Raw genomic sequence first — 46,453 nt, 5'->3', positions numbered from 1 at the left:
TCACGACGGTCGTCGCGGCGGAAGCCACCACGGTCGCCCCGGTCGTCACGACGGTCGTCACGGCGGAACCCGCCACGGTCGTCACGACGCTCGAAGGAACGGCCGCCACGGTCGTCACGACGGTCGTCGCGGCGGAAGCCACCACGGTCGCCCCGGTCGTCACGACGGTCGTCACGGCGGAACCCGCCACGGTCGTCACGACGCTCGAACGAACGCCCACCGCGGTCGTCACGACGCTCGAAGGAACGGTCCCGGCCGTTCCCGCTCCGCTCGGTCCGCTCGGTGTTCTCCACCTCACGCGGGCCCGACGACTGTGCCGGCAGCGAGATCTCGGCCTCGGCGGCGGCGGTGGCCACCTCGGCCAGCACCGTCTCCGGGTCCTCGCCCCGCTCCCGCGCGACCCTGGCGACCAGCCGGTCCGCCTCCTCGCGCAGCTCCGTGGCACGGCGCTGGGCGCGCTCCAGCTCCTTGGTGAGCTGGGCGACCTCACGCTCGGCCTGCTGCGCGGCGTTGCCCGCGGACTCGGCCTGGACCTCGGTCATCGACCGGGCACCGGTGATCTCGGCGACCTCCGGCTCGAAGGCCGCGCCGCCCTGGATGATGTGGCGCGTGGCGTCGACGCCCGCGTCCTCCATCAGCCGGAAGATCTGGCGGCGCTGGTGCGGCAGGGACAGCGAGACGACCGTGCCGGTGCGGCCGGCGCGGGCCGTACGGCCGGCGCGGTGCAGGTAGTCCTTGTGGTCGCCGGCCGGGTCCACGTTCAGCACCAGGTCGATGCCGTCGACGTGGATGCCGCGCGCGGCGACGTCGGTGGCGACCAGGACGTTGACGTAACCGTCCTTGAAGTCGGCCAGCGTGCGGGTGCGCGCGCCCTGGGTCATGCCGCCGTGCAGGGCGTCCGCCTTCACGCCCGCGTCGCGCAGCTGCTCGGCGACGCGGTCGGCGCCCAGCTGGGTGCGGACGAAGATGATGGTGCGGCCCTTGCGGGAGGCGATGGCCGCGGTGACCGGCGCCTTGTCCTTGGGCTTCACGACCAGGATGTGGTGCGACATGGTCGTCACGGCGCCCTGGGCGGCGTCGACCTCGTGGCTGACCGGGTCCTTGAGGTACCGGTCGACGAGGGTCTTGATCTCGTTCTCCATGGTCGCGGAGAACAGCATCCGCTGGCCGCCCGCCGGCACCTGGTCGAGCAGCTCGGTGACCTCGGGCATGAAGCCCAGGTCGGACATCTGGTCGGCCTCGTCGAGGACGGCGATCTGCACGTTCTCCAGGGAGCAGGCGCCGCGGTTGATGATGTCCCGCAGGCGGCCCGGCGTGGCGACGAGGATGTCGACGCCGCGCTCCAGGGCGTAGATCTGGTTGCCCATGGAGGTGCCGCCGCACACGACCTTCATCTTCAGCCCGAGGACGTCCCCGTAGGGCTGCAGCGCGTCGGCGACCTGCATGGCCAGCTCGCGGGTCGGCGTCAGGATGACGGCGCGCGGCTTGTGCTTCTCGGTGCGGCCGCCGGCCAGCGTGGCCAGGGCGGGCAGACCGAAGGAGAGGGTCTTGCCGGAACCGGTGCGGCCCCGGCCGAGGATGTCCTTGCCCTCCAGCGCGTCCGGGATGGTCGCGGCCTGGATCGGGAAGGGGGTGGTCACGCCGTTCTGTGCGAGCTTGCGCACGATGCCCTCGGGCAGGCCGAGTTCGGCGAAGGTGATCTCGGGGGTGTCGGCGGACCCGGAGGTCTCGACGACCTCGGGAGCCTCCTGGCCCTCGGAAACGCCCTCGGCGTTCTCGGGCACGACGACGTGATCAGTACTGATGATGGACATGCGAATGCGAAACCTTCCGGAGTCTCTCAGTCGGCACGCGCCCGTCAACTCCGTGAATCGCGATTCGCAATACGACCGCCTCGATGCGGTCCATCACGGCAAGGGAGAGTACGCGCCACACGGCGCGCTCTGCGGTGGCGCCGGGCAAATGGGATCAAACGATCTGCCACCATACGCACCCACCACCCCTGAAGGCAAACCGGGTAGCACATGCCCAGGTCAGCCGGTGCTTCGCCCCGTGTCCGGCGCCCGTCCACACCCCGTCTCCCGGCGTGCGCCCTCCGCCGTCCGGCCTACACCGGCACCCCGGCCTCCGGTGCCGGCTCCCGCTGCGCCAGCTGCGTCCCCGGCGGCTCGTGCGCCGACGAGGACGGCTCGGGCGTCGGCTCCGGCGTCGGGGAGGCGGGCGGCTCGGGAGGCGGGGTCGGCTCCGGGTCCACCGTCCGCGGGGGCTCGGGGTCGGCCGTCCGCGGGGGCGTCGGCTCGTCCGGCCCGCCCTGCGCCGGGGCGGAGCCCGCCGGGTGCGCGGAAGGCGAGCCGGAGGGAGCTGTGCCCTTGTCCTCGCCGTCCTTGCCGCGGCCCTTGCCCTTCCCCTTGCCGCGGTCGTCATCGCCCTTCTTCCCCTTGCCGTGGCCGCGCCCCTCGTCGGCCGCCGCCGGACCGTACCCGGCCGCGCCGCCCGACACCGCGGGCCCGCCGCCCGGGGCCTCGCCACCTCGCTCCCCGGCCGAGTGCGACGGCCTGGCATCCCCGCCGGACTCGTCACCGACGCTCATGCAGCCGGCGGCAGCGGCGACGGCCACCACCGTGGCGGCCAGACGGACGGGTACGGACAAGGGGCGCACGGGCGGCCACCTCCGGGGATCAGGAGTCGCCGTGCCCAACTCCCGTCACCCGCAGGAGGACACGCGCCCCGCGCCGCGGACCGTCACCCGGATCCAGGACCGTGAGCCGTCGGGCCGAGGTTCCCTCACCCGTACCCGAGGGCGTGCAGGCGCGCGTCGTCGATCCCGAAGTGATGCGCGATCTCGTGCACCACCGTCACCTCGGTCTCCGCGACCACGTCCTCACGGGTGTCGCAGAACCGCAGCGTCGGCCCCCGGTAGATGGTGATCCGGTCCGGCAGCACACCGGCGTACCACTCCCCGCGCTCGGTCAGCGGAGTCCCCTCGTACAGCCCGAGCAGCTCGGGATCGTCCGCCGGCGGTTCGTCCTCGACGAACACCGCGACGTTGTCCATCAGCCGCGTCAGCTCCGGCGGGATCCGGTCCAGCGCCTCGGCGACCAGTTCCTCGAACTCCTCGCGCGTCATCTCCAGCACAGGCCCATTGTCGGGTACGACACATCAGGTACGACACCGCCGCCACCGACCTCTCACCCCTCGCATATCCGCCCGGGGACACGGGCATACGGGAGCAATGGCCCGCGTCCCCGCCGCAGTCCTGCACGTTCTGGCCGAGGAGATGAACCGCATCCGCAGCGCTCCGCGCGCCCTCACCCGCCGCCACCGCGCCCGCCCGGCGCCCCCGACGGCGGAGCTCACCCCCCGTTCCCGCCCCTGGACCCGCGCCCTCGGCCTCGTCGCCGTCGTCCTGCTCGGGGCCTGGCTCGGCCTGCTGATCGTCGGCAACGTACGCGCCCCGGTCGGCCCCATGAACACGACGATGACCCTGCGCCCCTCCCTGACCGGCGGCACGAAGATCAACGTCTCCCCGCTGGGCGCGCTCCAGCTCGACAGCCACATCGCCCCCGTACGCCTCGACGTCAACGTCGACCAGCTCGACCCGGACCGCGCCCAGGCCCTCGTCGACCACCCCGAACGCCTCTCCGGCCTCCAGGACGAGGTCGCGAAGGACGTCGAGCACGGCACGCTCGACCTGGCCGCCCGCTCCTGCGTCGCCGTCGTCACCGGCGCCACCGCCCTCGGCCTCGCCGTCTACCGCCGCCCGCGCCGCGCCCTGGCGGCCGGCGGACTCGCCCTCACCCTCCTGGTCGCCTCCGGCGGCACCGCGTACGCGACCTGGAACCCCGACTCGGTCCTGGAGCCGAAGTTCTCCGGCCTGCTCTCCTCCGCGCCGTCCCTGGTCGGCAACGCGCGCAGCATCGTCACCGAGTTCGACGTCTACCAGAAGGAACTGGCCCGCCTGGTGACGAACGTGACCAAGCTCTACGACGTCACGTCCACGCTCCCCGCCTACCAGCCCGACCCGACGACGATCCGCGTCCTGCACGTGTCGGACATCCATCTGAACCCGGCGAGCTGGAAGATCATCGCCTCGCTGGTGGAGCAGTACCGGGTGAACGTGATCGTCGACTCGGGCGACACCATGGATCACGGCACGGCGGCGGAGAACGGCTTCCTGGACCCCATCGAGGACCTCGGCGCCCCCTACGTCTGGGTCCGCGGCAACCACGACTCCCGCGCCACCCAGGACTACTTGAAGGGCCTCAAGAACGTGCACGTCCTGGACGACGGCCGGGCCCGCACGATCGCCGGCCTGCGCTTCGCCGGCATCGGCGACCCGCAGTACACCCCGGACCGCTCGACGAAACCCGGCGCCGACGCCTCCCAGGAACTCGCCGGCGCCCGCCTGGCCTCCGCCCTGCGCGACCAGGCCCGGGCCGGCACCCCCGCGGACGTCGCCATCGCCCACGAGCCGTCGGCGGCCCGCGAGGTCGACGGGACGGTCCCGCTGGTGCTGGCGGGCCACGTCCACCACGAGGACATGAAGGTCATGAAGTACGGCACCCGGCTGCGCATCGAGGGCTCCACCGGCGGCAGCGGCCTGCGCGCCGTCGAGGGCAAGCACCCCGACCCGGTCCAGGCGTCGATCCTCTACTTCGACCGGGACAGCCGGCGCCTCCAGGCCTGGGACGAGATCGAACTCGGCGGCCTGGGCCTGACGACGGCCGAGGTCAGCCGCCATCTGCCGAAGGAGAACCAGCCGGGCGCGACACCGTCCCCGACCGGCACGGGCCCGTCCCCGACGGACGCCACCGGCACGCCGAGCAGCCCGGCTCCCGGCGCTCCGTAAACCGTTTTGGCGATACCTCCCGCCATCCCATATGCTTCTCACGTCCCCGACGCGCTGAGAAGCGCCCAGGCGGGCCGATAGCCCTCATCGTCTAGCGGCCTAGGACGCCGCCCTTTCAAGGCGGTAGCACGGGTTCGAATCCCGTTGGGGGCACGCAGTACCGTGTGCGACACTTGGTTCGCTGGTTCGCACACAGCCACTTGGTCCTGTGGAGCAGTTTGGAGTGCTCGCCACCCTGTCAAGGTGGAGGCCGCGGGTTCAAATCCCGTCAGGACCGCTGAGGTTTCACGTGAAACCTCGCGGCTGGGTAGCTCAGTTGGTACGAGCGATCGCCTGAAAAGCGATAGGTCGCCGGTTCGACCCCGGCCCCAGCCACAGTAAGGCCCCGATCTTCGGATCGGGGCCTTGTTGTTTGCGGTGCCTGTTTCCGGTGCCGCCGGTCCCGCCGGCTCCGCACCTCGCCGGGCCCCGGGCAAAAGCGTTCGCCAGGAATTTCTCGGGGATGCGATCCTGGAACCCGTATGTCTACGCACCCCGCCCCCGCCCTCGGCGCCCTCGCTCCCCGCCTGACCGAGCTGTCCCTGCGCGACGCGCACCGGCTCGGCCGGAGGCTCGAGGGTGCGCGGAAGATCCGTAAACCGGAAGCCCGTGCCGCCGTTCTCGCCGAGATCGAGGCGGAGGTGGCCAAGGCCGAGCAGCGCATCGGTGAGCGCCGGGCCCGCGTGCCCGTCGTCAGCTACCCCGAGCAGCTTCCGGTCAGCCAGAAGAAGGACGTGATCGCGGAGGCCATCCGTGATCACCAGGTCGTCATCGTCGCCGGTGAGACCGGATCCGGAAAGACCACGCAGATCCCGAAGATCTGTGTCGAGCTCGGCCGCGGCGTCCGCGGCATGATCGGGCACACCCAGCCCCGCCGGATCGCCGCGCGCACCGTCGCCGAGCGGGTGGCGGACGAGCTGGACACGCCCCTCGGTGAGGCCGTCGGCTGGAAGGTCAGGTTCACCGACCAGGTGAATCCGGACGCCACGTTCATCAAGCTGATGACGGACGGCATCCTGCTCGCCGAGATCCAGACCGACCGCGAGCTGCGCGCCTACGACACGATCATCATCGACGAGGCCCACGAGCGGTCACTCAACATCGACTTCCTGCTCGGTTATCTGGCCCAGCTGCTGCCGAAGCGGCCGGATCTGAAGGTCGTCATCACCTCGGCGACGATCGACCCCGAGCGTTTCTCCCGGCACTTCGGCGACGCGCCGATCATCGAGGTCAGCGGCCGGACGTACCCGGTGGAGGTGCGGTACCGCCCGCTCCTCGAGGAGGACGGCGACGACGCCGACCGCGACCAGATCACCGCGATCACCGACGCCGTCGAGGAGCTGATGGGCGAGGGGAAGGGCGACATCCTCGTCTTCCTCTCCGGTGAGCGGGAGATCCGGGACACCGCCGACGCGCTGGAGAAGAAGAAGTACAGATTCACCGAGATCCTGCCGCTGTACGCCCGCCTGTCCCACGCCGAGCAGCACCGGGTGTTCCAGCAGCACACCGGGCGCAGGATCGTGCTGGCCACGAACGTCGCCGAGACGTCCCTGACGGTGCCGGGCATCAAGTACGTCATCGACCCCGGTTTCGCCCGCATCTCCCGGTACAGCCACCGCACCAAGGTGCAGCGGCTGCCGATCGAGCCGATCTCGCAGGCCAGCGCCAACCAGCGCAAGGGCCGCTGCGGACGGACCAGCGACGGTATCTGCATCCGGCTGTACTCCGAGGACGACTTCAACGCGCGCCCGGAGTTCACGGACGCGGAGATCCTGCGGACGAACCTCGCCTCCGTCATCCTCCAGATGACCGCGGCCGGCCTCGGCGACATCGAGAAGTTCCCGTTCATCGACCCGCCGGACCACCGCAACATCCGCGACGGCGTGCAGCTCCTCCAGGAGCTGGGCGCGCTCGACCCGGAGCAGAAGGACGTACGCAAGCGGCTGACCGACACCGGCCGCAAGCTGGCGCAGCTGCCCGTCGACCCGCGCCTGGCCCGGATGGTGCTGGAGGCCGACAAGAACGGCTGTGTCCGCGAGGTCATGGTCATAGCGGCGGCCCTGTCCATCCAGGACCCGCGGGAGCGCCCCTCGGAGAAGCAGGCGCAGGCCGATCAGCAGCACGCCCGCTTCAAGGACGAGACCAGCGACTTCCTCGCGTTCCTCAACCTCTGGCGGTACGTGCGCGAGCAGCAGAAGGAGCGCGGCTCGTCGTCCTTCCGCCGGATGTGCAAGCAGGAGTACCTCAACTTCCTGCGGATCCGCGAGTGGCAGGACATCTACACGCAGCTGCGCACGGTCGCCAAGCAGATGGGCATCCAGCTCAACGACGCCGACCACGCCGCGCCCGACGACCGCGTGCACGTGTCGCTGCTGGCCGGGCTCCTCTCCCACGTCGGCATGAAGGACGTGAAGGAGGGCGCCAAGAACGAGTACCTGGGCGCGCGCAACGCCAAGTTCGCGATCTTCCCTGGCTCGGCGCTCTTCAAGAAGCCGCCGCGGTTCGTGATGTCCGCGGAGCTGGTGGAGACCTCCCGGCTCTGGGCCCGCGTCAACGCGAAGATCGAGCCCGAGTGGGTGGAGCCGCTCGCCGGGCACCTCCTCAAGCGCACCTACAGCGAGCCGCACTGGGAGAAGGACCAGGCGGCCGTGATGGCGTACGAGAAGGTGACGCTGTACGGCGTGCCGATCGTGGCGCAGCGCAAGGTGAACTACGGACGGATCGACCCGGAGGTCAGCCGCGAGCTGTTCATCCGCAACGCCCTGGTGGAGGGCGACTGGCGTACGCACCACAAATTCTTCGCGGACAACCGCCGGCTGCTGACCGAGGTCGAGGAACTGGAACACCGTGCGCGGCGCCGGGACATCCTGGTCGACGACGAGACGCTGTTCGACTTCTACGACCAGCGGGTGCCCGAACACGTCGTCTCCGGTGCGCACTTCGACTCGTGGTGGAAGCACAAGCGGCACGAGCAGCCCGACTTCCTCGACTTCGAGCGCGAGATGCTCATCAACGAGAAGGCGGGGGCGGTCACCAAGGACGACTATCCGGACTCCTGGCGTCAGGGGCCGCTGAAGTTCCGTGTGACCTACCAGTTCGAGCCGGGGGCGGACGCGGACGGTGTGACCGTCCACATTCCGCTCCAGGTGCTCAACCAGGTCACGGACGAGGGCTTCGAGTGGCAGATCCCGGGCCTGAGGGAGCAGGTCGTCACGGAGCTGATCCGGTCCCTGCCCAAGCCGATCCGCCGCAACTACGTGCCGGCGCCGAACTACGCGCAGGCGTTCCTGGAGCGGGCCGTGCCCCTCCAGGAGCCGCTGACGGTGACCATGGCGCGGGAGCTCAAACGCATGGTGGGGGTGCCGTTCGACGCGGAGGACTTCGACTGGGCCAAGGTTCCCGGCCATTTGAAGATCACGTTCCGGATCGTCGACGAGCGGCGCCGCAAGCTGGCCGAGGACAAGGACCTGGAGGCCCTGAAGCTCCGGCTGAAGCCGAAGGCGCGCAAGGCGCTGTCGCAGGCCGCGGCGGCCACCGCCGAGCGCAGCGGCGGCGAGTCCCTGGAGCGCGCCGGCCTGACGGACTGGACGATCGGCACGCTGTCCCGAGTCTTCGAGACGCGCCGGGCCGGTCAGCCGGTGAAGGCGTACCCGGCGCTGGTCGACGACGGGGACACGGTGTCCGTGCGCCTCTTCGACACCGAGGCCGAGCAGGCACAGGCGATGTGGAAGGGCACGCGCCGGCTGATCCTGCGCAACATCCCGGTCAATCCGGCGAAGTTCGCGTCCGAGAAGCTGACCAACCAGCAGAAGCTGGCTCTGTCCGCGAATCCGCACGGGTCCATCCAGGCCCTGTTCGACGACTGCGCGACGGCGGCGGCGGACCGGCTGATCGCGGACTTCGGCGGGCCGGCGTGGGACGAGGAGTCGTACCGGAAGCTCTACGACAAGGTCCGCGCGGAGATCGTCGACACGACCGTCCGTACGGTGGGGCAGGTGCAGCAGGTGCTGGCCGCCTGGCAGGCCTGTGAGCGCCGCCTGAAGGCCGTGCGGAGCCCCGCGCTGCTGCCGAACCTCCAGGACGTGCGGACGCAGCTGGACGGCCTGGTGAAGCCCGGCTTCGTCACGGAGGCCGGCATCGGGCGGCTGCCCGACCTGATGCGCTATCTGGTCGCCGCCGACCGGCGCCTGCAGCAGATGCCGGCCAACGTCCAGCGGGACACGACCCGGATGGAGAAGGTCCACGAGATGCGGGACGAGTACGCGTGGCTGCTGGAGCAGATGCCCCAGGGGCGGCCGGTCCCGCGGCAGGTCCTGGACGTCCGCTGGATGATCGAGGAACTGCGGGTCAGCTACTTCGCCCACGCGCTGGGGACGGCGTACCCGATCTCCGACAAGCGGATCGTGAAGGCGATCGACGCGCTGGCGCCGTAGCGGCGAGGCCGTGACGAGGAGCGCACGGAGGGTGAGTTCGACCCTGGGCCCACCCTCCTGTAGAGTCTCTTCTCGCAGCGCAACGCACGAAAAGCGCCGCAAAACCTGGTCCTGTGGAGCAGTTTGGAGTGCTCGCCACCCTGTCAAGGTGGAGGCCGCGGGTTCAAATCCCGTCAGGACCGCAGTAAGAAGGCCCGCACCGATCGGTGCGGGCCTTCTGCGTGCCGTCCGCAGGCCGGGGTGCATCGAACACCCCGGGAGCCCTCAGCGCCTCTCTCGCGGCCTTGACGGCGTCACATTCGCTCGGTACTCCAAAGGCAGGGCACGTTCTCCGTACGGCCCTGGAGGTGGCGTATGGCGGCATCGGTCAGGCACGAGACGGGGGCACTGCTCCGCGCGCATCTGTCGGCCGCGTCGTCGTACCGCCATCTGACGCGCCACTGTCCGATCTGCCACCGGCTGCTGCGACTGGCGTGGGACTCCACCGCTCCGCCGGCCCAGCCCCCGCCCCCGCCCTCGCCTCCGTCACCGACGGGCCGTCACGAGGCCGTCGAGGGCGAGAGCGCCGCCGCCACGTGAAGCACCCTCGGCCCCAACGCCCGTGCCCCGACGGGCTGGTGGAACCGAAGGCTCCTCTAGCGCACATATGCCAGAGCCAACAAGCGCCAGCACGTGTGACGGGTGTCACCGCATGAGTTTTTGAAACGGTGGCACTTACGCCTCTCCTACAACTGGTCGATTTAATATGTGCAATTGCACTCTCCCGGAGGCACTTCCGCACGTTCCCCCACGGCCCGCCCACAGCGGATCCGACAGCCTCCCCCAGACTCCGACAAGGCCGCTCTCAGCGGGCCGTCACGCGGCACAAAAAAATCGCGCTGGACCCGGCGGAGTCCAGCGCGATCAACGACGTACCCGACCGGTCGTCCGACATGTTCGAACGGCTTGGGCGTGGGGCCTGTTGGGGCAGGACCCGCGTCGGTTGGAGCTGTGGTCACAGGCGGCTCGACAGGTTGGGGGACCTGCCGTTCTGCCCGGTTATGCGGTTGTTCAGGCCTCGCTGCGCTGCTGCGGAATGCCCGCGAGCAGAGCGCGGACCTCGGCCTCGCGGTAGCGGCGATGCCCGCCGAGCGTGCGGATCGACGTGAGCTTGCCGGCCTTCGCCCAGCGCGTGACCGTCTTCGGGTCGACGCGGAACATGGTGGCGACCTCAGCCGGGGTCAGCAGCGGCTCGGCATCAGGGGTGCGAGCGGTCATGAGCGGCCTCCTCGGGAGAACCGAACCTTCTCGGTTCTTTCCTCTAAATTCTGCACCTTGACCCGCGTTGCCCGAAATGGCGGACGCGAGTCGAGTCGGTTATAGGACGAACGGCTTGTCCTCGGCACTACAACTACACCATCTGTCCAGCCGCGTCGGCCAAACCGATGGAATTGCCCTCCCAGGTGTTCATCAGCGACGGATGCCGATGGACCATGCCATAGCGGACAGTCACGCCACTGTGACGATCAGTCACAGGACGATCAGGAGTCACCAGACCCCCCAAAGCGTGCAATGCTGAGATTCCGCCCACAGTGCACCACAGCAGGACGGATGGAGCCCTCCCCGGACTCCTTGTCCTATTTTGGCATGAGGAGGGGGAAGGGGCGCAAGAGTGGCGTACGTGCGGTCCGTCACGCTTGACACATACGCCCGGATCGGGACTTCCGTCCCCTGGTGACGAAGTATCAGGTCACACCGAACAGGTGTCTGAGCGAGAGACGAAACCCCAAATCGGGCGGTACGTCAAACGTCAGTTCGCCGACCGCCGGTCCCGAACCGACCGCCACCGCTCCACCAGCCGCCCGTACGCGGCACCCGCCGTCGTCCCGTCCCCCCGGCGCAGCGCCTCGATGCCCTCGGCCACGTCCGCCGCCGAGTGGTCGGCCTCCAGCTCTCCGGCCGGCAGGGCGTGCACCAGTCCGCCGTAGTCCAGCTCCACCAGTGACCGCGGGTGGAACTCCTCGAGCCAGCGCCCCACGTCCACCAGGCCGTCGATCAGCGGCCCCTCGTCCATGGCCTCCTTCAGCGCCCGCAGCCCCCGGGCCACCCGCCGCCGCGCCTGGACCATCGGCGTCCGGTAGCGCAGCACCGGCGGCGCCGACCCGGCATCGTCGCCGCCCTTGTCGTACTCCCGCTCCTCGTCGGAGACCAGCACGAACCAGTTGATCGGCACCTGCCAGGTGGCCGTGCGGATCCAGGGGCGGGCGTCGGGGTTGCACTCCAGCCAGCGTTCGTAGTCCTGGCTGGTCTGGCGGCGTACGACCGGAGGGAGCAGGGCGTCCAGGACGGGCTCGGGGAAGTCCTCGGCCAGCTCCCCGAGCGCCTGCCAGCCGCGCAGCCGGGTCCGCCAGGGGCACACGCAGACCACCCCGTCGACCTCGGTCACGAAGGCGTCGCCGCTCTCGTGCACCGGTACCGGCACGGGCGGCGTGGGCAGCAGGTCGGCCAGGGAGCGGCGCAGTTCGTCCTGGTAGGAGGGCAGGTCGGTGCGGCGGGCGTAGCGGGTCCAGTGGCCGCGCTCCGGCTCGGGGAAGGCGGCCAGCGGCTCGTACACGCGCAGGTAGGCCGCGTAGGGGACGATCACCGAGGACACCTTGGGCACGCCTGCTCCCTCCCCCGCGCACCGCCTCGAAAACCTGCGGGAGCCGATCACAAACGCGCGGGAATCTCTGCAAATCGTCCCACGCCTGTACTCCGTGCGGAGGTGATCCTCGGCACTGTGCGGCGGGTGGGCCCCGCCAGGCTCTAATCTCATGCCACAGTCCCCGCCACCCGCACGGGGACCCGTCTCCACCCGCCGCACCTACACAGGAGTCACCACCGTGACCGACGTAACCGGCGCACCTGCTGATGTACTGCACACCCTGTTCCACTCGGAGCAGGGGGGTCATGAGCAAGTCGTGCTCTGCCAGGACCGTGCCAGCGGCCTCAAGGCCGTCATCGCCCTCCATTCCACCGCCCTGGGCCCCGCGCTCGGCGGTACGCGCTTCTACCCGTACGCGAGTGAGGCGGAGGCCGTCGCCGACGCGCTGAACCTCGCGCGCGGGATGTCGTACAAGAACGCCATGGCCGGTCTCGACCACGGCGGCGGCAAGGCCGTGATCATCGGCGACCCGGAGCAGATCAAGAGCGAGGAGCTGCTGCTCGCCTACGGCCGGTTCGTCGCCTCGCTCCACGGCCGCTACGTCACCGCCTGCGACGTCGGCACCTACGTGGCCGACATGGACGTCGTGGCGCGCGAGTGCCAGTGGACGACCGGACGCTCCCCCGAGAACGGCGGCGCGGGCGACTCGTCCGTTCTCACCTCCTTCGGCGTCTACCAGGGCATGCGGGCCGCCGCCCAGCACCTGTGGGGCGACCCGACACTGCGCGACCGCACGGTCGGCATCGCCGGCGTCGGCAAGGTCGGCCACCACCTGGTCGAGCACCTGCTCGCCGAGGGCGCGCACGTGGTCGTCACGGACGTGCGCAAGGACGTCGTACGGGCCCTCACCGAGCGGCACCCGTCGGTGATCGCCGTCGCCGACACGGACGCGCTGATCCGGGTCGAGAACCTGGACATCTACGCCCCCTGCGCCCTGGGCGGCGCGCTGAACGACGACACCGTGCCGGTACTGACGGCGAAGGTGGTGTGCGGCGCGGCCAACAACCAGCTTGCCCACCCGGGCGTCGAGAAGGACCTCGCCGACCGCGGGATCCTCTACGCGCCCGACTACGTGGTGAACGCCGGCGGTGTCATCCAGGTCGCCGACGAGCTGCACGGATTCGACTTCGAGCGGTGCAAGGGCAAGGCCGCGAAGATCTACGACACAACGCTGGCCATCTTCGCACGTGCGAAGGAGGACGGTATTCCGCCGGCCGCCGCGGCCGACCGGATCGCCGAGCAGCGGATGTCGGAGGCACGCGCGCGGCGCTGACCGGAGACGGCGCTCCGCACTCTCCGGAGGGTGATCCGGAGGCGGTATTCGAAGGTTTGAGCGGTACCCGCCGGCGGGCAGTTGGAGAGAACTCTCACTTCTCCCGGCGGGTCGACCGTCGAAACGTGGTTAAAATCGCCTTTGACCAGCGAGGACAGGGCGCCTCGAAGGTCCTGGGCGTAGCCACGTCCTGCGGGCGACGTACCGTATGGGCGTGGGCTCAGGTACCGTGGAAGCCCTACGGACCGGTCTCTCCACGGAGAGCCCGTTCCGGACCATGAACGCGTGTCAAGACTCTGGGGCCGTCGAGCCCCGTCGTTGAGGGGGTCGAGCCATGGGGCGCGGCCGGGCCAAGGCCAAGCAGACGAAGGTCGCCCGCCAGCTGAAGTACAACAGCGGTGGGACTGATCTCTCCCGCCTGGCCGAGGAGCTGGGCGCATCGACGTCGAGTCCGCAACCGCCTAACGGCGAGCGGTTCGAGGACGATGAGCAGGACGACGAGCTGTACGCAAAGTACGCCGACCTCTACGAGGACGACGAGGACGAGGACGGCCAGTCCCCGCAGCATCGTCGCGGCGCTTGACCCTGCACTGAACACTCACCCGGTCGGTGACTCCCGTCACCGACCGGGTTCTGTGCTACCCGCATCGCCGTGCCGGGCTCGGCTCAGCGGGCGTAGTCGCCGGTCATCGTGGCGCCCGTTCCGTGGTCGCCGCGGGCCGTGATCTCGCCCGCCACCCAGGCGTCGACGCCGCGGTCGGCGAGGGTCGTCAGCGCCACGTCGGCGGACTCCTGGGGCACGACGGCGATCATGCCGACGCCCATGTTCAGGGTCTTCTCCAGCTCCAGGCGCTCGACCTTGCCCGTCCGTCCGACGAGGTCGAAGACCGGGGCCGGCGTCCAGGTGGAGCGGTCGACGGTCGCGTGCAGGCCGTCGGGGATCACGCGGGCCAGGTTGGCCGCGAGGCCGCCGCCGGTGACGTGGCTGAAGGCGTGCACCTCGGTGGTGCGCATCAGGGCCAGGCAGTCCAGCGAGTAGATCTTGGTCGGCTCCAGGAGCTCCTCGCCCAGGGTGCGGCCGAGGTCGTCCACGTGCGCGTCCAGTGCCAGACCGGCCTCGTTCAGCAGGACGTGGCGGACGAGTGAGTACCCGTTCGAGTGAAGGCCGGAGGCGGCCATCGCGACGACCGCGTCCCCCTCGCGGATACGGTCCGGACCGAGCAGCCGGTCGGCCTCCACGACGCCCGTACCGGCGCCGGCGACGTCGAAGTCGTCCGCACCGAGCAGGCCGGGGTGCTCGGCCGTCTCGCCGCCCACCAGGGCGCAGCCGGCCAGCACACAGCCCTCGGCGATGCCCTTGACGATGGCGGCGACACGCTCGGGGTGGACCTTGCCGACGCAGATGTAGTCGGTCATGAACAGCGGCTCGGCGCCGCACACCACGATGTCGTCCATGACCATCGCGACCAGGTCGTGGCCGATGGTGTCGTAGACGCCCAGCTGCCGGGCGATGTCGACCTTGGTGCCGACACCGTCCGTGGCCGAGGCCAGCAGGGGGCGGTCGTAGTTCTTGAGTGCGGAGGCGTCGAAGAGGCCGGCGAAGCCGCCGAGGCCGCCGAGGACCTCGGGGCGCTGCGTCTTCTTGACCCATTCCTTCATGAGCTCGACGGCGCGGTCGCCCGCCTCGATGTCGACGCCCGCGGCTGCGTAGCTGGCACCAGTTGTGTCAGGCATGACGATGAGAACCTTTGTGTCGTACGGCAGGTATTGCGGACGGACGGCTACGGGCGACGGATGGCGTCGGCGGCGGCCGTACCGGCGGGCCCGGCGGCCAGCTCGGTCTCCAGGAGCTGCTTGCCGAGCAGCTCGGGGTCGGGGAGCTCCATCGGGTACTCGCCGTCGAAGCAGGCGCGGCAGAGGTTCGGCTTGGCGATGGTGGTCGCCTCGATCATGCCGTCGATGGAGATGTACGCCAGGGAGTCGGCGCCGAGCGAGGTGCCGATCTCGTCGATGCTCATGCCGTTCGCGATGAGCTCGGCGCGGGTGGCGAAGTCGATGCCGAAGAAGCAGGGCCACTTCACGGGCGGGGAGGAGATCCGGATGTGGACCTCGGCGGCGCCGGCCTCGCGGAGCATGCGGACCAGGGCCCGCTGCGTATTGCCGCGGACGATGGAGTCGTCCACGACGACCAGCCGCTTGCCCTTGATGACTTCCTTCAAGGGGTTCAGCTTCAGGCGGATGCCGAGCTGGCGGATGGTCTGCGAGGGCTGGATGAAGGTACGGCCCACATAGGCGTTCTTCACCAGACCGTTGCCGAAGGGGATGCCGGAGGCCTCGGCGTACCCGATCGCGGCGGGGGTGCCGGACTCCGGGGTCGCTATGACGAGGTCGGCCTCGGCGGGGGCCTCCTTGGCCAGCTTGCGCCCCATCTCGACGCGCGAGAGGTAGACGTTGCGGCCGGCGATGTCGGTGTCCGGGCGGGCCAGGTACACGTACTCGAAGACACAGCCCTTGGGCTTCGCTTCTGCGAATCGCGACGTGCGCAGGCCGTTCTCGTCGATGGCGACGAACTCGCCCGGCTCGATCTCGCGGACGTAGGAGGCGCCGCAGATGTCGAGGGCGGCGGACTCGGAGGCGACGACCCAGCCGCGCTCGAGGCGGCCGAGGACCAGCGGGCGGATGCCCTGCGGGTCGCGGGCGGCGTAGAGGGTGTGCTCGTCCATGAAGACGAGGCTGAAGGCGCCCATGACCTGCGGGAGGACGCTGTGCGCGGCCTCTTCGATGGTCAGCGGCTTGCCGTCCTCGTCGACCTGGGCCGCGAGGAGCGCGGTCAGCAGGTCGGTGTCGTTGGTCGCCGCGACGCGAGTGGAGCGGCCTTCCTGCTTGGGCAGGTCGGCGACCATCTCGGCGAGCTGGGCGGTGTTGACGAGGTTGCCGTTGTGGCCGAGCGCGATGGAGCCCTGCGCGGTGGCCCGGAAGGTTGGCTGGGCGTTCTCCCACACGGACGCACCGGTGGTCGAGTAGCGGGCGTGACCGACCGCGATGTGACCCTGGAGCGAACCGAGCGAGGTCTCGTCGAAGACCTGGGACACGAGGCCCATGTCCTTGAAGACGAGGATCTGGGAGCCGTTGCTGACCGCGATTCCCGCGGATTCCTGGCCCCGATGCTGGAGGGCGTAGAGCCCGAAGTACGTGAGCTTTGCGACCTCTTCGCCCGGGGCCCAGACACCGAAGACGCCACAAGCGTCCTGGGGGCCCTTCTCGCCGGGAAGTAGATCGTGATTGAGTCGACCGTCACCACGTGGCACGCTCCCGAGTGTAGGCGAGATCGACCACTGGTCCGAATTGGGGATCCCGGCTCATGTGCGGATCACTTGTCGGCCACGGCTCGGACGACGGTGCCGTCTTCGCTGGTCAGCGTCAGGGTTTCGTGATCGATCCGGTAGCCGACCCGCCCCTCGAAGAAGCGGAGCATCCGCTTCTCGGCGTTCATGAGTGAGCCTTCGCACATCATTCGGGTGGTGGCCGGAGCGCCCAGGGTGATATGTCCGTCGCGGACGGTGGCCCGGGCGGTGACGTGGTTGCAGGCGAGGCGGCCGGAGACGGTGCCCGCCTCCTTGTCGAAGGTGAGCCGGGCGCTGCTCTGCCCGCCGGGGGCCGTGACGGTCCACTTCGTGCCGTACAGGGACGCGTCCTCGGGCCTGCTCAGCCGTACGGTGTCGCCGGCGGAGGTGGTGAGGGTCAGGCGGCCGCTCGCCGTGTCGGCGGTGAGGGGGCCGTCGGTGAGGACGCGGCCGAGGGACTTCTCGAAGTCCTGGGGCGTCTTCTCGCAGGCCCTCTCGGTGAACGCGGCGTCGCTCAGCCGGACGCGCTCGCCGTCGACGTCGGCGCGGGCGCTGAAGGTGTTGCAGCCGGTGCTGCCCGCCGCCTCACCGCTGTCGTCGATCCGGACCCGTGCCGTGTCCGGCGCCCGGTGGGTGGTGCCGTCGACGGTGACGCTGTCGATGCTCCACCGCACGCCGGTGAAGGGCCGGTCCGCGCCCACGGAGCCGCTGCCGCCGTCGGCCTTCTCGCTGCCGCAGGCCGCCGCGAGCGGGACGAGCACGGCGACGACTGCCATGGTCAGGGTCATGCTGCGCTGCTGCTTCTGCCTGTACATGCCGATTCGACGGAGGCGCGGAGGGTCTGGTTCCCCTCAGCTCAGCAGCGGCAGCAGCCCTCCGAGGTCGGCCCGCTCGCCGCTCGCGCTCACCTTGGCCTCCGCCACGGCGTCCTGCCAGGCCAGCCGCCCGGCCGCGAGCCGGACCCAGGTCAGCGGGTCGGTCTCGACGACGTTGGGCGGGGTGCCGCGGGTGTGCCGGGGGCCCTCGACGCACTGCACGACGGCGTACGGCGGCACCCGCACCTCCGTCGACCCGCCGGGCGCCTTCACGGCGAGAGCGTCGGCGAGCAGCCGGGTCGCGGCGGCCAGGGCCTGCCGGTCGTACGGGATGCCGAGGCCGGGCACGGCGGCGTTGAGGTCGTCGGTGTGGACGACGAGTTCGACGGTGCGGGTGACGAGGTAGTCGTCCAGCGGCAGCGCGCCCGCGTTGGTCTCCAGGAGCCGGCTGCCGGGATGCTCGGCGAGCAGCGCGCGCAGCCTCTCCTCGATGTCGGCGAGGTGGGCGTCGAGGTCGGGATGGTCCGCGGCGAGCCTCCGGGTGAAGTCGGCGATCGCGGCGGAGTTGCCGGCGGTGGCGAAGGGCCACTCGACGACCTGGGCGTCCTGCCGGGGCGGGGCGGGCCGGTCCACGGCGCGGTGCAGGGCGGTCAGGGCCATCGCGATGTGCGCCACCAGTTCCCGTACGGTCCAGTCCCCCAGCCGCGTCGGCAGCGCGAGCTGCTCGGGCGTGAGGGTGCGCACGGCCGCCCGTACGTGCCCCAACTGGGCGAACACGGCGGCACGGGTGCGGGCGGGGTCGTAGGTGCGGGCGCGTTTCCTGGCGGGCGGCATGGCGGTGAGCCTAGTGGGTGCGGAAGGCCGCGCTCTCGGGAAATACCAGGTCCGTGACCGGCCCTGGGAGCGGGAAACGGCCGCGAGGCCCCGCCCGGACGGATCCGGGCGGGGCCTCGCCGTTGCCGTGTGCCCGCGGTTACGCCAGCAGCGCCGGGATGGTGCCCTCGTGGGCCTCGCGGAGCTCGGACAGGGGCAGGGCGAACTCGCCCTGGACCTCCACCGTGTCCCCGTCCACGACACCGATGCGGGTGGCGGGCAGGCCGCGCGCGCCGCACATGTCGTTGAAGCGGAGCTCCTCCGAGCGCGGGACGGCGACGACCGCGCGGCCCGCCGACTCCGAGAACAGGAAGGTGAAGGCGTCCAGGCCGTCGGGGACGACCAGACGCGCGCCCTTGCCGCCGAGCAGCGCGGACTCGACGACCGCCTGGATCAGACCGCCGTCGGACAGGTCGTGCGCGGAGTCGATCATGCCGTCGCGGGAGGCGGAGATCAGGATCTCGCCGAGCAGCCGCTCGCGCTCCAGGTCGACCTTCGGGGGCAGGCCGCCGAGGTGGTCGTGGATCACCTGGGACCAGGCCGAGCCGCCGAACTCCTCACGCGTGTCGCCGAGGAGGTAGAGCAGCTGGCCGTCCTCCTGGAAGGCGACCGGCGTGCGGCGGGCCACGTCGTCGATGACGCCGAGGACCGCGACGACCGGCGTCGGGTGGATGGCCGCCTCGCCCGTCTGGTTGTAGAGCGAGACGTTGCCGCCGGTCACCGGGGTGCCGAGCTGGAGGCAGCCGTCGGCCAGACCGCGCACGGCCTCGGCGAACTGCCACATGACCGCCGGGTCCTCCGGCGAGCCGAAGTTCAGGCAGTCGGAGACCGCGAGGGGCTTCGCACCGGTGGTGGCGACGTTGCGGTACGCCTCCGCCAGGGCCAGCTGCGCGCCCGTGTACGGGTCGAGCTTGGCGTACCGGCCGTTGCCGTCCGTGGCGATCGCGACGCCGAGGCCGCTCTCCTCGTCCACGCGGATCATGCCGGAGTCCTCGGGCTGGGCGAGGACGGTGTTGCCCTGCACGAAGTGGTCGTACTGCTGGGTGATCCACTGCTTGGACGCCTGGTTCGGGGAGGACACCAGCTTCAGGACCTGGTCCTTGAGCTCCTCACCGGACTGCGGGCGGGGCAGCTTGCCCGCGTCGTCGGCCTGGAGCGCGTCCTGCCACTCCGGGCGGGCGTAGGGACGCTCGTAGACCGGGCCGTCGTGGGCGACGGTGCGCGGGTCGACGTCGACGATCTTGCCGCCGTGCCAGAAGATCTCCAGGCGGTCGCCGTCGGTGACCTCACCGATGACGGTGGCGATGACGTCCCACTTGTCGCAGATCTCGAGGAAGCGGTCGACCTTCTCCGGCTCGACGACCGCGCACATGCGCTCCTGCGACTCGCTCATGAGGATTTCCTCGGGCGAGAGCGTGGAGTCGCGCAGCGGGACGTCGTCGAGGGTGACGCGCATGCCTCCGGAGCCGTTCGACGCCAGCTCGCTGGTCGCGCAGGACAGGCCCGCGGCGCCGAGGTCCTGGATGCCGACGACGAGCTTCTCCTGGAACGCCTCCAGGGTGCACTCGATGAGGAGCTTCTCCTGGAAGGGGTCGCCGACCTGCACCGCCGGGCGCTTCGACGGCTTGGCGTCGTCGAAGGTCTCCGAGGCCAGGATCGAGGCGCCGCCGATGCCGTCGCCGCCGGTCCGGGCGCCGTAGAGGATGACCTTGTTGCCCGCGCCGGACGCCTTGGCGAGGTGGATGTCCTCGTGCCGCATGACGCCGATGGCGCCGGCGTTGACCAGCGGGTTGCCCTGGTAGCAGGCGTCGAAGACGACCTCGCCGCCGATGTTGGGCAGGCCCAGGCAGTTGCCGTAGCCGCCGATGCCGGCGACGACGCCGGGCAGCACGCGCTTGGTGTCCGGGTGGTCCGCGGCACCGAAGCGCAGGGGGTCCACCACGGCGACCGGGCGGGCGCCCATGGCGATGATGTCGCGGACGATGCCGCCCACGCCGGTCGCGGCGCCCTGGTAGGGCTCCACGTACGACGGGTGGTTGTGCGACTCGACCTTGAAGGTCACCGCGTAGCCCTGGCCGACGTCGACCACACCGGCGTTCTCGCCGATGCCGACGAGCATCGCGTCGTTCTGCGGGGCCTTCTCGCCGAACTGGCGGAGGTGGACCTTGGAGGACTTGTACGAGCAGTGCTCGGACCACATCACCGAGTACATGGCGAGTTCGGCACCGGTGGGCCGACGGCCGAGGATCTCCACGACCCTCTCGTACTCGTCCTTCTTCAGGCCCAGTTCGGCCCAGGGCAGCTCGACGTCGGGGGTCGCGGCCGCGTGCTCGACCGTGTCCAGAGGCGTCCGGCTCATGCGTTGACCAGCTTCTTGAGGATCGAGGTGAAGAACGGGAGGCCGTCGGTGCGGCCGGTGCCGATCAGCGGCTCGACGGCGTGCTCGGGGTGCGGCATCAGGCCGACGACGTTGCCCGCCGCGTTGGTGATGCCGGCGATGTCGTTGAGCGAGCCGTTCGGATTGAAGTCCACGTAGCGGAACGCGACGCGGCCCTCCGCCTCCAGCTCGTCCAGCGTCCGCCGGTCGGCCACGTACCGCCCGTCCATGTTCTTCAGCGGGATGTGGATCTCCTGGCCGGCGCTGTAGTCGCTGGTCCAGGAGGTGTCCGCGTTCTCCACCCGCAGCTTCTGGTCGCGGCAGATGAAGTGCAGGTGGTCGTTGCCGAGCATCCCGCCGGGCAGCAGGTGGGCCTCCGTGAGGATCTGGAAGCCGTTGCAGATGCCGAGCACCGGGAGACCGGCCTTCGCCTGGTCGATGACGGTGTCCATCACCGGCGAGAAGCGCGCGATGGCGCCGGCGCGCAGATAGTCGCCGTAGGAGAAACCGCCGCACAGCACCACGGCGTCGACCTGCTTGAGGTCCTTGTCCTTGTGCCAGAGCGCCACGGGTTCGGCACCGGCCACGCGGATCGCGCGCTGCGTGTCCCGGTCGTCGAGGCTGCCGGGGAAAGTGACGACGCCAATACGAGCGGTCACTTCACAGCCTCCGCGACTACATCCTCGGACTCGACCTTGACGGTGAAGTCCTCGATCACGGTGTTGGCGAGGAAGGATTCCGCAAGATCATGGATGCGGGCGAGGGCGGCCTCGTCGACCGGCCCGTCAACTTCCAGTTCGAAACGCTTTCCCTGGCGGACGTCCGAGATCCCTTCGAAACCCAGTCGCGGCAGTGCGCGCTGCACCGCCTGGCCCTGGGGGTCGAGGATCTCCGGCTTGAGCATGACGTCGACTACGACGCGTGCCACTGGCACTCCCGGTGTGTGGTGCTGAGCAGGTCCCTTCAGACTACCCGTACAAAATTTCTACGCGCGTAGCCTTGGAGGAAACTACGTGAGCGCTGTCACGATTCGGCATCGGGGGGAGACCCGCGCGAAAAGCTTCGGGAAAGATCCCGGATCCACCACGGACGCCTATTGCGCCGCAGACACGCGGAGAGATTTAGTCGGGCTTCCCATTGCAATGCCGGGCACTGTACAAATGAAATGTCATTAGCCGATACTTTGCCCAATTACAGGCGAACAGTCGGCATCATCGCGGTGTCCTGGCACGTCATCGCGGAGATGCCGCACGAAGGGACCGATATTCGTGGCGCAGCGTGTCGTGGTCACTCTCTTTGACGACATCGACGGCTCGGAAGCGGCGGAGACGATCGCCTTCGGAGTCGACGGCCGGATGTACGAGATCGACCTGAACGAAGCCAATGCCCGGAAACTGCGCAAGGCGCTCGAGCCCTACGTGTCGGCGGGCCGGAAGCGGTCGCGGTCCGGCAAGGCGTACCGGCAGACGGAGGTCGCCCCCGATCCGGCGGCCGTCCGGGCCTGGGCCCAGGCCAACAAGATGGACGTGCCCGCGCGGGGCCGGATCCCTAAGAGGGTCTACGAGGCGTTCGCCGAGGCGCAGTGAGCGGTCGCGCCCGGCGGCCACCCCGGCGCTCCGGCGACCGGCGCTCCGGCACGGGAACGCCGACGGCCGCTCAGCCGCCCCTCGCGGCAACCGACTTGCGCAGCACCCCGGGTGATCAGCTAAAGTCTGGAGCACGCCGAGGGGCGAGGCCGAAAGGCCCAGCTCACGGAACATGCGGGTGTAGTTCAGTAGTAGAACATCCCCCTTCCAGGGGGAAGGCGCAGTGTGCAATTCCTGTCACCCGCTCTGCATCGCCGTACCGGCCACTCGATTGGATCAGGTAGGCTGGTGCTCGCACCGATCGGTGAACGCCGGTCGGGGGCAATGCGGACGTAGCTCAGTTGGTAGAGCGCAACCTTGCCAAGGTTGAGGTCGCGAGTTCGAGCCTCGTCGTCCGCTCGGGAATCAGACCCCGGTCCTCCAAGGACCGGGGTCTTTTCGTGTTCCCCGGGGTGGCGCGAGGGACCGGGCCGCCGTCTGACATTTGTCATGCCGAGCGATGACGGCCCGCACTGCCGCGCGGCCCGCCGTCCCGGGATGCTTGGAGCATGCAAGCAAACGGACACGAACACGTGATCGAGGTCACCGACCTGCGACGTGTGTACGGGGGCGGGTTCGAGGCGGTGCGCGGGATCGACTTCTCCGTGCGCCGCGGCGAGATCTTCGCGCTGCTGGGCACCAACGGAGCCGGCAAGACCTCGACGGTCGAACTCCTCGAGGGCCTCGCCGCGCCGGCCGGCGGCCGGGTGCGCGTCCTCGGGCACGACCCGTACACCGAGCGGACCGCCGTACGTCCCCGCACCGGGGTCATGCTGCAGGAGGGCGGCTTCCCGTCCGAGCTGACCGTCGCCGAGACCACGCGGATGTGGGCGGGCTGTGTGAGCGGGGCCCGGCCCGAGGCGGAGGTCCTGGCGCTGGTCGGACTGTCGGGCAAGAGGGGCACCCGTGTGAAGCAGCTCTCCGGCGGCGAGCGGCGCCGACTGGACCTGGCGCTCGCGCTGCTCGGCGAGCCCGAGGTGCTCTTCCTCGACGAGCCCACCACCGGACTGGACGCCGAAGGCCGCCGCGACACCTGGGAGTTGGTGCGCTCGCTGCGCGACGGGGGGACGACGGTGCTGCTGACCACGCACTACCTGGAGGAGGCCGAGGACCTCGCCGACCGGCTCGCGATCCTGCACGAGGGCCGCATCGCCGCCACCGGGACCCCGGCCGAGGTGACCGCCACCCAGCCTTCCCGGATCTCCTTCGAGCTGCCCGACGGCTATTTCGTGGGCGACCTGCCGCCGCTCGGCGAGCTGGGCGTGAGCGACCACCAGGTCGACGGCCGGGTCGTCCGGCTGCGCACCCGGGAGCTGCAGCGGGCGGCCACCGCACTGCTGGTGTGGGCGGAACGGGCCGGCGTGGAACTGCGCGGGCTGGACGTGCGGTCCGCGTCCCTGGAGGAGGCGTTCCTGCGGATAGCGAAGGACGCGTCCGCGGGAAGCACGGCGACGAAGGAGTACGCGGCATGAGCGGCACCGGAACCGAGAAACGCACCGCGCGGACCGGCACGGCCGCCGGCACCACGCCGCTGGGCCGGATGACCGCGCTCGCCCGCGCCGAACTGACGCTGCTGGGACGCAGCAGGGGCACCCTGGTCGCCGCCCTGTTCGTGCCGCTGGTGCTGCCGCTCAGCGTGCGCTCGGCGGCCAAGGAGATGGACCTCGCCGGGGCCGGACTGACGGTGGGCACCGTCGTCCTGCCCGCCGCCATCGGCTTCTCCCTGCTGTTCGCCGTCTACTCGGCCCTCGTCGGCGTCTTCGTCGTACGGCGCGAGGAACTCGTCCTCAAGCGGCTGCGCACCGGCGAGCTGCGGGACGCCGAGATCCTGGGCGGTGCCGCACTGCCGGCCACCGTCATCGGATTCGTGCAGTGTCTGCTGCTGACGGCGGGCTGCGCGGTCCTGCTGGACCTGCCCGTGCCGCCCGCCCCGCATCTGGCCGTCGCCGGCGTGCTGTTGGGCCTCGTCATGTGCGCCTGCCTCGCGGCGGTCACCGCGGGCTTCACCCGGACCGGCGAGAGCGCGCAGGTCACGCCGATGCCGCTGATGATCGTCTCGATGCTCGCCTCCGGCGTGGTCGTTCCGCTGGAGCTGATGCCCGACCGGCTGGCCTCCGCCTGCGAGCTGCTGCCGCTGACGCCCGTCGTCACGCTGGTGCGCGGCGGCTGGACCGGCGACCTGTCGGCGTTCGAGGCACTGGGCGCGCTCGCCACGGCGGTGGCCTGGACGGTGGTCGCGGTGTTTGCTGTACGGCGGTGGTTCCGCTGGGAACCGCGACGCTGACGGCCGGGCGGGCCGGGACCGGGGAGGGCGGGGTGAGCGGGGACATGCGCAGGCCACAGCGCTGGTGGCGGGGGAAGAGCACGCCGGCGAAGGTGGAGACGTACACACGGTGGTCGTTCCACTTCTTCGGGCTCATCGAGGTCCTCGCGCTGGGGGTGCCGAACTTCCGCGAGGTCGGGCCGCGGCTCGCGACCGTGCTGTGCCTGCTGATCGTCGTGCACGCCGCGCTCTGCATGCTGGTCGCGTCGCGGGCCCTGGACTGGACGCGCGGCCGGCGTGCGCAGCCCGTCCGGCTGCTGTGGGCGCTCGCCGCGCTCACCGCGACGATCGCCGTCGGCGCGATCGCTCTCGCCGAGCGCGGACCGGGCGGCCCGGACGTGGACTCCGCGGCGTGGGGGATCTTCGGGGGTGTGCTGTGCTTCGGCGCCGGCATGATCACGCTCGGCGTGCACAACCGGCGCCGGGTGGTCGCCGTCGTCAGCGGCTTCGCGTTCGGTGCCGGCGTCGTGTCCTTCCCGCTGGGCATGCCGAGCCTCGCCTCCCTCATGGTGGCCTGCATCGTGCTGCTGGGCGGCGGGTTCCTCGCCTTCACCTCGATCTTCTCGGTCTGGCTGCTCAACGCGGTCTACACGCTCGACGAGGCCAAGGAGACGCGGGCCCGGCTCGCCGTCGCCGAGGAACGGCTGCGGTTCGGCCGCGACCTGCACGACGTGATGGGACGGAACCTGGCCGTGATCGCGCTCAAGAGCGAGCTGGCCGTACAGCTCTCCCGGCGCGGACGGCCCGATGCGGTGGAGCAGATGATCGAGGTGCAGCGCATCGCGCAGGAGTCGCAGCGGGAGGTCCGCGACGTCGTCCGCGGCTACCGGGAGGCCGACCTGGAGGCCGAACTCGCCGGTGCCCGGGGCGTGCTGGGCGCGGCCGGGATCGACTGCGAGGTGCGCGGCGACACGGCCGGGCTGCCCGCCGGGGTGCAGTCGGCGCTCGGCTGGGTGGTGCGGGAGGCGACCACGAACGTGCTGCGGCACGGGGACGCGGGGACATGTGCCGTGGTGGTGCGGCTGTCGGAGGGGCGGGTGGTGCTGACGGTGGAGAACGACGGGGTGCCGGAGGCGGCCGGGGCGGGTTCCCCCCGTGCCCCGGGCGGCGCTGCCGGCTCCGGGCTCGCCGGGCTGCGGGAGCGGCTGTCCGCCGTGGACGGCACGCTCGAGGCCGGGCCCGCCGGCAACGGCGTGTTCCGGCTCACGGCCGAGGTGCCGCTGCCCCTGGCCGCCGGCACCGTGCTGGAGGTCGCGTCGTGACGGCTCCCGTGCGCGTTCTGCTCGCCGACGACGAACACCTGATCCGTGGCGCGCTGGCCGCCCTGCTCTCCCTGGAGGACGACCTCATGGTGGTCGCCGAGGCGGCCACCGGCCCGGAGGCCCTGGCGATGGCACGGGCGCACGCACCGGACGTGGCCGTACTGGATCTCCAGATGCCCGGTGCGGACGGTGTGAAGGTCGCCACATCGCTGCGCACCGAGCTGCCCGGCTGCAGGGTGCTGATCGTGACCAGTCACGGGCGGCCCGGGCATCTGAAGCGAGCGCTCGCGGCGGGTGTGCGCGGGTTCGTCCCCAAGACGGTCAGCGCCCAGCGGCTCGCCGAGCTGATCCGCACCGTCCATGCCGGACACCGCTACGTCGACCCGGAGTTGGCCGCGGACGCGATCTCCGCCGGTGACTCGCCGCTGACCGCGCGGGAGGCCGAGGTGCTGGAGCACGCGGCCGACGGGGCGCCCGTCGCGGAGATCGCCGAGCGGGCCGCGCTCGCCGAGGGGACCGTGCGGAACTACCTGTCGTCGGCCGCCACGAAGCTCGGTGCGGAGAACCGGCACGCGGCAGTGCGGCTCGCACGGGAGCGGGGTTGGGTATAGTGGCTCACGCACCACGGGGAAGCCCGCGGCGCAGGCGAACGTAGCTCAGTTGGTAGAGCGCAACCTTGCCAAGGTTGAGGTCGCGAGTTCGAACCTCGTCGTTCGCTCCACATGAGGAAGCCCCCGGTCCAGGCCGGGGGCTTCTTCGTGTCTCCGCGTCCTACCAGCGCACGCCCGTCAGGCGCTCGTAGGCCTCGACGTACTTGGCGCGGGTCGCGTCCACGACCTGCTGCGGCAGCGCCGGCGGGGGCTGCTCGCTCTTCCGGTCCCAGCCGGACTCCGCCGAGGTCAGCCAGTCCCGCACGAACTGCTTGTCGTACGACGCCTGCGCGCGGCCCGGCTGCCACTGGTCGGCGGGCCAGAAGCGGGAGGAGTCCGGGGTGAGGACCTCGTCGGCGAGGATGAGCTCGTCGCCCTCGAAGCCGAACTCGAACTTGGTGTCGGCCAGGATGATCCCGCGCTCGCGGGCGATGTCCCGGGCGCGGGAGTAGACGGCCAGGGTGGCCTGGCGCAGGCGGGCCGCGGTGTCCGCGCCGGTCTGGCGGGCGACCTCCTCGTAGGAGACGTTCTCGTCGTGCTCGCCGACCTCGGCCTTGGTGGCCGGGGTGAAGATCGGGGCGGGCAGCTCCGAGCCGTCGACGAGGCCCTCGGGGAGGGCGAGGCCGCAGACGGTACGGGTCTCGTTGTACTCGGCCAGGCCCGAGCCGGTGAGGTAGCCGCGGGCCACGCACTCCACGGGGACCATCCGCAGCGACTTGCAGACCAGGGTGCGGCCCCGCCAGTCGGCGGGGGCGCCCTCGGGCAGCGCGGTGCTCAGGACGTGGCCCGGGACCAGGTCGGCGAGCTGGTCGAACCACCACAGGGAGAGCTGGGTGAGCACCCGGCCCTTGTCGGGGATCTCGGTGGGCAGCACCCAGTCGTAGGCGGACATGCGGTCGCTGGCGACCATCACGAGGTCGCCCGCCTCGTTCTGGTACAGGTCGCGCACCTTGCCGGTGTGCAGATGCACCAGACCCGGAACCTCAATCGGCTCGGGCTTTTCGACGAATCCGGACACGGTTCCTCCCCGTGGTTCTGTCCAAGTACGTCGATTCTCCCGTACGCGGCGATCGATCTCCGTGCGGGGTGGCCGCGGACGGGGTCAGTCGCGTTTGCAGATGCGGTCCAGGAGGTTGGCGGTGGCCCGCTGGACACGCGGGTCGACGTGGCCGGGGCGGTCCAGGGCCGGGGACCAGGCGAACGTCCCGGCCGCGAAGACCCAGGCGCCGGACGGAGCCCGGTACAGGGACGTCTCCTGGTGGCGCCGGGCGCCGTGGACATCGGTGTACGGGGAGTGGGCGAGCAGGATGCGCTCGTCGTGCTCGGGGAGCGGGGCGCGCGGGAAGTAGCGGTCGGCCTCGCCGGCGACCAGGTCCTCGATCTCGTCGCCCTCCTGGGCGCCGGTGGCCTCCCAGAGCCAGTGGCCGGCGTTGCGGACGATCATCGGGTGCGGCTCGGGCACGCGCCCGGCGTACTGGATGCCGAGCAGCTGCTGCTCGGCGCGGTCGATCTCCCGCCACAGCACGGGCCGGCCGGGTCCCTGGCGTTTGCGGCAGGTCAGCAGGCGGTCGGGGACGCCGGAGGGGGAGGGGGCCAGCTCCACCTGCCAGTACATGGTGTTGGCGGAGAGGAAGACGAGGGACGTGCCGTGCTCGCGGGCCACCTCGGTGGTGCGGCGCATGGCCGCGGACCAGTACTCGTCGTGGCCGGGGAAGACCAGGCCCCGGTAGCGGGTCGGGTCGACGCGGCCGGAGTGCAGGTCGCGGGCGTCGGCGTAGGCGATGTCGTAGCCGTAGCGCTCGGCGAAGCGGATGAAGTCGTAGGCGTGGCCGACGTGCAGGGGCAGGCCGGCGCCCGCGTAGGGGCGGTCGAAGGAGACGGTCGTCGCGGCGTCCGCCTCGCCGAGCAGCCGGCCCTCCTCGTCCCAGGCGTGGTAGAGGCTGGCGCCGGTACGGCCGTCCTCCGGGTAGAGGTTGTACGCCTGCCAGGTGATGTCCGGCAGGAGCAGCAGGAGGTCGGCCGGGTGGTCGTCGCGGACCGTGAAGGGGACGTGGGAGCGGTAGCCGTCGGCGGTGGTGAGGACGGCGACGTACGCGCCGATGTTCCAGTACGACGGGATCTGCAGCCGCCAGGACAGCCACCAGTGGTGGCAGGAGACCGTGCGGTCGGCGGTGAGCGGCGGGGGCTGGACGATGCCGGACAGGCGGGGACTGGTGGTGATCTTGGCGGCGCCGTCCCCGCCGTAGTGGCCGATCCGGTAGACGTCGACGCTGAACTCCTGCGGCGGGTCGACGGTGATGTGGAAGTCGATGGCCTCGCCGGGGGCGGCGGCTCCGGTGGCGGTGAAGCCCTTGATCTGGCGGCGGACGTCGTCGGCGGCGCGGGGACCGCCGGTGGTGGAGCGCCGCTCGGGGCCCCGCCGGCCCGCCCCGGTCCGCGATCCGGTCCCGGCCGGGCCCAGGTCGGGGTCCGGGTCCACGTACCAGGGAACGACCTGACCGGTGTCGCCGAAGTAGGTCTCACCGCCGCGCAGCCAGGGGACGGGTCCCTGGCCGAAGGGATCCGTGACGGCGTGCGCGAGTGCTCCCGACTCCCAGCGGCGGATGTGCTCGGACCCCATGGGACTGCCCCCTCCCTCGTGCCCCCGTGGTCGTGCGTATGACGAACGCTCTTGCCATGTGCGCGATCGGTCCCAGCACATCACATTTAGCGCGCGTGCTGTCACTGTTCGTTGCGAAGTGACCGAAAGTGGAGTTCAAGGGTCCGGTTCCAGGGAGTCGCGGCCTCAGACCAGGCGTACCGGCTTCTCCGCGCGTATGCCGAGCTCGGTCAGCCAGGCGCGCAGGGGGGCCGGGTCGCCGGTCTCGACGAGGCTGCGGACGCGGGGGGCCAGGTCGGCGGCGCGGACGCCGTTGACCAGGAGGGACGGGCCGTCGAGCCAGTCCAGACCGGGCGCGGCTCCGGCGGTGTCCATCGCGGCGCAGCACACCATCGCCGTGATGTGGTCGGTGAGGACCTCGCGGCCGGTGCGCGGGGGCTGGAGCGGGAGGAGGGGCAGCGCGCGGTCGTCCCAGAGGGCGCTGTCGGGGCCTGCCTGTCCCGTGGCCGCTCCGGACGCGGGGGACGGGGTCCCGGCCCCCTCGCGGGCCAGCTGCGCGCTGAGCCCGGCGGCCAGCGCGGCGCCCCGGGGAGTGGTGTCGGCGAGGTCGTCATCGTCGTCGCCGGGGGTGGCGGTGCCGGATGCCGGGGTGCCGGGGGCGGGGGCTTGGTGGGGGTCGGCGGGGGGTGCGGAATCCTGGACGTCCGACACGGTGCCGGTGCCGGTGCCTTTGCCGGTCTCCGTCCGGGCTTCCGTCTCCGCCTCGGGTTGGGCTCCTGCGTCCGCCTCGGGCCGGGTGCCGGTCTCGGCCTCGTGTCCGTCACGGTCTGCCGACGGGCCGGGCGTCATCGCGGCGGGGCTGTCCGTGAGGTGCTCCAGGACGCGGGCCAGGGTGGGACCGTCGGCGCCCGGGACGGCGTCCTCGGCGGTGCGGCGGACGCCCAGGGTGTCGAGGACGCGGTGGAGGCGGGCCGCGTCCGCGCGCCAGGTCCGGTCGACGACCTCCTCCGGATACTCGTCCCATCCCACCGGCGCCCAGTCCTGACCGGACTCCGCCGGTCCCCCGTGGAAGAGGCGCGCGGCGAGCAGGGAGACCGACTCATCGATCAGCCCCGGCTCCTCCAGCAGGTCGCAGGCGGGACGCTCGCCCAGGCGTGAGGCGAAGCCCTCGGCCAGGCGGTCGCGGCGGGACAGCTCCGTGAGGGCCGCGACCACGCCCACGTCCAGCCGGGCGGGCCAGCGGCCCATCCGCCAGGCGGGCAGCGCCACCCGGGTCAGCAGCCGGTCCCAGCCCGCGTACGCCAGCCCGACCTGCTCCTGGGCGACGATCCGCAGACCGTAGTCCACGGCCTGGGCGCGCTCGGCGGCCGCCGCCGCGACCCCCCGCTCCATCTCGGCGGCGTGGACGCGGCAGCAGCGCAGCAGCAGCCGGGACACCTGGCCGAGCCCGGCGCACACCCCACGGGACAGCAGGCAGCGGTCCCGTGCCGTGGCCACCGCCACCGCGGCGTCCAGGCCCCGTATGAAGCGCCGGGCGGCGGCTATGTCGGGGTGCGCCGACGGTCCCGTACCGGCGACGACCGGGGCGAGGACCGCGCGCAGCTCGCCCACGCGCATCCACCACAGGAAGGGCGAGCCGATGACGAGGACGGGCGCGGCGGGACCGCGGCGGTGGGCGGGGCCGCCCGAACCGGCCACCTCGTCGTGCCGCTCCTCGGGCGGCGGCCCGTGGGCGGGGTGGGTGCGGTCCTCCAGCCAGCTGTCGCAGTCCGGCGTGAGCGCTATCGCGGACGGGGCGGGCACCTCCAGCCGGTCGGCGAGGTCGCGCACCATCCGGTAGAGGTCCGGCGCCGACTCCTCGGCGACCGGGACCGTCGGGGTCATGGCGGGCCGGGCGCGGGCGACGACCAGGGCGACCCCCGCGGCGGCCGCCAGGACGAGGAGCGCGAGCGCGGACACGGCCCAGCGTGCGGCGTCCCAGCCCGCGCCCACGAGGTGTCCGGTGGAACCGCCCACGAGCAGGATCACGGCGGCGGCAGCGGGCAGCAGAGCGACGGCCAGCGCCCGGCTGCGGATGCGCAGCACGGCCAGCGCCCGGGAGCGCGCGGCCTGCGCGCCCATCTCCACTCCACCGATACCGGTCATGACCGGACCTCACCCCCTCCTTGCTGCCCTGGAACCGCGCTCCCGCTGTTGCTCACTCCCCCACTGTGGCACCCGCCACTGACATCGCAATGCCGGTGGGCCAAGTGCCGGAACGCCTGCGCGGCACCCTAGTTGGGGCCTTCGCGCCCGTCAGCCGTATGGCGCATCGGTCACTCGATGGAATGGCTTTGGGGAAAGCTGGATGACGGACAGCAAGGATCAGGCCCCGGCTCCTGAGACGGAGCCGGGGCCTGTCGGATCGGGTGCGGAGCGGGCGCTCTCCGGGGCGGTCAGACCCCCGTCGTGCCCGCCGTCGCCGCGTCCGCCGCGGCCTTCGCCGCGATGTCCGTACGGTGCTGGGAGCCGTCGAGGCCGATGCGGGCGACGGCCCGGTAGGCACGGTCGCGGGCCTCGGTGAGGTGCGCGCCGGTGGCCGTGACGGACAGGACGCGACCGCCGGCGCTGACGACGGCGTCGCCCTCGCGCCTGGTGCCGGCGTGCAGGACGTAGGCGTGCGGGGCGTCCTCGGCGGCCACCTCGTCGAGGCCGGTGATCGGGTCGCCGGTGCGCGGGGTGCCGGGGTAGTTGTGGGACGCGACGACCACGGTGACGGCCGCGTCCTCGCTCCAGCGCAGGGGCTCGAGGTCGGCGAGGTTGCCGGTGGCGGCGGCCATCAGCAGACCGGCGAGCGGGGTCTGGAGGCGGGCCAGCACGACCTGGGTCTCGGGGTCGCCGAAGCGGGCGTTGAACTCGATCACGCGGACGCCGCGCGAGGTGATCGCGAGACCGGCGTACAGCAGGCCGGAGAACGGGGTGCCGCGGCGGCGCATCTCGTCGACGGTCGGCTGGAGCACGCTCTCCACGACCTCGTCGACGAGCTTGGGGTCGGCCCACGGCAGCGGCGAATACGCGCCCATGCCGCCGGTGTTCGGGCCCTCGTCGCCGTCGAGGGCGCGCTTGAAGTCCTGGGCGGGCTGGAGCGGGCGCACGTTCTCGCCGTCGGTGACGGCGAAGAGGGACACCTCGGGGCCGTCGAGGTACTCCTCGATGACCACGCGCTCGCAGGCGTTCGCGTGCGCCCGGGCCGCCTCGATGTCGTCGGTGACGACGACGCCCTTGCCGGCGGCGAGCCCGTCGTCCTTGACGACGTACGGGGCACCGAACGCGCCGAGGGCCGCGTCGACCTCGGCCGGGGTCGTACAGACGTACGAACGGGCTGTGGGCACCCCGGCGCCGGCCATCACATCCTTAGCGAAGGCCTTGGAGCCCTCGAGCCGGGCGGCCTGCCCGGAGGGGCCGAAGACCGGGATGCCCGCCTCGCGCACGGCGTCGGCGACCCCGGCGACGAGGGGCGCCTCGGGCCCGACCACGACCAGGTCGGCGCCGAGCCCGGTGGCCAGCGCCGTCACGGCCGCGCCGTCGAGGGCGTCGACCTGGTGCAGTTCGGCGACCTCGGCGATACCGGCGTTGCCGGGTGCGCAGTGCAGCGCGGTGACGTCGGGGTCGAGGGACAGGGAACGGCACAGGGCGTGTTCGCGGGCGCCGCCGCCGATGACAAGGACCTTCACGGGGGCCAGCCTAATGGGAACGGGCTCGGCCGGTTTGTGCGGGCTTCCGAGAGGGCGGGACGAGAGCGCTTGTGCGTTCCTCCAGTACCGCCCCGGGCGGGCGGCGCCTACTCGTGCGCGATCTCCTCGACCACCGTCGCCCCCAGCTCCCGTACGAGCAGGTCCTTGCCGGAGAGGGCCGATTCGTCGAGGTCGGGGTCGTCGTCCTCCGGGATGTCGTCCTCCGGGGAGACCGGGGGCGGCGGCTCGGGGGCCGCGGGCCGGGGAGCGGGGTCGGCCGCCGGGGCGGACGCCTGCGCCGACGGGCCGTGCGCGGGGGGCCCCGCGGACGGACCGGCGCCCTGGGACGACGGGCCCGCGGGTGCCGGCGCCGCCGGACGCTGGGCGGGCGCGCCGCCGGCCGGCCCCCCGTAGCCACCGCCACCGGAGCCGCCGAAGCCACCGCCGCCGTAGCCGCCGGGCGGGCCGGCGGAGGGCGGGGGCGCCGAGCCGCCGGAGGGGTCGACGACCGCGTCGACCTTCCACTGCACGTTGAACTGCTCGGCGAGGGCCTGCCGCAGCACGTCCTCGCTGCCGCTGCTCAGGAAGTTGTCGCGGGCTCCGGCGTTGACGAAGCCGATCTGGAGGGTCGTGCCGTCGAAGCCGGTCACCTGGGCGTTCTGGCTGAGCAGGATCCAGGTGAACCGGCGGCGGTTCTTGACCGCCTCCAGGATGTTGGGCCAGAGCGAGCGCGGGTCGGGCCCGCCGCTCGGGGCCGGCGCCGGGGCGGCGGGCGGCACGGCGGCGGCCGGCGCGGGGGCCGGGGCGGACGCGGGCGGAGCCTGGGCCGGGGCGGCCGGTGCCTGGGGCTGTCCGCCGCCCGTCGGTGCCGCCGTGGGCCATCCTCCGGGACGCCGCCCGCCGCCCGCGGGGGCCGCGGTGGGCCAGGCGCCGGGCGCGGGGGCCGGTGCGGGCGCGGTGGGTGCCGGGGGCTGCCCGCCTCCGCCACCGGCGGCCGGGCCGGGCGCGGGAGCGGGAGCGGGCGCAGGCGTCGGAGCGGGCGCGGGCGTGGGCGCGGGGCCGGCACCCGGCACCGAGGGCGCGCCCTCCCCGGCCGGCGCGCCACCACCGGCGCCCGGCCCCCGGACCGCCGCCCGGGCCGCGGCCGGACCGCCGCCCGGCGGAACCGGCGCGGCGGCCGAAGGGCTCACCGCACCGGCATGCGCCTCGGGCCCGGGCACGTACCCCATGGCGGGCGCCCCGGCGCCCCCCGAGAACTGCACCCCGCGCTCGATCCGGTCCAGCCGGGCCATCACCGACCGCTCGTCGCCGTACGCGGCGGGCAGCAGCACGCGCGCGCAGATCAGCTCCAGCTGGAGACGGGGCGAGTGGGCGCCGCGCATCTCGGTGAGGCCCTCGTTGACGAGGTCGGCGGCGCGGCTCAGCTCGGCCGCGCCGAAGGACCGCGCCTGGGCCTGCATCCGCTCGATGACGTCGGCGGGGGCGTCGATGAGCCCCTTCTCGGCGGCGTCGGGCACGGCGGCGAGGATGACGAGGTCGCGGAGCCGCTCCAGCAGGTCGGTGACGAAGCGCCGCGGGTCGTTGCCGCCCTCGATCACCCGGTCCACGACCTCGAAGGCGGCCGAGCCCTCTCCCGAGGCGAACGCCTCGACGACGGAGTCGAGCAGCGAACCGTCCGTGTAGCCGAGGAGGGCCGTCGTCATGTCGTACGTCACACCGGCGGGTCCGGCGCCCGCGAGGAGCTGGTCCATGACCGACATGGAGTCCCGCACGGAACCGGCACCCGCCCGCACCACCAGCGGCAGCACGCCGTCCTCGACGGGGATGTCCTCCTTGCCGCACACCTCGGCGAGATAGTCGCGCAGGGTGCCGGGCGGCACGAGCCGGAACGGGTAGTGATGGGTCCGCGACCGGATGGTCCCGATGACCTTCTCGGGCTCGGTGGTCGCGAAGATGAACTTCAGATGCTCCGGGGGCTCCTCGACGACCTTCAGCAGGGCGTTGAAGCCCTGCGGGGAGACCATGTGGGCCTCGTCGATGATGTAGATCTTGTACCGGCTGTGGGCGGGCCCGAAGAACGCCTTCTCCCGCAGGTCACGGGCGTCGTCCACACCACCGTGCGAGGCGGCGTCGATCTCGATGACGTCGATCGAACCCGGTCCGTTCCTCGCCAGGTCGCGGCAGGACTGGCACTCGCCGCACGGCGTCGGCGTCGGACCCTGCTCGCAGTTCAGGCACCGCGCCAGGATGCGCGCGCTGGTCGTCTTGCCGCACCCGCGCGGACCGCTGAACAGGTAGGCGTGGTTGACCCGGTTGTTCCGCAGCGCCTGCTGCAGCGGGTCGGTGACATGCCCCTGCCCGATGACCTCGGCAAAGGACTCCGGGCGGTAACGGCGGTAGAGCGCGAGAGACGACACGCATACGAGGTTATAGGCGCCCACCGACAACCGGACCGCCCCGCGAACGCAAGCGCCCCCCACGCACCCGCCAGAGCCGACCTACCCTTGCTGCCTTCCGGCCCTGGGGGAGTTCAGTCAGATAGCGCCGCGTGAGGGGCTGTGCCACACGTTACCCGATCCGGGGCCCCGAGAACGAGTTCGCAAGCACTCTCCGACGTCATGTAATGTTTGCCGCGGAGGATTCGCCTAGAGGCCTAGGGCGCACGCTTGGAAAGCGTGTTGGGGGCAACCCCTCACGAGTTCGAATCTCGTATCCTCCGCCAGTGCCTCACCGGGCACTAACGTCGAAGGGCCCCCTGGAAACAGGGGGCCCTTCGACGTTGTCCGACAGCGTCGCTGCGCCGGCCGTCTCCGTACGTGCCGTACGCCACAGAAGAGAGTTCAGGGCAGGATCCGGATCCGCCTCGTCTCGCTCACCTGGTCCACCTCCGTCACCCGCACCGTCGCCTTCATGGTCCAGGTGCCGGGGAGGGGAAGGGTGAGGGAGTTGGCGCTCCAGTAGCCGCCCCGGTCGACGAGTTCGGCGGCGATCGGGCCGATCTCCCGGTCGGGGAGGGAGAAGGAGAGGCGCAGCTCGGGAACGGCGGCCAGGCTCCCGTCGGGGCCGAAGACGACGGCCTGCACCGCGTTGTCGCCGGTCCGGCCGGGGTCCAGGGTGATCTGGACCGTGCCCCGGCCGCCGGAGGCTCCCGCGTCGAAGGGGATCGTGGTGACGGACGCGGGCAGCACCCCGCCCGCCGGTGCGGAGCGTGCCGCCTCGGTCGCCGCCCGGCCCGGCAGGGTGCTGGTGAGGAGGGTCGTCAGGACGAGAACGACGGCCGCGACCACGGCCTCGGCCAGGACGGAGCGGCGCAGGCCCCGGCGGTGGGCGGTGACGTGCTCGTCCCCGAAGGCCGGCCCGCTGGGCACCGCCCCCGGTCCGGCCGGGGAGGCAGCCGACGGTGGCGTGGGCGAGGCGGTCCGCGGCGAGGCACCCACCGGTACGAGAGCCTCCGTCGCCCGCGCCCGTTCCCCCTCCGGTACGGGAGCCCGCCCCACCAGGGCGCCCGTCCACCGCCGCGACACCGCCGCCACCGCCAGCAGCACGCACACCCCGGCCAGCTTGGCGAGCAGCAGCCGCCCGTACGTCGTCCCGGTGAGCGCCGGCCAGGAGCCGAGGCCGCGCCAGGACTGGTAGACGCCGGTGACGCCCAGGACGGTCACGCAGGCGAGGGCGACGCGGGAGAAGCGGGCGACCGTGGAGGCGTCCGGGGATCCGCGCAGGGTGGTGAGCAGGGCCACGAGGCCGCCGAGCCAGACGGCCGTGGCCAGCAGGTGGAGTACCGACGACGTCACCGCCAGGGGCACCTGGGGGCCGGCGACGGCGTGCTCGGCGGCGGCCCAGGTCAGGGCCAGTCCGACGGCCAGGGCGGCGCCCGCCGCGGTGGTGAGGGGGCCGCGCTCGCGGCGGCGGGACGTCCGGGCGAGGAAGAGCGCCGTCGGCACGAGCAGCGCCAGCCGGGTCAGCAGCAGGACGCCGGGACGGCTCGTCAGGGTGTCGCCGAGGGCGGAGGCGTCCAGGGCCGTCGCGGGGCCGGTCCCCGCCTCGTACGGGGCACGCAGCACCAGCAGCGCCACGGTGGCCGCCAGCAGGGTCCACCAGCCGGCCACCAGGGGCCGGCGCAGCGGGGCGGGCTCCGGCGGGCGGCACAGGGCGACGAAGGCGGCCGTGCCGACGAGCAGGGCGGCGGCCAGGTAGGCGAGGTAGCGGGCGATCCTGTGGAGGACGGCGGTGAAGGGGTCCTCGGTGGGGCCGGCGGCGACCGCGGCGGTCGTCGCGGAGGGCTTGCCGACGGAGAAGGTGAAGGCGCCGGAGACGGGGTGGCTGTCGGCCGACACGACCCGCCAGGCCACGGTGTAGGTGCCCTCACCCAGCGTGCCCGGCAGGGTGACGCGGGCCGTGTCGGAGCGGCCGTCCGCGTGCCCGGCGTCCTCGGTGTGCAGCCGGTGGCCGCCGGGATCGAGGACGCGGAAGGAGTCGTCGCGCAGGCCGACGGACTCGGTGAAGGTCAGAGTGACGGCGCGGGGGGCCCGCTGGAGGACGGTGCCGTCGCCGGGGTCGGTGGAGCGGAGGGCGGCGTGCGCGGACGCCGGTCCCGCGCCGCCGAGGACGAGCAGGACCAGTACGGCCCCCAGCAGCACCAGCCCCCGCAGGGGCCGCCGCCCCCGGGGCATCCGGGAATCCGGGCCCGTACCGCCCGCACCGCCTCGCCTCACGTCACATCTCCGTCGCCGGGTCTCGCCGCTTCGGGGATACGTACGGACGCGGGCGCCGTCGCGCTCACCGCAGGGCCGGGCCCGCCCTCACCACGTCGGGCGTGCCGTGCCCCCGCCGTCCACGACCAGGTCGTGGCCCGCGGTCCAGGACGCCGGCCGCGAGGCGAGGACCACGCACGCGTCGCCCGCCCGGCCACCTCCCGTGCCGCCCGCACGCCCGTACGGCAGTGCACCGCGACCGCCGCGCCCCCCTCGGCGAACCGCGGCGGATGCCCCGGCCGATGCCGCCGCCCGTACCCGTGACCAGGGCGGCCGTACCGTCGAGGAGGTCATGGCCGGGACAGTTCCACGATCCGCGCGGCCTCGGCCGGATAGCGCGCCGTGAGGGCGGACGCGTCGCCGTGCTCGTAGTCCCCGTAGGTGAATCCGGGCGCCATCGTGCAGCCGAACAGCGTCCACGCGCCGCCCGCCGCCACCCGGCCGCCCATCCAGGTCCCGGCGGGGACGGTGAACTGCACGTGCTGCCCGCCCAGGACGTCCGGGCCGAGCACCGCCGTACGCGCGCCGCCGTCCGGGCCGAGGAGCAGCAGTTCCAGCGGATCACCGAGGTAGAAGTGCCAGACCTCGTCGGCGGGCAGGCGGTGCAGGGCGGAGAAGTCGCCCGGGCGGGAGGTCAGCAGGACGACGACGGCGGAGCCCGCGGGGCGTCCGTCCGGGCGCTGCGGACCGGCCCAGGTACGCCGGAACAGGCCGCCCTCGCGCGGGATCGGCTCCAGCCCGTAGTGCGCGACGAGATCCTCAGGGGTCACCGGGGTCACCCCGGGAAGGCTACCTCCCGGCGGAGGAAGGCGAGTTGTGCCGTCTTCTCGGGCAGGTACACGTCCGGCAGGTCGATCTCCGGCAGCACGACCCGAGGTCCGGCGGTGAAGCCCTGCTTGAGGAAGCGGGCGACGGCCTTGTCGTTGCGCACGTCCGGGTCGACCACGATCCGCTTCCGGTCCAGACCCAGCAGGGCGTACGCGACGAGGGCCCCCGACAGCGCGGCGGTCCAGCCGGGCCGCGCGCCGTCCTTCCCGGCGGGGGCGAGCAGCAGGTGGACGCCGATGTCGCCGGGTTCGACGTCGTAGCACTCGCTCACCCGGTCGGCCTCGGGTTCGTAGGTCTGGAACAGGGCGACGGGCTCGCCGTCCTCGACCACCAGGAAGGCGTGGTGGGTGTCGAGGCCGGCCATGTGGGCGTAGATCCCGGCGACCTGATCCCTCGTGAGGCCGTTCATGCCCCAGAACGCGGCCCGCTCCTCGCTCACCCAGCGGTGGATCACCTCGGTGTCCGCGGCGGGGTCGAGGGGCAGGATCCGGACGGTGCCGAAACCGTCGAGCGCCTGCTCGTGGACGGGGGTCCGGAAGAGGTACGGGTCAGACATCGGTCTCCTTCACGAGCCGGTCGAAGTCGGTGACCACCGGGGCGAGTTCCCCGGCGAGCCACAGGGGCTGCTGGTCGCGGTGGTGGGGCGAGCCGGGGACGCCCGAGGCGCCGTGGGGGACCACCCAGCGGCTGTCCTGCCGGTCGGCCAGGTCCCAGACGTACCGGGCGGCGGGGCCGCGTGCGGCGCGGTCGGTGAGGCCGGGGACGGCGGAGGTGCACAGCACGCAGTCGTGGTCGCCGGACAGGCCGGGCTCCTCCCGGGATGTGTCCGGCAGCGCCCGCCAGGGGGCGAGGCGGTGGGTGTCGCCCCAGGTGCCCGAGGGCTCTCGCGCGGCCACCTCCTCCAGGGCCGCGCGGACGGCCCCGGCGCGGTCGATGCCGTACAGGACCTCGGCCCGCAGCAGGTGTTCGAGGGCGTAGGCGACGCGCGGCACGAGCGCCAGCCACGGCAGGAACACCTCGGGGTACGCGGGCGGGACGGCGGCCGCGGCGAGGGCCGGGTGTGCCGCCAGGCGCCGTACGACCGCGCCGCGCACGGCCGCGTAGGCCGCCGCGTCGGTGCTGCCGGCGTCCATGCGGCGGTCCCAGGCGAGCAGGCGGTCGCGCAGGGCGCCGGCCTCGGGGGTGATGTTCTCCAGGGCCGCCAGGTGCTCGAGGAGCGGTGCTGCGGAGGCGAGGTGGGTGTCGGTGTGGATCGCGGGCATGTCGGCGGCCGACCAGCGGTCCTTGGCGGCGAGCAGGGCGGCGATGCGCTCGGCGCGGTGCGGCGGGGCGAACTCGACGCCGAGGGGGCCGGCCGGGCCGCGCTGGTTGGCCATCACGGCGACGCCGTCGGTGAGCCCGGCGCGGGGCGTCTCGTGCCAGCCCCGCCATTCGTGGCCGGGTTCCCACGCGGGCACGGGGCCCAGGCGGTTGGCGGCGGCCCGCACCGGCACCCGGCCCGCGACCCGGTGCAGCAGCCCGCCCCCGGTGTCGGCGGCCTGCACGACGTTGACCGGCTCGGCCCACGCGTCCAGGGCCCGGTCCACGTCGGCGGCCCGGCGGGCCCGCAGCAGCGGCAGCAGGGCGGAGAAGCCCAGGTCGGCGGTGACGCGGGGCGGGTGGCGCAGGCTCAGGGCGAGGGGGGTGCCGTCGTCCAGGCCCTCGGGTCCGCCGGCGATCACCGGGCCCCGGGCGGTCTCGATGACCTCGACCTCGACGCTCTCCTCCCCCGCGACCCGGATCAGCTCGGTGTGCCGGGCCGCCCGGTGCCAGGCGCCGTCCGGGCCGAGCGCCTCGACGCCGGCGCCGGTGCGGCGCAGCCGTTCGCGGTAGAGGTCCTGGTAGTCGGCCATGGCGTTGGTGATGGCCCAGGCGACCGTGCCGGTGTGGCCGAAGTGGGCGATGCCGGGGACGCCGGGCACGGCGAGGCCGACGACGTCGAACTCCGGGCAGGACAGGTGGATCTGCTGGTAGACGCCGGGGTCCTCGATGTAGCGGTGCGGGTCGCCCGCGATGACCGCCTGCCCGGTCACGGTCCGCTCGCCGCTCACCAGCCAGCCGTTGCTGCCCGCGGTGCCGGGCCCGTCGGCGGCGAACAGGGCGACGGCGTCCGGGCCGAGGTGCCCGGTGATGTGCTCACGCCAGAGCTTGGCGGGGAAACCGGCGAAGAGGATGTGCGTGGCCAGCCAGACGGCGAGCGGGGTCCAGGGCTCCCAGCGGCCGGGCGCGAGGCCGGTGCGCGCGAACTCGGGGGCGGACTCGTCCCCTTCGAGCGACTCGTTCACGCCGTCGACGTACGCCCGCACCCACGCGGCCGTCTCCGGGTCCCGTTCCTCCAGGGCCGCGAAGCAGCGGCGGGCGGTGTCGGCGAGCAGGGCCCGGCGGGCGAACCGGTCCCAGGGCAGGGCCTCCGCTCCGAGGAAGGACGCCGAGGTGCCCTGGGCGCGGTGCCGCTCGACCTCGAGCTGCCAGGCCCGGTCCCGGGCGGTCACGCGGCCCTGGGCGCGGGCGAGTGCGTCCGCGCTGTCCGCGCGCAGGTGCGGAATCCCCCAGGCGTCGCGGTATATCTCGGCGCTCACCCCTGTGCCCCTACTTTCCTTTAGGTTAGGCTCACCTAAGTCTTACGTCGTCGCGGAATCGTACGTGAAAGGTGAACAACCGATGGGGCAGGGGCGGGGCTGGGAGGGCGCGGTCCTCAAGCTGATGCGTGCGAAGGACTTCGAGTTCACCGTGACGGACGCCGAGGACGTCACCCCGGACTTCCGGCGGCTGCGCCTGTCCGACGGCGGTCTGCTGGCGGCGACGGGCGTCCACCCCACGATGTGGGTGCGGCTCTGGTTCGACGACGCGGGCAAGCCGCACCAGCGGGCGTACACGCTGGTCGACCCGGACCCGGCGACCGGCACCTTCGGCATGGAGTTCGCCCTGCACGAAGGGTGCGCCAGCGACTGGGCGCGGGCCGCGAAGCCCGGTGACACCATCGAGGCGACGGTCCAGGGCACCGGCTTCCAGCACCCCGACCCGGCGCCCTCCCGCCTCTTCGCCGTCGCCGACCCGGCGTCCCTGCCTGCCCTGAACTCGCTCCTCGACGCGCTGGACACGGTCCCGGCGACCATCTGGTTCGAGGGCGGGACCGAGGGCCTCCCCCTGCGCACCGACCCGGCCCGGCACGAGGTCCGCACGGTCCCGCGCCGCGACGGGGGCGCCCACCTGGTCGCGGAGGTGAAGGAAGCGCTGCCCGGACTGCTCCGCGACACCACCGAGCCGTACGTCTGGATCGCCTGCGACACGGCGACGACCCGGGCCCTGGCCGCCCACGTCCGCAAGGACCTGGGCGTGCCCAAGCAGCGGGTGAACGCGCTGGGGTACTGGCGCGCGGCCTGAGCCCGCACACGCGATCATCAGGACATGGACGTCACTCTTCACCTCGCCCAGGACCCCGAGGCCGACGAACTCCTCGGCCGCAGTCCGCTCGCCGCGCTGGTCGGCATGCTGCTGGACCAGCAAGTCCCCATGGAGTGGGCGTTCAAGGGCCCGTCGACCATCGCCCGGCGCATGAACGCCGAGGACCTGGACGCCCACGACATCGCCGCGTACGACCCCGAGGGATTCGCGGCCCTGCTGTCCGAGAAGCCCGCCGTGCACCGCTACCCCGGCTCCATGGCGGGCCGCATCCAGCAGCTGTGCCGGTACCTCGTCGAGACCTACGACGGTGACGCCGAGGCCGTCTGGCGGGGCGTCGGCACCGGCAAGGAGCTGCTGAAGCGGCTCCAGGAGCTGCCGGGCTTCGGCAGGCAGAAGGCGCAGATCTTCCTGGCGCTGCTGGGCAAGCAGCTCGGCGTCCGGCCCGAGGGCTGGCGGGAGGCGGCGGGCGACTACGGCGAGCCCAAGTCCTTCCGCTCGGTCGCCGACATCACCGGCCCCGAGTCGCTGACCAAGGTCCGCGCGCACAAGCAGGAGATGAAGGCGGCGGCGAAGGCCGCGAAGGCCGCGAAGGCCGCCGGCACGTAGCCGGGGGCCCACGGCCCGGTCCCGGGAGCACGAGGCGGCGCCGCCCGCGCCGGCCCGCGACGTCAGCCCGGTGGACCACTCCAGGTGGCGGCCGGTCCACGGCCGCTCCCAGCATGGACCATGACCGAGCCACCGAACAGCTCCCCCGGGGGCCCGCCGTACGACGACCGCGGGGTCCACGCCCGGCACGGGACGCACACCCGGTCCCCCGGCGGGCACGAGCCCGAGCCGCCCTTCGAAGGGCCCCTGCACCTCCTGTCCCGCACCGCCTGGCAGACGGTCCTGCTCACCGGGATCGCCTCCCTGGTCCTCGGTGTGCTGGTCCTGCTCTGGCCGAGCGCCTCCCTGCGCGTCGCCGGTGTGCTGTTCGGCCTCTACCTCCTCGTCAGCGGCGTCCTGCAACTGGCGTCCGCCTTCGGCACGCACAGCAGGACCTCGCTGCGGATCCTCGCGTTCATCAGCGGGGCCGTGTCGGTCCTGCTGGGCCTGCTCTGCTTCCGCGGCCCGCTCCAGTCCGTCCTGCTGCTCGCGCTGTGGATCGGCATCGGCTGGCTGTTCCGCGGCATCACCCAGACCGTGGCCGCCGCCCACGACCCGGCGATGCCCGCGCGCGGCTGGCACATCTTCCTCGGCATCGTCACGGTGCTCGCCGGCATCGTCCTGATCGACTCGCCCGTCGAGTCCGTCGCCGTCCTCACGGTGCTCGGCGGCTGGTGGCTCGTCGTCGTCGGCGTGGTCGAGATCGTCACGTCCCTGAGCATCCGGAGCCGGGCCCGCAGGGTCCCGCACACGGTGTGAACGGCGCACGCCGCCGTCGCCCGCCCGTAGGCCGAGCGAGCGGTTCCCGCCCGGGGCGTGCTGAACGGGGTACGCCGGGCGGGGACACGATCCGTGTGAGGCCCGCATCGCACACCGCCGCCACGGACCGCGCCGGACGCGCCGGACGCCGCGGCACCTGGGTGCGGGCCCTGGTCCTGCTGCTCGCCCTGCTCGTGCCCTGCGCGCAGGCCCAGGCCCCGGCGGTGCCGCCCCCGGCCGTGGTGGCCGGCGAGAGCGGCGGCCCGAACGGCCCGGCCGCCGAGTACGACCACCTCGACAACGCCCCCAGGGCACCGGCCCGGCTCGCCGGGCGCCCGGCACCGCCCCGGTGGACCCTCCTGCCCGCCACCACCGGGCACGCCCGCCCCGACGGGCACCCGGCACCGCCCGCTCCGCCGCACCCACCGCGCGGCACGCGCTCCGTGGTCCTGCGCTGCTGACCGGACCGGCCACACCGGTCCCCCAGCCCGCCCACAGAACGCGTCATCAGGAGCACAGCCATGCTCAACGACCCCTATGCCGTCCTGCGCGCCCTCCTGCGCGCCGAAGCCGCCCGCCGCACCCCCGCCGAACCGGAGCCCGCGCCGCAGCCCCCGCGCGAACGGCGGCCGCCCGCACGGGACAAGAGGCGTGACTGACCGGGAAATCCACGGTCACCGCACCCGGTGGGACGTCCGCACGGCCGTCCCACCGGGACCCCCTTCCCGTTTGCCCTCGTTTACGGTGTCTTTTCCGGCGCCGCACTGCGCCGCCATGGCTGCGCCCGCGACGCCCGGGCCGGTAGGCTTTCCGTGTGATCTTCAAGCGCATCGGAAACGGCCGGCCGTACCCCGACCACGGCCGGGAGAGCACCCGGCAGTGGGCGGACGTCGCGCCGCGCCCGGTCCGCCTCGATCAGCTCGTGACGACCAAGGGTCAACTGGACCTGGAAACCCTCCTCGCCGAGGACTCCACGTTCTACGGCGACCTCTTCGCGCACGTCGTGAAGTGGCAGGGTGACCTGTACCTGGAGGACGGCCTCCACCGCGCGGTCCGCGCGGCGCTGCAACAGCGTCAGGTACTGCACGCGCGCGTCCTCGAACTCGACTGACCGGACCGCGACGAGGTCCGTACCGGCCTCCGCGACGCCGCGCCTTGACCCTTTCGGGTGGCATTGCGGCGAACCGCGGAACACCGACTGATCATCTAATAGGCATCGCCGCCCGAGCGCATTACGCTGCGCCCATGAGCATGCTGACTCCCCCTGGCATGGGCGGACAGTACAAGATCACGGGGGACAAGTTCCCGCGGATGCGCCCGGCCCGGCGACGCGGCAGGCTCGCGTTCGCCGGCGTCGCCTGCGCCACCGTTCTCGGGGTCCTCGGCTGGGGCACGCTGCAGCTCATCGACGTCTTCACCGGCGGCGACGAGGCGTCGGCGGCCGGTACCGCGGCCTGCAGGGCCACCCCGGCCCGCGCGAGCGCCTCGCCCGCCGCGGTGACCGTACCGAAGCCGGCGCAGGTCACCGTCAACGTCCTGAACGCCACCACCCGCAAGGGCCTCGCGCAGCAGACCGCCGACGAGCTGAAGAAGCGCGGCTTCCGCATCGGCGAGGTGACCAACGCGCCCGCGCAGTTCGACAAGAAGGTCGACGGCTCGGGCGTGCTGCTCGGGCCCGCCGCGGCCCTGAAGGGCTCGCTGCCCGTGCTCGGCACCCAGCTCCCGGCCGCCGAGCGCCGCACCGACGCGGCCCGCAAGGGCGCCACCCTGGACCTGATCATCGGCAACGGCTTCAAGGGGCTGGCGGAGCGGGCGGACGCCGACGCGGCGCTGGCCCGGATGGCCGCGCCGCAGCCGACGTCCGCCGCGGAGAAGAAGGACTGCTGAGCAGCCTCAGGGACACGCCGTGAGCGGCTACTCGGCCGCTCCGTACATCCGGTCGCCCGCGTCGCCGAGGCCCGGCACGATGTAGCCCTGGTCGTTGAGGCGCTCGTCGACCGAGGCCGTCACGACCGTCACCGGAGTGCCGGCCAGCTCGCGCTCCATCACCTCGACGCCCTCGGGGGCCGCGAGCAGCACCACGGCCGTGACGTCGTCGGCGCCGCGCTTGATCAGCTCCTGGATGGCGGCGACCAGCGTGCCGCCGGTGGCCAGCATCGGGTCCAGGACGTACACCTGGCGCCCGGAGAGGTCGTCCGGCATGCGGGTGGCGTACGTGGAGGCCTGCAGCGTCTCCTCGTTGCGCACCATGCCGAGGAAGCCCACCTCGGCGGTCGGCAGCAGCCGGACCATGCCGTCGAGCATGCCGAGACCGGCGCGCAGGATCGGCACCACCAGCGGGCGCGGGTGGGAGAGCTTGACGCCGGTGGTCTGCGTGACCGGCGTCCGGATGTCGACCTGTTCGGTGCGCACGTCGCGCGTGGCCTCGTAGGCGAGCAGGGTGACCAGCTCGTCGGCGAGACGGCGGAAGGTCGCGGAGTCCGTGCGCTGGTCGCGCAGCGTGGTGAGCTTGTGAGCGACCAGGGGGTGGTCGACGACGTGGAGACGCATGTCCACCACAGTAACCGGGCCCGTCGCACCGGCGTCCCCGCGGGCGGGCAGGCCCACGGCAGCCGCTTGGCCCGCTCACGGGAGTCAAACCGTCCGTCCGGGGGAAGGTGGGAGGGACGGACGCTGGGTGGTGAGACTGTGCCTGACCGGGACATTCACGACGCGTCGTCCCCGAGCGAGGAGCCGGGGACGCGTCGGAGGACGGGGACGCAGCGCGGGCCGGGGCCGGAGGTGGAGTCCGAGCGCCGACGGCGCCGGGCCCAGTTCCTGCGCGATCTCGCGGAGGCCCGGGAGCTGCGGGACCGCGTCCAGCCGCGCCGCGCCAAGGCCGCCCGGCTGCGCCACGCGATGCGCATGCGCACGTTCCGCTGGTAGCGCGGGGCCTGTTCCAGAGCCCGTCGGGGGAAGATCGCGCGCCGCGCCGACGGCACGGGAACGGGTGTGCACGGCCCCGGGGAAAAGCCGCGTACGATCCGCGAGTGGCGGCAAGGACTGCGCCGCCGGGTCCGGCTCGGACACACACGCACGGACCCGCGATCAAAACAGCGGGACACAGGGCGCCGAAGATGTCCCCCGAAGGCCTTGTTTCTGCCACGATTCCGAGTGGGTGGGGCT

Annotated in this window: 40 protein-coding genes, 8 tRNA genes, 1 other RNA gene and 1 pseudogene; 26 read left to right on the top strand and 24 right to left on the bottom strand. The window is 72.4% G+C overall.

The window, feature by feature from the left end:
• The 3 genes from ACIRG6_RS19010 to ACIRG6_RS19000 all read right to left on the bottom strand — a co-directional run.
• Window positions 1-1,814, bottom strand: a 1,814-nt coding sequence (locus ACIRG6_RS19010) for a DEAD/DEAH box helicase (protein ID WP_403323633.1), incomplete at its 3' end; no start/stop codon positions are given.
• 293 nt (window positions 1,815-2,107) lie between these two features.
• A complete protein-coding gene (locus ACIRG6_RS19005) occupies window positions 2,108-2,659 on the bottom strand; it encodes a hypothetical protein (protein ID WP_403323631.1) in 552 nt (183 codons plus the stop codon).
• 125 nt (window positions 2,660-2,784) lie between these two features.
• Window positions 2,785-3,135 (bottom strand): metallopeptidase family protein, encoded by a 351-nt coding sequence (locus tag ACIRG6_RS19000; protein ID WP_161165491.1) that lies wholly within the window; start codon window positions 3,133-3,135, stop codon window positions 2,785-2,787.
• Between the two features lie 97 nt (window positions 3,136-3,232).
• Between ACIRG6_RS19000 and ACIRG6_RS18995 the strand changes: the two genes are divergently transcribed.
• The 7 genes from ACIRG6_RS18995 to ACIRG6_RS18965 all read left to right on the top strand — a co-directional run bounded on the left by ACIRG6_RS18995 (window position 3,233) and on the right by ACIRG6_RS18965 (window position 9,900).
• A complete protein-coding gene (locus tag ACIRG6_RS18995; RefSeq protein WP_364675132.1) occupies window positions 3,233-4,849 on the top strand; it encodes a metallophosphoesterase family protein in 1,617 nt (538 codons plus the stop codon).
• Between the two features lie 80 nt (window positions 4,850-4,929).
• Window positions 4,930-5,002: transfer RNA gene (locus ACIRG6_RS18990), tRNA-Glu, on the top strand.
• A gap of 49 nt (window positions 5,003-5,051) precedes the next feature.
• Window positions 5,052-5,126, top strand: a tRNA-Asp gene (locus tag ACIRG6_RS18985).
• Window positions 5,127-5,150: 24 nt separating this feature from the next.
• Window positions 5,151-5,224 (top strand) — tRNA-Phe (locus ACIRG6_RS18980).
• Window positions 5,225-5,370: 146 nt separating this feature from the next.
• Window positions 5,371-9,321: an ATP-dependent RNA helicase HrpA gene (hrpA, locus tag ACIRG6_RS18975; protein WP_403323627.1), complete on the top strand. Its 3,951-nt coding sequence runs from the start codon at window positions 5,371-5,373 to the stop codon at window positions 9,319-9,321.
• A gap of 107 nt (window positions 9,322-9,428) precedes the next feature.
• A tRNA-Asp gene (locus tag ACIRG6_RS18970) sits at window positions 9,429-9,503 on the top strand.
• A 172-nt stretch (window positions 9,504-9,675) separates the two neighbouring features.
• Entirely contained in the window at window positions 9,676-9,900 is a 225-nt protein-coding gene (locus ACIRG6_RS18965; protein WP_403323625.1) for a DUF6274 family protein, read from the top strand.
• A 471-nt stretch (window positions 9,901-10,371) separates the two neighbouring features.
• Here the strand turns inward: ACIRG6_RS18965 and bldC are convergent, their stop codons facing one another.
• Together bldC and ACIRG6_RS18955 are read right to left on the bottom strand one after the other, a co-directional pair.
• Window positions 10,372-10,578: a developmental transcriptional regulator BldC gene (bldC, locus tag ACIRG6_RS18960; RefSeq protein WP_003949541.1), complete on the bottom strand. Its 207-nt coding sequence runs from the start codon at window positions 10,576-10,578 to the stop codon at window positions 10,372-10,374.
• A 532-nt stretch (window positions 10,579-11,110) separates the two neighbouring features.
• On the bottom strand, window positions 11,111-11,962 hold the full coding sequence (locus tag ACIRG6_RS18955; RefSeq protein ID WP_239765712.1) for a hypothetical protein: 852 nt from the start codon (window positions 11,960-11,962) through the stop codon (window positions 11,111-11,113).
• A gap of 220 nt (window positions 11,963-12,182) precedes the next feature.
• Between ACIRG6_RS18955 and ACIRG6_RS18950 the strand changes: the two genes are divergently transcribed.
• Both ACIRG6_RS18950 and ACIRG6_RS18945 read left to right on the top strand, forming a co-directional pair.
• Window positions 12,183-13,277 carry a Leu/Phe/Val dehydrogenase gene (locus tag ACIRG6_RS18950; protein WP_350723719.1) on the top strand — a complete coding sequence of 365 codons (1,095 nt, stop codon included), beginning with the start codon at window positions 12,183-12,185 and terminating at the stop codon, window positions 13,275-13,277.
• A 334-nt stretch (window positions 13,278-13,611) separates the two neighbouring features.
• Window positions 13,612-13,860: a DUF3073 domain-containing protein gene (locus ACIRG6_RS18945; protein ID WP_161165701.1), complete on the top strand. Its 249-nt coding sequence runs from the start codon at window positions 13,612-13,614 to the stop codon at window positions 13,858-13,860.
• Window positions 13,861-13,943: 83 nt separating this feature from the next.
• On the opposite strand, the gene purM is transcribed toward ACIRG6_RS18945, so the two are convergent.
• The 7 genes from purM to purS form a co-directional block, all read right to left on the bottom strand.
• Window positions 13,944-15,011 carry a phosphoribosylformylglycinamidine cyclo-ligase gene (gene purM, locus ACIRG6_RS18940; RefSeq protein ID WP_350723721.1) on the bottom strand — a complete coding sequence of 356 codons (1,068 nt, stop codon included), beginning with the start codon at window positions 15,009-15,011 and terminating at the stop codon, window positions 13,944-13,946.
• 47 nt (window positions 15,012-15,058) lie between these two features.
• Entirely contained in the window at window positions 15,059-16,585 is a 1,527-nt protein-coding gene (gene purF, locus ACIRG6_RS18935; protein WP_189230317.1) for an amidophosphoribosyltransferase, read from the bottom strand.
• 62 nt (window positions 16,586-16,647) lie between these two features.
• On the bottom strand, window positions 16,648-17,436 hold the full coding sequence (locus ACIRG6_RS18930; protein ID WP_403323622.1) for an META domain-containing protein: 789 nt from the start codon (window positions 17,434-17,436) through the stop codon (window positions 16,648-16,650).
• Between the two features lie 36 nt (window positions 17,437-17,472).
• Window positions 17,473-18,270: a maleylpyruvate isomerase family mycothiol-dependent enzyme gene (locus ACIRG6_RS18925; protein WP_364675145.1), complete on the bottom strand. Its 798-nt coding sequence runs from the start codon at window positions 18,268-18,270 to the stop codon at window positions 17,473-17,475.
• Between the two features lie 139 nt (window positions 18,271-18,409).
• Window positions 18,410-20,668 carry a phosphoribosylformylglycinamidine synthase subunit PurL gene (purL, locus tag ACIRG6_RS18920; RefSeq protein ID WP_239771020.1) on the bottom strand — a complete coding sequence of 753 codons (2,259 nt, stop codon included), beginning with the start codon at window positions 20,666-20,668 and terminating at the stop codon, window positions 18,410-18,412.
• Complete coding sequence (gene purQ, locus ACIRG6_RS18915) at window positions 20,665-21,345, bottom strand: phosphoribosylformylglycinamidine synthase subunit PurQ (RefSeq protein ID WP_077800307.1); 681 nt, start codon at window positions 21,343-21,345, stop codon at window positions 20,665-20,667. Before purQ ends, purL begins: the two co-directional genes overlap by 4 nt.
• On the bottom strand, window positions 21,342-21,614 hold the full coding sequence (gene purS, locus ACIRG6_RS18910) for a phosphoribosylformylglycinamidine synthase subunit PurS (RefSeq protein ID WP_161165708.1): 273 nt from the start codon (window positions 21,612-21,614) through the stop codon (window positions 21,342-21,344). The genes purQ and purS overlap by 4 nt, the downstream gene beginning before the upstream one ends.
• Window positions 21,615-21,954: 340 nt before the next feature.
• Between purS and ACIRG6_RS18905 the strand changes: the two genes are divergently transcribed.
• The 8 genes from ACIRG6_RS18905 to ACIRG6_RS18870 all read left to right on the top strand — a co-directional run bounded on the left by ACIRG6_RS18905 (window position 21,955) and on the right by ACIRG6_RS18870 (window position 26,617).
• On the top strand, window positions 21,955-22,272 hold the full coding sequence (locus tag ACIRG6_RS18905) for a histone-like nucleoid-structuring protein Lsr2 (protein WP_239771018.1): 318 nt from the start codon (window positions 21,955-21,957) through the stop codon (window positions 22,270-22,272).
• A 174-nt stretch (window positions 22,273-22,446) separates the two neighbouring features.
• Window positions 22,447-22,518: transfer RNA gene (locus ACIRG6_RS18900), tRNA-Gly, on the top strand.
• Between the two features lie 80 nt (window positions 22,519-22,598).
• A tRNA-Gly gene (locus ACIRG6_RS18895) sits at window positions 22,599-22,671 on the top strand.
• Between the two features lie 149 nt (window positions 22,672-22,820).
• On the top strand, window positions 22,821-23,783 hold the full coding sequence (locus tag ACIRG6_RS18890; protein ID WP_403323617.1) for an ABC transporter ATP-binding protein: 963 nt from the start codon (window positions 22,821-22,823) through the stop codon (window positions 23,781-23,783).
• Window positions 23,780-24,595, top strand: a complete 816-nt coding sequence (locus tag ACIRG6_RS18885; protein ID WP_365020985.1) for an ABC transporter permease — start codon at window positions 23,780-23,782, stop codon at window positions 24,593-24,595. The genes ACIRG6_RS18890 and ACIRG6_RS18885 overlap by 4 nt, the downstream gene beginning before the upstream one ends.
• Before the next feature lie 44 nt (window positions 24,596-24,639).
• A complete protein-coding gene (locus ACIRG6_RS18880; RefSeq protein WP_403323615.1) occupies window positions 24,640-25,896 on the top strand; it encodes a sensor histidine kinase in 1,257 nt (418 codons plus the stop codon).
• Window positions 25,893-26,507, top strand: coding sequence for a response regulator transcription factor (locus tag ACIRG6_RS18875; RefSeq protein WP_350723738.1), 615 nt, complete (start codon window positions 25,893-25,895; stop codon window positions 26,505-26,507). Before ACIRG6_RS18880 ends, ACIRG6_RS18875 begins: the two co-directional genes overlap by 4 nt.
• A gap of 34 nt (window positions 26,508-26,541) precedes the next feature.
• Window positions 26,542-26,617: transfer RNA gene (locus ACIRG6_RS18870), tRNA-Gly, on the top strand.
• 50 nt (window positions 26,618-26,667) lie between these two features.
• On the opposite strand, the gene ACIRG6_RS18865 is transcribed toward ACIRG6_RS18870, so the two are convergent.
• From ACIRG6_RS18865 to ffs, 6 genes are all read right to left on the bottom strand, one after another.
• A complete protein-coding gene (locus ACIRG6_RS18865) occupies window positions 26,668-27,564 on the bottom strand; it encodes a phosphoribosylaminoimidazolesuccinocarboxamide synthase (protein ID WP_364675162.1) in 897 nt (298 codons plus the stop codon).
• A gap of 84 nt (window positions 27,565-27,648) precedes the next feature.
• Entirely contained in the window at window positions 27,649-29,166 is a 1,518-nt protein-coding gene (locus ACIRG6_RS18860; protein WP_403323612.1) for a N,N-dimethylformamidase beta subunit family domain-containing protein, read from the bottom strand.
• Between the two features lie 165 nt (window positions 29,167-29,331).
• Window positions 29,332-31,290, bottom strand: coding sequence for a hypothetical protein (locus tag ACIRG6_RS18855; protein WP_403323611.1), 1,959 nt, complete (start codon window positions 31,288-31,290; stop codon window positions 29,332-29,334).
• Between the two features lie 290 nt (window positions 31,291-31,580).
• Window positions 31,581-32,858, bottom strand: a complete 1,278-nt coding sequence (gene purD, locus ACIRG6_RS18850) for a phosphoribosylamine--glycine ligase (protein ID WP_364675167.1) — start codon at window positions 32,856-32,858, stop codon at window positions 31,581-31,583.
• A gap of 107 nt (window positions 32,859-32,965) precedes the next feature.
• Complete coding sequence (locus ACIRG6_RS18845) at window positions 32,966-35,275, bottom strand: DNA polymerase III subunit gamma and tau (RefSeq protein WP_403323610.1); 2,310 nt, start codon at window positions 35,273-35,275, stop codon at window positions 32,966-32,968.
• A gap of 45 nt (window positions 35,276-35,320) precedes the next feature.
• An RNA gene (ffs, locus tag ACIRG6_RS18840) (signal recognition particle sRNA small type) lies at window positions 35,321-35,419 on the bottom strand.
• A gap of 73 nt (window positions 35,420-35,492) precedes the next feature.
• Between ffs and ACIRG6_RS18835 the strand changes: the two genes are divergently transcribed.
• Window positions 35,493-35,580: transfer RNA gene (locus ACIRG6_RS18835), tRNA-Ser, on the top strand.
• Between the two features lie 118 nt (window positions 35,581-35,698).
• Here ACIRG6_RS18835 and ACIRG6_RS18830 read toward each other — a convergent pair.
• The 5 genes and pseudogenes from ACIRG6_RS18830 to ACIRG6_RS18810 all read right to left on the bottom strand — a co-directional run bounded on the left by ACIRG6_RS18830 (window position 35,699) and on the right by ACIRG6_RS18810 (window position 41,058).
• Window positions 35,699-37,498, bottom strand: a complete 1,800-nt coding sequence (locus tag ACIRG6_RS18830) for a copper resistance CopC/CopD family protein (RefSeq protein ID WP_403323676.1) — start codon at window positions 37,496-37,498, stop codon at window positions 35,699-35,701.
• 260 nt (window positions 37,499-37,758) lie between these two features.
• A pseudogene (locus tag ACIRG6_RS18825) lies at window positions 37,759-37,946 on the bottom strand (SDR family NAD(P)-dependent oxidoreductase); the annotation flags it as partial.
• Complete coding sequence (locus ACIRG6_RS18820) at window positions 37,903-38,382, bottom strand: cupin domain-containing protein (protein WP_318213478.1); 480 nt, start codon at window positions 38,380-38,382, stop codon at window positions 37,903-37,905. The pseudogene ACIRG6_RS18825 and the gene ACIRG6_RS18820, both read right to left, overlap by 44 nt.
• A gap of 5 nt (window positions 38,383-38,387) precedes the next feature.
• Window positions 38,388-38,996, bottom strand: coding sequence for a GNAT family N-acetyltransferase (locus ACIRG6_RS18815; protein ID WP_403323608.1), 609 nt, complete (start codon window positions 38,994-38,996; stop codon window positions 38,388-38,390).
• Window positions 38,989-41,058: a penicillin acylase family protein gene (locus tag ACIRG6_RS18810; protein ID WP_364675176.1), complete on the bottom strand. Its 2,070-nt coding sequence runs from the start codon at window positions 41,056-41,058 to the stop codon at window positions 38,989-38,991. Before ACIRG6_RS18810 ends, ACIRG6_RS18815 begins: the two co-directional genes overlap by 8 nt.
• A gap of 82 nt (window positions 41,059-41,140) precedes the next feature.
• Between ACIRG6_RS18810 and ACIRG6_RS18805 the strand changes: the two genes are divergently transcribed.
• The 7 genes from ACIRG6_RS18805 (at window position 41,141) to ACIRG6_RS18775 (ending at window position 45,175) form a co-directional block, all read left to right on the top strand.
• Window positions 41,141-41,863 carry a siderophore-interacting protein gene (locus ACIRG6_RS18805; protein ID WP_364675179.1) on the top strand — a complete coding sequence of 241 codons (723 nt, stop codon included), beginning with the start codon at window positions 41,141-41,143 and terminating at the stop codon, window positions 41,861-41,863.
• Window positions 41,864-41,887: 24 nt separating this feature from the next.
• The gene (locus ACIRG6_RS18800; RefSeq protein WP_403323606.1) at window positions 41,888-42,490 is read left to right on the top strand and encodes an HhH-GPD-type base excision DNA repair protein; all 603 of its coding nucleotides are present in this window, start codon (window positions 41,888-41,890) and stop codon (window positions 42,488-42,490) included.
• Window positions 42,491-42,610: 120 nt separating this feature from the next.
• Window positions 42,611-43,288 (top strand): HdeD family acid-resistance protein, encoded by a 678-nt coding sequence (locus ACIRG6_RS18795; RefSeq protein ID WP_364675184.1) that lies wholly within the window; start codon window positions 42,611-42,613, stop codon window positions 43,286-43,288.
• A gap of 95 nt (window positions 43,289-43,383) precedes the next feature.
• A complete protein-coding gene (locus tag ACIRG6_RS18790) occupies window positions 43,384-43,749 on the top strand; it encodes a hypothetical protein (protein WP_403323604.1) in 366 nt (121 codons plus the stop codon).
• A 60-nt stretch (window positions 43,750-43,809) separates the two neighbouring features.
• Window positions 43,810-43,947, top strand: a complete 138-nt coding sequence (locus ACIRG6_RS18785) for a hypothetical protein (protein WP_403323602.1) — start codon at window positions 43,810-43,812, stop codon at window positions 43,945-43,947.
• Between the two features lie 155 nt (window positions 43,948-44,102).
• Complete coding sequence (locus ACIRG6_RS18780; RefSeq protein WP_003999914.1) at window positions 44,103-44,399, top strand: type II toxin-antitoxin system VapB family antitoxin; 297 nt, start codon at window positions 44,103-44,105, stop codon at window positions 44,397-44,399.
• 158 nt (window positions 44,400-44,557) lie between these two features.
• Entirely contained in the window at window positions 44,558-45,175 is a 618-nt protein-coding gene (locus ACIRG6_RS18775) for a LytR C-terminal domain-containing protein (protein WP_318216291.1), read from the top strand.
• A 27-nt stretch (window positions 45,176-45,202) separates the two neighbouring features.
• Here the strand turns inward: ACIRG6_RS18775 and upp are convergent, their stop codons facing one another.
• Window positions 45,203-45,838: a uracil phosphoribosyltransferase gene (gene upp / locus ACIRG6_RS18770; RefSeq protein ID WP_189230280.1), complete on the bottom strand. Its 636-nt coding sequence runs from the start codon at window positions 45,836-45,838 to the stop codon at window positions 45,203-45,205.
• Between the two features lie 138 nt (window positions 45,839-45,976).
• On the opposite strand from upp, the gene ACIRG6_RS18765 reads away from it, so the two are divergent.
• Window positions 45,977-46,213, top strand: a complete 237-nt coding sequence (locus ACIRG6_RS18765) for a hypothetical protein (protein WP_364675194.1) — start codon at window positions 45,977-45,979, stop codon at window positions 46,211-46,213.
• Window positions 46,214-46,453: the final 240 nt, after the last annotated feature.

The sequence above is a fragment of the Streptomyces flaveolus genome, from assembly GCF_044765825.1.
Lineage (GTDB): Bacteria > Actinomycetota > Actinomycetes > Streptomycetales > Streptomycetaceae > Streptomyces > Streptomyces flaveolus.
The sequence above is the reverse complement of the archived record's forward strand: the minus strand, read 5'-3'. Positions and strand labels throughout refer to the sequence as shown.

Bases quoted from the DNA above. Each gene is read 5' to 3' on its own strand.
- ACIRG6_RS18995 (WP_364675132.1), top strand. From the start codon at position 3,233: ATGGCCCGCGTCCCCGCCGCAGTCCTGCACGTTCTGGCCGAGGAGATG.
- hrpA (WP_403323627.1), top strand. From the start codon at position 5,371: ATGTCTACGCACCCCGCCCCCGCCCTCGGCGCCCTCGCTCCCCGCCTG.
- ACIRG6_RS18965 (WP_403323625.1), top strand. From the start codon at position 9,676: ATGGCGGCATCGGTCAGGCACGAGACGGGGGCACTGCTCCGCGCGCAT.
- bldC (WP_003949541.1), bottom strand. From the start codon at position 10,578: ATGACCGCTCGCACCCCTGATGCCGAGCCGCTGCTGACCCCGGCTGAG.
- ACIRG6_RS18945 (WP_161165701.1), top strand. From the start codon at position 13,612: ATGGGGCGCGGCCGGGCCAAGGCCAAGCAGACGAAGGTCGCCCGCCAG.
- purM (WP_350723721.1), bottom strand. From the start codon at position 15,011: ATGCCTGACACAACTGGTGCCAGCTACGCAGCCGCGGGCGTCGACATC.
- ACIRG6_RS18930 (WP_403323622.1), bottom strand. From the start codon at position 17,436: ATGTACAGGCAGAAGCAGCAGCGCAGCATGACCCTGACCATGGCAGTC.
- ACIRG6_RS18925 (WP_364675145.1), bottom strand. From the start codon at position 18,270: ATGCCGCCCGCCAGGAAACGCGCCCGCACCTACGACCCCGCCCGCACC.
- purL (WP_239771020.1), bottom strand. From the start codon at position 20,668: ATGAGCCGGACGCCTCTGGACACGGTCGAGCACGCGGCCGCGACCCCC.
- ACIRG6_RS18890 (WP_403323617.1), top strand. From the start codon at position 22,821: ATGCAAGCAAACGGACACGAACACGTGATCGAGGTCACCGACCTGCGA.
- ACIRG6_RS18885 (WP_365020985.1), top strand. From the start codon at position 23,780: ATGAGCGGCACCGGAACCGAGAAACGCACCGCGCGGACCGGCACGGCC.
- ACIRG6_RS18880 (WP_403323615.1), top strand. From the start codon at position 24,640: ATGCGCAGGCCACAGCGCTGGTGGCGGGGGAAGAGCACGCCGGCGAAG.
- ACIRG6_RS18860 (WP_403323612.1), bottom strand. From the start codon at position 29,166: ATGGGGTCCGAGCACATCCGCCGCTGGGAGTCGGGAGCACTCGCGCAC.
- ACIRG6_RS18855 (WP_403323611.1), bottom strand. From the start codon at position 31,290: ATGACCGGTATCGGTGGAGTGGAGATGGGCGCGCAGGCCGCGCGCTCC.
- ACIRG6_RS18815 (WP_403323608.1), bottom strand. From the start codon at position 38,996: ATGTCTGACCCGTACCTCTTCCGGACCCCCGTCCACGAGCAGGCGCTC.
- ACIRG6_RS18805 (WP_364675179.1), top strand. From the start codon at position 41,141: ATGGGGCAGGGGCGGGGCTGGGAGGGCGCGGTCCTCAAGCTGATGCGT.
- ACIRG6_RS18800 (WP_403323606.1), top strand. From the start codon at position 41,888: ATGGACGTCACTCTTCACCTCGCCCAGGACCCCGAGGCCGACGAACTC.
- ACIRG6_RS18795 (WP_364675184.1), top strand. From the start codon at position 42,611: ATGACCGAGCCACCGAACAGCTCCCCCGGGGGCCCGCCGTACGACGAC.
- ACIRG6_RS18785 (WP_403323602.1), top strand. From the start codon at position 43,810: ATGCTCAACGACCCCTATGCCGTCCTGCGCGCCCTCCTGCGCGCCGAA.
- ACIRG6_RS18775 (WP_318216291.1), top strand. From the start codon at position 44,558: ATGGGCGGACAGTACAAGATCACGGGGGACAAGTTCCCGCGGATGCGC.
- upp (WP_189230280.1), bottom strand. From the start codon at position 45,838: ATGCGTCTCCACGTCGTCGACCACCCCCTGGTCGCTCACAAGCTCACC.